The organism is Vulcanisaeta sp. (assembly GCF_049966235.1).
Classification (GTDB): domain Archaea; phylum Thermoproteota; class Thermoprotei; order Thermoproteales; family Thermocladiaceae; genus Vulcanisaeta; species Vulcanisaeta moutnovskia.
On the sequence record NZ_JBMFVA010000003.1, the window covers coordinates 56570 to 114240 of the forward strand.

The window sequence follows — 57671 nt, forward strand, 5'->3', positions numbered from 1 at the left end:
ACCTTAAGTGATGCGGTTGCATTAGCAAAAACAAGTTTATCTATTGGGTCCAGGTCTAGTACGGAAGCAACAGTGTAAGCCGCAGCAAATGTGTCACCAGCACCGGTCGTATCTATTGGAGGAACCTTAAACGCATCTGAATATTTAACCTCACCATCTCTAAGCAACAATGCCCCGCGGGGACCAAGCGTAACTATTAACTCCCTAACCCTAACCCTACTCACTATATTCTCGGCGGCCTTAACAACATTTTCTGAATGACCTAGTTCCCTGGCCTCAAAGCTGTTCATGAACCAAATATCAACATCGTTCATTATATCCTTAATCACATCAAGCCCCTTTTTAGCCAACGGTGTACCTCCATCAACAGAGACGGTTAGCCCCATGGATTTGGCAATGCGCTTTGCTACCTCGATAATCTCGGTTCTACCGAGGGCCACGTGGACGTGTGATACACCATTCATGGCATCATTAGTAATATCGTTGGGTGTTAATCCCAGGTTAGCCCCTGAATACCTAATCATTCGTTTAGAGCCATCGAGACCCACAATCACAATCACTGTTCCAGTCTTTTCATGGCTAATGCGCTTTATGAACTTTGTATCAACATTCTCGGATTCCAATTCCTTAATCAGCATGTCGCCGAATTGGTCATTACCCACGGACCCAAGGAACCTAGAGCCAAGCCCAAGCCTTGCCACTGCAACGGAGAAATTAGCAGCAGAGCCTCCACCACCCATATAGGTCTCATATGCGTCAACCGACTCATCGGGTCTTGGTATAGCATCGGTCTTAACGTAAATATCTAGGTTTAGATTACCCATTGAGAGTACTATCGTTCTTTTGTTCACGAGTAGCTTTATTAACTGGGCTTATTAATTCTTAACCGTGGATAATACAATAGATGTAAAGAGGTTGCTTGAGCTTAGGGATAGGCTGGATAGTAGGATTAAGGAGCTTCAGGAGGAGCTTAATTTACTGAATGAAGTTAAGAGCGTCCTTGATGACATAATAAAGTCTCAATCAATAGTACCAGCCACTGAACTCGTGAGTAGACCACAGGACCTAGGCAAGTTGGTGGAGACAAGGGAGATTAGATCTAGGATTGGTAATGAATTACTGGGTACCGTAGAGGTTTACGAGAACGGTGTGAGTATTAAACCGATAAAGCCATTCAATAAGGATAATACGGCATTTAGGAGGTTCTTTAGGGATAAGATACTCGAGGGCTTTAAGCAGGAGGATGACAAGTTGGTCAAGGACGGCCAATTAAGACGTGAGGAGGCCTTTAGCTATGAGATTAAGCTTGATGGGGATAATGTGGTCAGTGTAATCATTAAGAATTATAGGAGCGATGAGAGGCTCAGGGAGATCATTAGGGCCCTGAGATGGACACTAGAAAGGATATTGAAGGAGGAGGGTGGGGAATAAGATAATCATGGGTTAGGTCCTTCCTCAACCTTGACCTTCTTCTGCTCCTTATACATCTCGAGGATTTCATCTACTGTTGTTGCTTGTTCTGGTGATTTATCGGTTCTATAGCGTCCCGTGAATCTTGGGAATCTAATGGCCAGTCCAACATCGGATCTTACGCTACCCACGCAACAAGTGTGGAGTGGACTTAAGGTTATTTCAGCGCCGATTATTTCAAGGACGACGGCAGGTACAAACCAAACATCAGGCTCCATCTTAGAGACAACCCTTGGATGCCTATGCGGTATCCTATACGGGTCAAGCATCTGCTTAAGCTTTACTAAGTCCTCATCGGTAAATCCACTACCCACCTTACTCACTGTGTAGAATTGGTCAGTCTTAGGGTCATAGGCAGCAATAAGCAATGCACCATACGTGCCAGCTCTCTTACCACGACCCCAGAAGGCACCCACAACCACTAGGTCCAGGGTATCCGTCAGCTCACTCCTATAATCACGCTTATACTTAATCCAGAGCCAACCCCTGGCGCCCATTTCATAAATGGAGTCAGCCTTAATGGACTTACACATGACTCCCTCACAACCATCACTTATGGCCTCATGGAAGAACTTATCAAGTTCCTCAGCATCATTAATCACCCTCCAAGTCGCTAGATGGACATACTCACTTGGTTTGAGTATCTCGAGCAGCCTTCTCTTCCTATCAATCAGTGGTAAATTCGTTAGGTCCTGTCCATCGACATACATAACATCGAACAGGAATATGTTGACTGGGTACTCCTTCATCGCCTCCTTAATATCATGCTTTCTCTTTCTATGCATTAACTCCTGGAAGGGCCTAAACTCACCCGTGTCTGGATCAATAGCTATTATCTCACCTTCCACTATGTACTCCTTGGCATCGATGGCCTCCTTAACATACTCAGCAACGTCTGGATAAGCATACGTGATGTTCTCAAGTCTCCTACTGAAGATCCTAACCTCTCCATCCCTAGTCCTATGCACCTGAGCCCTTTCGCCATCATACTTATACTCAACCATTGCAGTACCACCTAGCTTAGCCAGTATCTCAGCTGCTGTACTCAATCTCTCCGCAAGCATTGGCTGGATGGGTACACCCGGCGTCACATGGATCTTACTTAAGGCATTCTGACCCTCCTGGGCAACCATCTTTGCTATATAACCAAGGTCCGGGTATATGTGATAAGCCCTCTCGAGGGCATCCCTAGACACCTTATACGCATCAGATAATGCGTCGAGTATTGTCATATCAGCAACACCGAGCCTTAACCTACCAATCACGAACCTAGCAATGTACTTAGCCTCCTCAGGCTTAGCCCTTGAGAATAGGTATGTTAGGAGCTTAACCTTAGTATCCTGAGCGCCCTCACCACTCGCCCTGGCTATAGATATCAATGTATCATATACCTTACCCATAGTTAACTCCTCACCACCTCCACCGCCAAAGAAGTCCAGTATCGACCTACCACCAACCTGCTGAGGTCTACTACTCATTATCCTCTTTGCAGTTTCGCCAATGTCGCCGAGCTTCTTATATAAATCTTCGACTTGCTTAACAGAGGCCCCAGTGGCATTGGCAATAGCCCTAAAGGTGAACTTCTCAGCAACACCAAGCTCCACACCCTCCCAATCAGGCCTTAGTTGACCAAGTATGAAGTAAATGACCTTATCAATGACGTTTGGCGGTGTTTTCTTCAGCAACGATGATAATAACTTAGCCATAGTAGTCCTCTGGGTGGTCGCCTCGATACTCTCAAGGACCTTAACAACATCCAGGAACTTAATATCATTACTACTCATACCCAACCAAAGCAATTAACTATCTCTGGCTTAATTAATCCACCGCTTCGTATTAACCATAATAATACGCAATATTTAAGGATAGAAATTAACACGCACACGACGAGAAACCCTACTAATGAAGTACTCAGCAATCTCTAATTTAACTCTCTTAACGTAATCATTCCTCTTTATAGGCTTGGTGGGATTAAAGCCATAAATATCAATTCTCCTAGCACCCATGTAATAAGCCAAATACACAGCCCTATCACCATCAGTAAAGCCAGGCACTAACAACGAACAACCCACAGGCCACGTCTGAACCGTCGGCAATAATTTACGTACCTTACCGGCCCACGTCTTATACTTATCAATATTATCGCCATGAGCATGACCAAGAACCAAGAAATCACCGTTAACGACCTCCTCAGGCATGAAGTCGAAGTCAGTAACAACGATGTCAGGCTCTAATCCCCATTGCCTTAATAACGCCACAGAATAACCCTCGACAGCGATAATTAAATCATAATTATGCGGCCTATTATTCGCAGGAGGCATTACTATGGCCACATCGCCCCACTTATAATCCCTTAAGTCTCCATTATAATTGCAATAATAAGGAGCTATCTTTGTGGCTTCATAATCTCTAAAGAAATTTAATTGCGGTAATCTCGCTATGTAATAACTCCTTGTCAATAACCATTCAAGGGGGTCCAAAACGATTGGTCTCAACATATTAAATCCTTGACTATAATAGTAGTGAATGATAGTGTATTTTTAATTAATAATCCTGCTCTATTCCTATTTCTACGTAAACTCCGTAATTCCTACACGTCTCAACAAAAAATTAATAAGTATAATTATACCGCGAAGTATAATGGATCTAAACCCTGACTCAATATTGGCTGATGTACTAAACATAGTTAAGGCACATAACAAGTGGCGTAGGTTAGAGACCATAAATTTAATCGCCAGCGAAAACGTGATGTCACCACTGGCAGAGTATGTTTATCTCAATGATATGGAGGGCAGGTATGCAGAAGGTACTTCAGGTAATAGGTATTACCAAGGCACTAAGTATATCGATGAATTAGAGACAAAGCTTGCGAACCTGATGGGCTACTTATTCCATGCGAAGTTTGTGGATGTTAGACCCATATCGGGTACAATAGCCAACATGGCGGTATACGCAGCCTTTACACAGCCCGGCGATACAATACTATCAATACCCATAAGCGCCGGCTCCCACATAAGCCATAGAGTCACGGGGGCTCCTGGCATTTTAAAGTTGAAGGTTATGAACCTACCGTGGAATAATGAGGAATTCAATGTAGATATTGATAAGAGCATTAAGCTGATTAAGGAGGTTAAGCCAAAAATAGTAATCCTAGGAAGTTCACTGTACCTATTTCCACACCCAGTTAAGGAGCTTTCAGAGGTGGTTCATGAGGTTAATGGTTATTTACTACATGATTCAGCCCATGTACTTGGTCTAATAGCCGGTAACGCATTTCCAAACCCCCTGGACTTAGGCGCTGATGTAATGACATCATCAACTCATAAAACATTTCCCGGACCGCAGGGCGGTGTAATTTTTACAAATAATGAGAATTTGTTTGCTCCTATTCAAAAGGCTGTTTTTCCAGGACTAACATCTAATTACCATCACCATAGATATGCAGCAACTGCGGTTGCTGCTATAGAGATGATGAAATTTGGAGAAGCCTATGCTAAACAAATAGTTGAAAACGCACGTACTCTCGCAGAGGAACTACATGCGCTCGGGTTTAATGTGGCTGCCGAGAACAAGGGCTTCACAAGAACACACCAGGTACTTCTCGATGTTTCGAAACTAGGTGGTGCTAAGTCGGCAGCGCTTCTTGAAAGGGCTAACATAATAGTTAGTAAGACAGCGACACCTTGGGACAAGACCTTTAAGGAGGAGGTGAGTGGTTTGAGGCTTGGCGTTCAGGAGATGACGAGGTTTGGCATGGGCAAGGATGAGATGAAGGTTATTGCGGAATTCATGGCTAGAGTATTGATTAAGGGTGAAGAACCTGATACTGTAAAGAGGGAGGTAATAGAATTTAGGAAAGAGTTTACTATTGTGAAGTACGGCCTAAATCCTAAAGATTTAGGTATGGATTTTGAACCTAAGATATTACTGTAATAAATTGTAATAATAATGATAATACAATCTATATAATATTCTATCTCTTATTCTTAATTCCTAAATATTTTCTTATTGTGTTTGGATGGCCTCCTTAGGTTGCGTTATCGTTATTAATGGCTTATCTTTACCTACGGCAAATAGGTAATCGATTATTGTTCTTATGTCCTTGCCATCATCTGTCCTTATGGTTACTGATGACCTTCTTTTTCTATATGTTTGTATTATCTCCGTTATCTTGCCGTAATAACCCACGTTATTTCCACGCACAATGAGACCCAGGACACCAACTTCGAGCTTTACTGCATCGACTATCTTATTCTCTGTTAGGTCGATAAGTACAGTATCTAATGTTGAGTATTTAGAGCCTTCATCATATGGTAATTGCATGTTTCTACCGTCATGTAGATTAAGCTGTATTTGCCCGCCCTTGACCACCGTCTTATTCTCAATTCTACAAAGCTTATACCTAGCCTCTTCCTGGCTTATTGGTATTGGCCATAGGAACTTCGTTGGGTGCGGCACCATCCTATAGACCTCACCCGTCGGTATTATCTCAACAACATCCATTAAACCAACAGGGTACTTATAATTCCTCCTAACCTCACCATCTACCCTTATCAGCCCTTTACCAATTACGTACCTAGCCTCCCTAAGGGTCTTTGCATACTTAAGTACGTCTCTAATAAGTATTGCCAATGGTAATGACGTCTCTATTGAATGAGGACCAGGGCTAGGTCTAACCGCCCACACGGCCTCCTTTGTGGATATAGGCCACCACTCAGGTGCTTGATAACGCCTAAGGTGTCTCCTGGGCATTGCCTATCACCGTGAGCAAACCCTATTTAAAGGCTTACTACTGTTTCGATTCATTGCTACCACCCTGACCAACAACAATTACCTCGGGTTTCCTCAGTGCTCTGGCCTCCTTAGCCTCCTCAAGTCTCCTTATGTATTCCTCACGCTGCTTCCTTGCCCTCTCAATAGCCTCGAGCCTCCTCTTGTCACTGGTGTCTAGTTCCACTATCATGATCTTTGACGGGTGTATTGGGTAGTAAACGGTTTCACCGCCGGGTTTTTTCATAGTGGCGTTCTCTACGTGAATCCTCATCTTCCTTAGGTCAACCTCCATAACCTTACCCCTGACACCCTTGAAGTCTCCCCTTAGTATTAATACGGTATCACCCTTTCTAACAGGCAACCTCTTAACGCCATACTGCCTCTGTAGATCCTCACTTAATCTAGCCGTCAATAACCTATGCCTAGCATGAAGCGGTGCATTATACAGCGCCCTTCTCTGTTTCCTTGGCTGTCTCGAATTTGTTAATGCGACCATGCAATAAACCCGCTAAGTTAATTACTTAAAAATTTTAATATGCTTATAAGTCACGAATTTAGATTGAGGCTAGGTAAATCCCCACAAACATTATTGCTGAACCAATTATCTCGGGTATGGTGGGTTGAATGTCCATGATCAAGTAATTAAACACTAGTGTTAATGCTGGTACTGTGAATATGTATGGTGTCGAATTCGCAACACCAATGGTATTAACGAGCAAGTACCAGACTAGGAATAATACGGCGCCACCGATGATTGAGGTACCCAGTAAATTACCGATAAATCCAGGCACCCACTCAATACTCATAAATATGTTTAAGCCATCAACCATTATTCCCATAATTACAAGCATTAACGAACCAACTATGAACATGTTAGACACGACAATTAAGCCATCATTATTACCCAACTTCCTGAAGTATATGCTATATAAGGCCCAGAATATGGCGTTTATCACAGTGAGTACTGAACCCATTAGTGATACACCCCTCATTATTGAGGATACACCGTAAATAATAACACCAACAAACCCAGTAAGAGCACCAATTACGTTCAAGGTCCTTGGTTTTTCATGAATTATCAATACTGATAATGGTATTGCAAAGAGAGGCATTGTATAGCCGAAGATTGCTGAGGAACCTGGATCAATGTAAAGAAGTCCGTAGGCCCATAACGCCGTGCTTAACGAGGAGAAAAGGCTCAATAGGGCTAGGTCCTTATTTAGTATGAAATAGTACTTTCTATTAATTATTATGGCAATTACCGCCAATATTACTCCAGCCACTGCATATCTAATCGCCATATAACCCAATGGCGGTGAGTACCTAAGGCCGAATTTAACAAAAAAGTAATTAAACGATGCTGAGAACACATAAATCAATAAATAACTAATGAATATTGTCTTCCTCATCATCGTTGTCAGGTATATTACTTGTCTTAAAAACCGTTCTACTTAATGTTAATGAAAAAGGGATAAAAAGGCAGACCCTTAAATTACTAGGTATTAATGCATTATTACGATAGGGAGCCTGCCTTTAAGGAGATGAGGGTTAGGAGAATCAATACTGTGATTAGGGGTTTTCCGTTAACGTTTGTACTAGCACCAGGTGTTTTCTCGAGTGAGAATGTGGATGCCGGCACCAAGTTGTTAGCTGAGAATATGGTTATAATGAATGATTGGGATATACTCGACGTGGGCTGTGGTTATGGGGTCCTTGGTATTGTGGCGGCGAAGCTAGCGCCTAAGGGTAGGATCGTCATGGTAGACACCAATAAACTCGCGATCAAATTAGCAGCAATTAATGTTAAAATTAATAAGGTAAGTAACGCAGAGGTTCGATTAAGTGATCTATACAGCGCCATCCAGGATAAGAGATTCAACACGATAATATCAAATCCACCAATAACGGCTGGTCTCGAGGTAAATAGGAGGTTGATAATCGAGGCTAAGTATCATCTAAAGCCTGGCGGTCTACTGCAGATTGTCGTACCGAAGAAGTTGAGGTCTAGGTTTGAGGAGATTCTGTATAGTAATTACGACATTGTGGAAAGACTAGTCAAGTCAGGTAATTACATAGCCTACATTGCTAAGGTCATGAGCTAACCCTTCGCCTCCATCCTGTCCAGCCTGTCCATTATTCTCCTCTGCTCCTCCTTAATTCTCTCAATCTCCTCCCTCAACTTAGCATACTCAGCACCCCTCTGCATCTGTTCCCTAATCTTCCTGGCAACATCCCTGGCATAACGCCTAATCCTACCATCTAGATCCCTATTGGCTAAATCATCAAGTATATCAAGAAACCTTGAGTCAAGAGAGCTCTCTGTAGCTGCAACGGCGGCATACCTAACCCTGTAATACTGATCCCTAAGAAGCTCCCGGATCCTATCGTAAACCCTCCTAATGCCCACAAACTTGCCCAGGGACTGCGTCGCAACCATTCTAACGGGCGTTGGCTTACCAAGCTCTGTGTACTTAATTAATGCGTCGATTGCATCATCCGTACCTAACTCAGAGAGTCCCTGTAGTGCACCCTGGGTTATTACGTAGTTATGGCTTGGGTAATCAAGGGCCTTGATTAAGTGTTTGCCGTAATCAGTTATGCTAATCCTGCCAAGTGATTGAGCAGCTTTAGACCTAACGTAGTAACTCTCGGTTGTGTTTTCAAGGACTGACACAAGCACCTTAGCCACGTTCTCATTACCCTTAAAGTTCCCTAGAGCATCAACAATAGCCTGCCTAACCCTAGGATGTCTCTCACTACTTAATGCGTTGAGTAACACCTTAAGTGCATCCTCAGTACCGACCTTACCAAGTGCCCTGGCAGCCTCAGCCCTAACGCCCCAGAATGAATCGCCCATTAACGCCTTACTCAATCCCTCAACAGCCCTGGCACTGCCATCCCTGGTCAACGCATCAATAGCCTCAAGCCTACACATTAAGTTATCACTGCCTAATTCCGCAATAGCCTCCTCAAAGCCCTTATCACTACTCACGGACTTAACACCCAGCTTGAACTGTGGATCTAGGCATATGTATTGAGGTCTGTCACTGGCTGGTACGTATATCGTGGTCTCCCTCTCACTCAGCTCGAACCTGAGTATGTCGACCTTACCGCTTGGGTACTTAATCTCGAATTCAAGGGATAGTCTATAGATTGGGTATGAGTCATCTCCCTGGGTCTGGCTAACACTTAATTTAATGATTTTATTACCTGGGTCATAGCTCCAGGAATATTTAATGACGGGGTGGCCAGATGAGTAGACGAACTGCGTGAAGAACCAATCAAGTGGTTGCCCAGAAACTTCCTCAAGGGCCTTTCTCAGGTCCTCCGTGTCAGCATTACCATGCGCACGCCAGGCTAAGTATAGGTTTATGCCCTTTCTAAAGACTTCATCGCTAAGTAAGTTACGGAGAGTATGTAGGACCAAGCTACCCTTTTCATACGTATGTCTATCAAACATCTCCTCAGGATCTCTATACAACCTAGTTACTATGGGCCTTGCATACCTATTACCATACTCATTAAGATACGCCCTCAGGTTTTGATAAAGCTCATAGAGAAACTCATCACGACCCTTGGCATGCTCCATATATAACGCCTCAAAGTAAGTTGCGAAGGCTTCATTAAGCCAAATATTGGCCCAGTCCTTAGTTGTAACGTAATCGCCAAACCACTGATGGGCAAGTTCGTGAGCCACAAGACCATCTGATGTAAAGTCCTCCATACCAGGACATGGAAACCTAGAGCCAGGGCAATGAGCATGCTCATCATGCAAAGTCGTATCTGTGACAATAGTGATAGTGGTGTTCTCCATACCGCCATAGATAAATTCGCTCACGGCCGCATGTTTGTAATTAGGCCATGGGTACTTAATACCTGTGTACTCGCTGTAGAATCTTATCATGTCGCAGAGCCTATGGAAGCTGTATTGGGCTTTATCTCTAAATCCCCTGGGTACATAGTTCTCTATTGGTACTCCATCACAATCCTCCTTAATAGCCTCGAACTCTCCGGCGGCGAATGCGATGAGGTATGCTGAGTGCGGTTTATCTAACTTCCAATGCCAAACTGTCTCATTACCTAGGTCCTTAGTCTCAACTAGGACACCGTTGGATACTGCTGTCCAGGGCTTCGGAACTATTATTAGTAACTCGCTCGTAAACTTGACATTCGGGTAATCAGGCATTGGTAGCCAGTAGTGGTTGTCCTCGCTCTCGCCCTGGGTCCAAACCATGGGTACCCTATCCCTATAACGCTCATCAGGCAATATGAAGTAAAGTCCCTTCCTAGGCTTAGCTTCATAGCTGACTTGCACAACATGACTTCCTGAATTAATGTATATCCTCAGTATCTTACCATCATACTCAAACTTAGTGTCCTGGCCATCAACCTTGACCGATACTATCCTCATCTCAGCCGCATCAAGTTCAATGAAGTTCTTGCCAGGTGGTATATCGATATTGTATTCACTTAATCCCTCTATTGCTTTTTCATTTACCTTAATCCGTATTTGAACCCTTAAGTGCCTTAGGGTATAGCCGTAGTACTTGGGGAATTGAAGCCTATAATCAGGGTATACAAAATTCCTACCGATCAAATAACCAGCCCTATCAAACGACACGTAATATGGCATTAAACGAAATTAATATGCATTACCCAGCATTAGAAGAACCTTACCTTAAGAATCGAGAGTTTATACACCCTATTCTGTTCCTCTATCTTGGTGATCCTCTGTCCAAGTAATGGAAATAACCTCTTTAACGTTAAGTAGCATTCCTCATCATCGAGTATAAACGTTATTATTGTACCAACAGGTGCATCACGGAAGTGCTGTATAGCTAATGTACTACCGTATGGACAACCAATGCCTCTTAAATCAACTGTTAACTCACTAGCCCTCACGGGCTATTAATGAATATGTAGCGGTACTTTAGGTATAATGCACTATGCATTTTTTGCATAAGTTATTGTTAGAGGATAAATACAAACATTGGGTAACAACCTTAAGGAGAATTTATAAACCACAGGGTTAATAATTACTTTAGGTTCATGTCCGCAGGTAGAGATTTCGTTAATCAAGTAATTATGGAGATTGAGAATTCAATTCTTAAACCCCTTGAGGACATTGAGAGTAGTGCTGAGGGAATTCTTGAGAGTTTAGCTGAGGGTATGAATATTGAGAAGCCCAAGGTGGTAGCCACTATTAATCCCACGAACGAATGCACTGAGCATGTTGATAAGGATCAACAATGCCAAATGGTCATGGGTAAGTACTTTGCGGAAGAGTCAATAATACTCATTAATTATAGGATTGACATGAATACGCTCCTTCACCTCTTTGCTCATCATGTGCATGCCGTGGAGATGGGTAAGGCTAAGTACGTTAGGGTTAGGAGGCTTGAGGAGTTGAGACTTCCCTGGGAATTAAGACCGACCGAGATAATTGCCATGTATAGAACCACACAGTTGGTGCGTATTCTCCAACCTAGGGCTTGGAGGATTTATAATGAGGAGATTAAGCCTAGGATTAGAGAGATTGATGAGAAGTTTAGTGCAGTTAGATTAACGGTGAATCACCTAGAAAGGCAAGTTGAGCATGTACTCAGTGATAGGAAGCCTATTTGAAATTAGTCATAGTCATTTTGCGTCTTTAAAGCGGCGCCCACTGGCATTATCATGTAATCATTATTTATTATCATTAATAAATAATGTAGATAAAACTTTTAGATTTCTATATTAATGAATTTATTTGTATGTCAGTTACATGGGCTCTACCCTTTAAGGAGAAAATAATTCCTGAAATCGGTAGAGAAAGAGCTATTGATCCTGAGGAGTATAGGAGAATTCATGAGGAGAGCCTTAAGGACATAGAGGCCTTCTGGTCAAATATTGCCAGGGAACTCGAGTGGTTCAAGCCCTGGGATAAGGCCCTGGTTGCCGATCCACAGCCACCATTTTATAAGTGGTTTGTTGGCGGTAGATTAAACGCGTCGTACTTAGCCCTTGATAAGCATGTTAAGGGTGGTAAGAAGAATAAGGTCGCCATTATTTGGGAGGGTGAACCAACGTATCAGAGTGGTGATCCTCTTGAGGTTCGTAAACTCACATACTATGACTTATGGCGCGAGGTCAATAGATTCGCCTACGTGCTTAAGAATAAGCTTGGCCTTAGGAAGGGCGATACCATAGGTATCTATATGCCCATGATACCTGAGCTCCCAATAGCCATGTTAGCGGCCGCTAGACTCGGCGTGATATTCACCGTGGTATTCAGCGGATTCACGGCGCAGGCATTGGCTGATAGGCTTAATGATGCTGGGGCTAAGCTCGTTATAACAACTGATGGGGGCTATAGACGTGGTAGGATCATTAGGCTTAAGGAAATTGTTGACAAGGCCCTTGAACAATCACCAACTGTTAAGAACGTAGTTGTCTATAGGAGGGTCGGCCTTAATGACGTTAACATGGTTAAGGACAGGGATTACTGGTGGCATGAATTAATGAGTGACGTACCAGTGAATACATACGTTGAGCCAGAACCTGTGGAGAGTGAGCACCCATTATATATACTGTACACGTCAGGAACTACGGGTAAGCCCAAGGGTATTGTTCACGATACTGGCGGCTACATGGTGCTGCTTCATGCGACGATGAAGTGGGTCTTCGATGCTGGGGAGGATGATATTCACTTCTGTACGGCGGACATTGGGTGGGTCACTGGGCATAGTTACATCGTCTTTGGTCCACTCCTTGAGGGTATGACCACAATATTATATGAAGGTGCACCTGATTATCCCAACCCAGATCGTTGGTGGGCAATTGTGGAGAGGTACGGAGTTACCATATTCTATACAAGTCCAACGGGTATAAGAACACTGATGAGGTTTGGCGATGATTGGGTTAAGAAACATGACCTAAGCACAATAAGGCTCATGCACTCAGTCGGCGAGCCAATAAACCCAGAGGCCTGGAGGTGGCTTTGGAAATTAGCTGGTAGGAAGAAGGTACCCTTCGGCTCCACTTGGTGGATGACAGAGACAGGAGGCATATTGATATCCCATGCGCCAGGCCTTGCCCTGGTACCGCTTAAGCCAGGTACTAACGGACCACCATTGCCTGGTATTGATGCTGATGTTGTTGATGATAATGGTAATCCAATACAACCTGGGCAAAGAGGTTACCTAGTGATTAGGAGGCCATGGCCAGGAATGCTATTGACGATTTGGAAAGATCCCGATAGGTATGTCAGGACATACTGGAGTAAGTTCCCTGGGATGTTTTACGCCGGTGATTACGCAGTTAAGGATGAGGACGGCTACTTCTGGATACTTGGTAGGGCTGACGAGGTTATTAAGGTGGCTGGCCATAGGCTCGGTACGTATGAACTCGAGTCAGCGCTGATACAGCACCCAGCTGTGGCTGAAGCAGCTGTCGTTGGTGTTCCAGACCCTGTTAGGGGTGAGGTTCCCGTGGCCTACGTTGTCCTAAAGCAGGGTTACCAACCCTCTGAGCAATTGAGGGCTGAGTTAAATAACACGGTTAGGGAGTTTGTGGGTCCAATAGCCACGTTATCTAATGTCTTCTTTGTAACGAAGCTCCCAAAGACAAGGAGTGGTAAGATAATGAGAAGGCTTGTTAGGGCCGTGGTTACTGGCCAATCATTGGGTGATGTGACGACACTTGAGGACGAGGCAAGTGTTGAGGAAGTTAAGAAGGCATATGAAGAGTTTAAGACGGAATTAGAGAGACTCAGTAAGTAAGTTGTTAATAATGAATAATCAATTGGCAAGTAATGCCATGATTTAACTGGAGTGACATAGTCATGCCATAATAATATATTTAGCTATTCAATCAATTTTTATATACTTATATTCATAATTCCTAAAACTTAAATAATCATTTAAATTATATATTAAATTATATGAGTGAGTAAAACTTTTAAGAGTGATTAATTGCCTTTGTTTTTATGCCGACATCACATAATAGGAAGGGTATATCAAAGGCCGCGTTAATAGGTGTAATCGTTGTTGTGGTTGTGGTAATAGCACTAGGTGCTTATTTTGCTGTTACTTATCATCCTAAGCCCACTGCGCCTTCTCCACCAACGACAACCACTAACGTTACCAAACCCACGGTGACCGTGGTCTCGAACCAAACAATCACATTAGCACCACCAAACCCAAACGAACTAATTGATCTAACTGATGTAGCGTCTCCAGACTGTCTAGACCCAGCAACAGGCTTCTGGACAATGGATCAGCCAATATTTAATGTTGTTTATCAGGAGTTAGTGACATGGAATGGTAGTGATTATATGCATGTTGTTCCTATGTTGGCCACTAATTGGACGATCAGCCCCGACTACAAGCACTACGTATTCACGCTTAGGCAGGGCGTTTACTTCACTGACGGCGAGCCATTCAACGCAACCATCCGAAATTACTTTTTAGTTATACGAAGTATTCTGAGACTGGTTATGCCATACCATGGGGTGCTTGTCACGCTCTTACTAATGTTACGGGTAACCCAGCGTACATCAGTAATGCAACGCTGTGCGCCTACGCACTAGCCAATGTATTGAGCAACTTCAACGTTAACAATGCAACAATTCAAAAGCTCATGACATACCCCAATCAAGCAGTCGTAGTCCTAGGGCCATACGAAGTAGAAATAAACCTAATACATCCATACATGTACTTCCTACTAGACATATCTAATGCTTGGGGTGCTGTGGTTCCACCAGCCTACGTAGATGCTCATGGTGGTGTACAGCCAAACACACCAAATAGTTACTTAGATCAGTATGGTGCACCTGGTACTGGTCCTTATGAGATTGAGAGTGTTTCTGGTACTCCTGGTGAGTTTACGGAGATTGTTCTTAAGGCTAATCCGAATTACTGGGGTAATAATTACCCACCAGGCTCATTACCAGTGCTCGACCAACCAGCCCACATACAAATAATCGATATCAAGTATACCATGTCTCATACTGATAGGGTTGAGTTATTCGCAAGCAATGAGGCACAAATATCATACGTAAGCCCACCATTCCTAGACCAAATATACACAGCATGGCCATACAACAAATACCTACCACCACAATCAATAATACGACTACTTGGATATCAACCAGCGGGTGTTCTCTTCATATCAATGAATGTTTATGAATGGCCTACTAACTGCACAGACTTCAGACTAGCCGTAGTCCATGCCGTTAATTACACGGCTTTACTATACACTTACTACTCACCGTTACTCAACACAACACTTGCTGAATTGTACTTAGGACCGTCGAACCCGGCATACATTCCGTTCTATAACCCTGATAATCTTCCCATGTATTCATACGATCCTAACCTAGCCATTGAGTACCTCAATAAATCCGGTTGGGAATGTAACTTCTACACGGTACTACCAAATGGCACGACTATCGGTAATCCCAACGGACAAAAACTACCGGCAATACCAATTGCAGTAATTCCGCCAATAACGCCACTAGTTGAGGAGCAGCTTGAGATAATAACACAGGACTTAAGCCAAATAGGAATACCAACATCAATAGAATACGTAACAACAGCAGAAAGTGGTACATGGTACAATCCGCAAATAACGCCAACAATGGTCGATTTAGGATGGTATCCCGATTGGCCAGACCCGTTATTCCAATTATTATTCCCTGTATTGAATGTAATAGAAGGCGGTGTTTATGGTGCAAATGAAGCTTGGTTTAATAATACTGTTGTGAATAACCTGACTTTAACAATGCCCTTTGTGACCAATGAAACAGAGCAACTGCAGATGCTCGCCGAAGTCTACAACATAACATACTGGCAAGCACCATATATATGGCTACCATGGCCTATTAATTATTTAATCGTACAGCCATACGTCAAGGGAGTCACGTGGACATGGGATGAGTACTTCTATAACACTCTGTATTATCAGCCAGTCACGCTATACGTAATAACCTACAGCAACGGCACACAAGTAATCCAATACAACAACGGAACAATAGCCAACACATAATAATTATTATTTATTAAAAATAAGTTAAAATTTACTTTATTATTTTTACACCGAGTACTTCTTGGAAGAATTTCATTGCCTCGGCCTTTGATACTCTTTGTTCCTTACCAACGTCATACCTAGCCCTCCTCCTGTACATGACCCTTAATCCTGGTCTTGCGAGTACTGTGACTACGTTTAAGCCCCAAACGCCGACTGATGGGTCATACTTTGTACCCGGTATCATTATGTGCTCCCTAATTCCGAAGGCCACGTTGCCCCAGTCATCGAATGAATTTTCCCTCAGTGTGAAGTCCACTGCAGCCAGCGTCCTCAGTAGGAACCAAACAGCCTTATTTCTTCTTAATGTGACTGCCACACCTATTGGTTCACCCTTCCTAATGTTCCAATCCTTAATCGACCTCTTGGCAAGCCTATAGCTTGGTTCCTGCTGCGTCAATTCCTCAAGGACCTTAGCAGCCTTCTCAAGTCTCTCCCCACTTTGTCCAACACCTATGTTGGCCACGACCTTCTCAATCCTAATAACTCTCATTGGATGATCAACAGGTAATACGAACTTCTTCCAGTCCAGTTGATCTGGTGTTAATGCCCTTAAATCCACCTGCGCTAGGTCTATGACAGGCATCGCTATACGTGGCTACTTGGCATTAATAAAAATTTGCCTCATGGGAATTGCGTTGATATATAAGTATATTTATTAATATATATGATTATTATTTTACTGACAAAAGCCCTATTAAAGCTTTAGTTACACGGTTCATAATGTCGAATAAAACACCCTTTGAACCGCTTGATTGGTCAAAACCAACACCAGGACACCTAAAGCTCCTATTCATATCCGGCGCAGGTTTCTTTGCGGATGCCTATGACCTATTTGCAATATCAGTAGCTCTGGTCTTTCTAAAGCAGGTTTGGTCGTTAACAGCGTCAGAAATAAGCCTAATATCATCAGCCGCACTGTTTGGCGCAGTGATAGGCCCCTTCATATTCGGCAGGATAGGCGATATATTTGGCAGGAAGTACATATACGGTGTGGAGGCAGCACTATTGGCAGCTGGAGCCATAGCCTCTGCATTCTCAATAAACCCAACAATGCTTTGGATAACAAGGTTCATACTAGGTCTTGGAGTTGGTGGTGATTACCCAATAAGCGCCACGTTAATGAGTGAGTATGCACCGGCGAGAAGTAGAGGCTTATTCGTGGCGGGGGTCTTCTCAATGCAGGGATGGGGCATTGTTACGGCTGCCCTACTCGGCCTCGGTCTATTAAATGCTAAGATAAACCCAGACATTGCCTGGAGAATAATACTTGGGTTCGGTGCAGTGATGCCCGCCATAGTCATTTACTTTAGGCGTAGGGTTCATGAGACGCCTAGGTTTGAGTACTTCGTTAAGGGTGATGTTGAGGGTGCCAAGAAGGCCGTTAAGGACGTGCTAAGGCAGGATGTGGAAATTAATAATGTAAATAATACCAACAATGGTATCTACAAGAACCTACTTAGGTACTTACCAGTAATACTTGGTACTGCAATACCCTGGTTTGCACTTGACGTATTCTTCTATGGCACAAACATATTTGGCCCATTCGTAACCTCGGCAATAGGCCTAGCCAAGAACCCATTGGCTGGTATATACATACAGTTATACGTCGTTCTGGCCTTCCTAGTCCCTGGTTACTACGTGGCGGCCTTCCTAGTGGATAAAATGGGTAGGAAGTCCATGCAGATAATGGGCTTCTCAATAGTAGCCGCTACATACTTAATCACGGCGCTCATGCTAAGGAACGGCATAATAATCCCAGCGGCCATAATAGCCCTATATGGCCTAGCCCAGTTCTTCACTAACGTCGGTCCCAACGTGACCACATTCATACTACCAACTGAGGTGTTCCCAACCAGGTTTAGGACTACGGGCCACGGGATAGCCGCGGGCAGTGGCAAGCTTGGCGCAACAATAGCTGCACTATTCATTCCACTACTCTTCCCAATAACAAGTAGCGCATTGAGCGCAACGGCCAAGTACATGGTGATGTCGAACCTATTACTCGTATTGGTTGCCGTGGCGATAATTGGCGTAATATTCACAGCACTATTCATAAAGGAACCTAAGGGTAAGCCCCTGGAACTATCCTCGGGAGAACTAGGTATAAGTCAGTAACGTACTAAAAATAACCTTAAAATAAACAGGGCGTTAAAGACTAACGTGGGTGTTTCTAAGGAATTTATTAAGGGCATTATTAGGGATGTTGAGGATGCGATAAAGGAAATTGAAAGAATAACAAATAAGCCATATGATGAATTAAGCGATGAGGATAAAATGGCCATTAGGTATGAGTTAATAGTCATTGCAGAGGCAGTAATGGCATTAGCGATGCATATAGTACGTAGAGAATTAAATGAAAGACCTAGGACACCGATAAATGCACTAATGATATTAAGAGATAAGGGCTTATTAATGATGAATGAGTACGAGGATTTAACGAGACTTGTAAGACTTAGGAACCTGCTTGTTCATAGGTATTGGGTAATCGATGATTACCTAATATATCAAAGCATTAAGTCGAACTTTAAAAACCTGGCGAGTTTCATAAATAGGTTGAGGGATCGTTATGGAATTTAGTGGCGAGTATATCTATCACTCAATGAGACGTGAGGAGAGGGAATTAATTATTTCAAGAATTAGGGATATACTTAGGGAGTACGGTATCTCCCTTGGGATATTATTCGGTAGTTTCGTGGAACTTAATGAGTTTAGGGACATAGACATTGCGGTTTACGGGAAGAATCTCGACCTTAATGCGTTATTAAGCCTTGGAACAAGGCTTGAAGAGGTACTTGGCATGCCTGTGGATGTCGTGCCGCTAATCAATATCGACCCTAAATTTAGGCTTTCGATAATGGAGCACGGCCTCATAATTCTTGAGGCTGTTGATGGCCTATACGAGGCATTGATAAGAGAGGCACTCGATGAGTTATACCTAGTAATGCGTGATGATGATTCAATACAGTAGGTATGGTGCTTCCGAGGGTGCCCGTTGTTGAGTCTATCATTAAACCCAGTATTTCTAGGGTCGTTATGCCAATTAGGACCTTATCAATGATATCGCTAATCACTACCCTAGGCTTTAGAGGTGGGTTAATTCGTTAGCACCAAGAATGGTGTTAATTCCTCCCTCCACGTAAGCACCCAAACAACACTCCCTCCTAGTCTCCTCGACTCTTCAACTCCTCCTCAATACTCACAACTCTATTAAGCATTGCGTTGAAGTCCTGCCTAAGGGCCCTAAGCTCGTTAAGTATTGCCTCAAGACCCAGGGCACCGGCTATATTGGGAAATTGAGAAACAAAACTTATTAATTAGTTTTAGGACTACGGCATTATGAGGAGGGGTTTGTTAATAGTTGGCGTGATTTTAATAATAGTTGCCATAGTAATTTTTGTAGTTAGTACTTATGTTGTTGCTAGGCAGGTAAAGCCTGCAACTATGGCGGTCACCTTAAGCCCAGGTGATAATGTCACGGTGGGTACCGCGAGCCTTGGTAAGGTGTTGACCGTGGTTTACACGGATTCTATTAATCAACCCCTCGAGACGTACATCACGGTGCCAGGCATACTTAAGACTATATACTCGAATGGTCAGTATGTCGTGGCTTACACGGTGACAACAGGCACGGGCACCCTATACCTAGTGAATAATTATTCAGTGCCAGTAACCATTAAGTACAGCATCATCGGCGTATCGGTAACCTCATCACTTATTATTGCCGGAGCACTCGCATTTGTGGCAATAATAATTGGTGTCGTAGGTGTGATACTGGCAATACTGGGTGCCGTATTGAGGTCAAGGAAATAGTTGGATTAATAAACTTACCCATAGGGTAAGTAACTGGTATATGCTTTTTGACCTTGAGCCTAAGAGTAGGAGGGAGGATCTTTACGACTTCGAGACTGAGTTGAGGGATTTGATTAATGGTGTTATTAATGATAAGGTAATTGTTGTCAGGGGTTTGAGGAGGACTGGTAAGACCTCATTGATGAGGGTTGCGCTTAATGAGGTTGGTTGCCCATACATTTACCTGGACGTTAGGTTCGCGGGGAGGCCTAGGCAGATTGACCTTATTGAGTTAATTAGGCGTGGGCTTGAGGACTTCCTGGTCAGGAATAGGTCAATAATTGATAAGGTTAGGGACGCCCTATCTAGGGTTAGGTGGGTTAGGGTTGGAGTATCACCGATACATGTGGAGATTAGGTTGGGTGAATCCCGTAGGCTGAGTATTGGCGAATTGCTCAATGCCATTAATGACCTTGGCGCTGAATTGGGTAGGGCGGTGGTGATTGCTGTTGATGAGGCCCAGGAGTTGAGTAGGGTGACTTGGGTGGACTTTAATATGCTGCTTGCGTATGCATACGATAATTTGAGGTATGTGAAATTACTGTTGTCAGGCTCCGAGGTTGGGGTATTGGATAGGTTCCTCAGGGTTAATGATCCCGAGGCCCCACTATTCGGCAGGTACATACACTTCGTGAATACCAGGAGACTCAGCCCTGATGAGTCCCTGGACTTCCTAAGGAAGGGCTTTGAGCAGTATGGGGTCAGGCCCGGTGATGATTTCCTCGTGCGTATTGTGAATGAGCTTGATGGTGTCATTGGTTGGTTGACGTACATCGGTCATCAATACGTGATTGAGGGTAAGCAATCCATTGAGGAGGTCCTCGAGCCCGCAATCGCATTGGCACTTAATGAACTCAGGAACTTCCTAACCAATAGGAGTCCTAGGTATAGGGTATTGCTTAAGGAATTATTCGTTAGGAGAAGTTGGAGGGAGCTTAAGGCGGCACTTGAGATTGCAGAGGGTAAGCCAATTAATGATAAGTCGCTCTACGTGCTACTCAAGGAACTAATTGACCATGGCATTGCGGAGAAGGTCAATGAGGAGTACGTGATTGCAGACCCAATACTCAAGAAAGCCGTACTTAAATTGTGACATTACTTTTAAGGCAAACCACTAGCCAACACCCCTCACTCATAACGCAGGGTCTGGGCTGGCGGTATTCTCATGGCCCTTATTGCTGGTACTAGGGCTGCGATTATGTTTATGGCTATGGGCAGTATGAATATTGCCGCGAAATCCAGCGGCGTAAGCATTATGGGTAGCACTATAGATGATGAGGAGGTGGCGGCTGTGGCTGCCCTGGTGGTTGCCCTGCCAGGACCTCCACCGAAGGCCGGCCCCATGAATGATGATGGACTTGGGAAGGCACTAACAATTGCCATTAGTAGCGCGATGCCGATTACTGACCCTATTATGGCTATTATCGCGGCCTCAATAATTAGGAGTAGTGGTATTGACCTTCCGCTGAAGCCCACTGCTCTCATTATGCCGAACTCCCTAGTCCTTTGAATCACATTTATCATCATTGTGTCAAACATCCAAATGCCGATTATTACGAAGCTTATGCCGGCTATGAAGGCCAGGAAGAGCTCGAGCACAGTGAAGAATTGGTTAATGCTTGATAGTAGTGTTGATAGGTTAAGCACTTGGTCCATTGGGAAGAGAGCCTTTAACTCATTTGTGACGTAATTAATGTTGTTTGGTGAGTCAACATAGACTATTATGCCACCGACAATGCCCGAGGGATCGAATTGTGATAGGAAGGTATTCTCATCAATGAATATGGCATTGTTTGGATTCAGGCCAATAACCCCAATACCGCTTTGTTGCATTATGGCGCCTATTGTGTATGTGAGCTCAGAACCACCTGGTGTCGTTATCACCATTACCTGCCCAGGATATGCAATCTGCTGTCCAGCGCTTGTGAAGGCCACGTCATACCCGACAAAGGCAAGCCCAGGCGTGAGTATTGGTGTGCCAGTCATTATTGCATTGTTCAGTGAGGTAACTCCATAGAGCTGCATTATCTCTTGTTCCGTGGCCCCTATTATTGTGGCTGTGACCTCATGACCATTAATATCCACCCTAGCAACCGTGGATAGTATGGGTATTGCATTGGTCACGTGAGGTATATTCATAACCTCATAAACGCTGGTAATCGTTAATTGGGAGTTCTGCCCTGGGAATAGGAACACAGTGTTTGTGCCGAAGACCCTCTCGAAGAAACTCGTAGTCAGTGTCTTATAGCCCTGCCCCATTCCTATGGCAAGGCCAAGGGCCACTATGGCTATTACTATGCCAACAATGGCGCCTATTGTCCTACCCCTACGCTCCCAGGCGGCGCTCCATGTAAGTTTGAAGTAGTCGGTAATCCTCATGACTTGCCACCATGCTTACTACGTAGAATCAAAACCACAGTAATTATTAAGGCCACAGCCACTACGGCTAATGCAATTATTATGTATGTGAAGTAATTAGCCCTGTGGAATCTGTAGTAAGTGCCCTGTGAGCCGAGTTGAGAGGCTGATTGTGTGAATAGTGTTGTGTTCCTAATCACGGTTATTGGCACTGTATAGTACTGCATGTACTGCTGGCCGAATTGATCGGTGTATTGTATTTGGAAGGTTATGGTGGTGTTCATTGTCTTCGTAACAGTGAAGCTAAAGGCCACGGCACTTAATTGCTGGGAGTTTAGTGTGCCCATGTAGGTGCTTGATTGACTAATTAATTCAATTCCTGGCCCTGGTATTGCGGTTATGTTTAGGTTATAGGCAGGTACTGACCCTGTATTAACGAAGTTTAGGGACACGGAACCAGTCTCACTGATCATTAATGGTGTTGGTGCGACCTGGTAACCAGTGACTAGTATTGATGGTTTATTAAGTACGGATACAGCCATGGTACCTTGAACACTGCCTGGGTAGCCGCCAGTGTATTGATAGGTTAGTGAGTATGTTATGGATGCTGAGGATGATGATATGGGCACTGCAATAGGCACATAAACATAGTCAGTCGCTCCAGGTGGTATCTCTGCAATGTCATAGGTTGTATTACCAGCTAAGCTTAATCCCTGGATTGACGTAAGCACTAGGGTTACGTTGTAAATGGGCACTGGATTAACATTCCTAATGCCGATAGCCAGTTCACCAGAGCCAATGCTCAGTGAGGAGTTGACTGGGTAAACAATCACCTGGCTTGAGGACACTGCAATCACGCTCATGCTTATTGAGATACTCCCACTTACCGTATTACCACTTTGATCAAGGCCTGTGTAACCAACATTGATTGTCATGGGGCCACTGCTGATCGGTAATACGTATAGGGTCATGGAGTAGTTACTACCTGGGTTTAGGGTCCCAATTACAATACTATTGGAACCAGCGGCCAAAGTAGCTCCACTAATGTCTATGTTAACCTGCAAATTATAAATGGAGCCACTGCCATTATTACTCACCACAAGCTCTACTGGATTAACAAGGTTACTAACCAAGTATTGGGTTTTCGTGTACGCTGTGATTATTGGTGAGCCGTAAATAACCAGTGGGAAGTTTATGTTCATTGAACCCGAGCCAGCCACCTGTATGTAGGTGGTTACCTGCGCCTTCGCTGAGATCTCATACTCAGCGCCCCAACTTATGGCAAGCGTGGATTGGCAATTAATAGGTAGTGTTGAGTTAATCAGGTAGGTAACAGTGACTTCCTGTCCAGGATTTAACCAACCAATGAAGACTGGGTTCTGGGAAACCACAGTGCCGCTGCAGGACGTTAGGGAGAACTCGGTGTTGTATAGATAGTAGCCTCCCGTGTATATTAGTGTTATTGAGACCTTGGAGACGCCGGTAATAGTCGGTGATGGTACTGAGGATATGCTGACTATTGAAAAGGGCGGTGCGGTGTTTGAGTACTGCTGCGCGTACGCCAAGGGTATTAAAACCAGCAGTGCTAGTAATATAGTCGTTATCACCAGTGTGTACCTATTAGTTATCATTTTCGACATCGAATTTGAAACCACGAATCTTCTTATAAATCATACTCTCTTTATAGTATCAATCACATTACAGTCTACGCTATATGAGTCCTCGGTGAGTATGTATTTTAAAGAGAGACTGTGCTTACCCACCGTGTCATTCATAGAGGCTAGAGACGTGTGGAAGTACTACGGTGATTACCCTGCGCTTCGAGGAATAAATCTAGAGATAAATGAGGGTGAGTTTAGATGTATCATTGGACCTAGTGGTAGTGGCAAGACAACCCTCCTAAGCCTAATAGGCGGTTTGGACAGGGTTAGCAGTGGTTACCTGAGGGTTGGTCCTTATGAGCTGCATAGGCTCAGCAATGCGGAACTTGATAGGTATAGGAATGAGTTCGTGGGTTTTGTATTCCAATTATTCTATTTAATACCCAGGATGACCGTGCTTGAGAACGTGGAACTACCGCTAATAGCAAGGGGTATTGGTTCATTTGAGAGGAGGAAGCTAGCCCTCGAAGCCCTTGAGATGGTTGGACTTAGGGATAAGGCCAGAAAGAGACCAAGTGAGCTTAGTGGTGGTGAGCAGCAGAGGGTTGCCATTGCGAGGGCTATCGTGGCTAAGCCAAGGCTTTTGTTAGCCGATGAACCCACTGGCAACCTGGATAGTAAGACTGCGGCTGTGATAATGGACATATTCAGGAAGTTGAATAGGGAGCTTGGCATGACAATAATAATGGTAACTCACAACCTTGAATTAATAGGTAATTGCCACAGGGTCTCTAGGATAAGTGATGGAGTAATAACGAGGACGTACGACGTGCCCCAAGTTCATGAAAACCTTGACATATTAATTAGGGAGTTAATGACGGCGTGAATCACCGTAATGTATTAAAGCATATTGCTTCTCAATTTCTTAATGAATACTAAGTCGTTATTGAGGATTACGGGTATTGCAGGCTTCATAATAGCAGCCATGGCAACCTACATATACATCGTCTACGTGCTCATACCTGTGATAACGCCGATAATAATTCAACAGGTTGAGTCACAATTAAGTGGTGAGGGTGTATCAATTAGCCAAAGCGAGATCTCAAGCATGGTTTCCCTCCTAACTACAGTAATGCCAATAACATCATTAGTTGGTATGGTGATTGGTTGGTTAATAGAGGCTGCAGTACTCATGGCACTACTTAGGGCCTTTAGGATTAGGTCGGGATTCACAGACACCTGGTTGCTCAGTGGGAATTACTTCTGCATCAGTACAATACAGACAGCAATAACTGTCACGACACCCCTATTTAATTACTCAATAACAGCAGTAACCATGCATAGGGGATTAACGAGTGAACCATTGCTACTCGCAATCAATCTCACATCCACAGTAATAGGCTCATTATTCCTAGCCTACATATTCGCCAGAACCTACGGTACAAGCATCACCAAGGCATTAATACCAACACTAATAGCCCTAATTATTTTCTGGGCAATATCAACAATGATCTAACAAACAAAATTGAAACTACATTATTATAATTGATTTTCCGTGCTTTGGGCGTGTAGAGTCGTCGTAATTATATAATTACGGCGACTCTTCCAATCCAAATACGATGTTAGTAATTTATGATATTAACGCCAATTTTAGTGCTAGATTCTGGGTTTCAAATTATCATTGTCGGTGATTAGAACGTACAGCATGATTACCATGCGAGCATAGGTGGTAATGCTTTGTCAAGACTTGGACTTGCAGAGTCGTCGTGTATATATAACTGCGGCGAGTCTGCACTTCCAAAGTGCGGTAGTCCCTATTTTATAATGCGTTGAAATTAATAAATTATTAGTTGTTTTGGCATAATTATTGGTGTTATTTCTATTTTTTATTAGAGAAAGTTTATAAATCCCTGGGTTATTTTAACTCTGATGTATGTGGTCTTTGGATTAACGAGTGGGATGTCGTCAATGATCTTCGAAGGTAGGTATAAAGGACCTAGTGATATTAGGGATATCCATGTGAGTGATGTTCCAAGGACTAATCATGTTCTTAGGAGTTTCGTTATTACTGATGATAAGGATGCCCTTATAATATGGTCTTTCGACATACCTGGTTATGAAACTCACATTTACTCAATGATTAAGGAGAGGGCAACATTACTACTATGCCCAAGAATTGATAATTCAACGTATTTATTACCCGATGTTTCATTGATTGAGGAATTGATTAATTAAAACCAAATAATTTTAGGGCTTTACCGTGTAATAAACCCTCTTCTTATCCTTACCCCTACTCTCGGACTTAAGGAAAACTATCTCTCCAATCTCCCTCGTGTTAGCCACGTGAGGCCCACCATCAGCTTGAACGTCAATGCCCTCAATCTCCACAATCCTCCACTCCTCACCAGGTGGTGGCTCCCTCTCGGCAAGTTTAACAATGCCAGGTATCTTCAGCGCCTCCTCCTTCTTGAGGAAGTATATTTTTACGGGAATACCCCTCTTAACCACCTCATTGGCCTCAGCAATTAAGTCCTGAAATGCCTTCCTAAGTGCATCGCCACTTAGGGTTAGGTTATAATCATCCCTGGCATGCTCTGGCGTTATATCGCCACCAGTGACCAATGCATTATAATCCTTATAGGCAAGGGCCGCAATTATGTGCGTAGCAGTATGAAGCCTCATCAACCTATACCTCCTGTCCCAATCGATTGTTCCGTGAATAGTATCACCAACCCTGAACCTAGGCTCCTTATCAAGAATATGCACTGCATCCTCACCCTCCTTAATCACCTCCTTAACCGCGTACTCCTCACCCTGCCAAATCAACTTACCAGTATCATTAGCCACACCACCACTCCTTGGGTGGAAGAGCGTTTGGTCAAGCCAAACCCTATTACCATCAATCCTAACCACGGTGGCATCAAACTCCCTCTTATATGAATCCCACCAGTAGAGGAATTTTGTCGGCATGACATTTAAGGTTGACAGGAAATACTTAACAATTGCGCTATGTCTATACACCAAAGAATCTCTTCACTGCATAGACCATTACATCATGAGTCTTCAATAGGTCATTCACTGTGACGTACTCATTATACGCATGGGCAAGGGCCAGTTCACCAGGGCCGTAAACAACAGTCGGTATTCCCCTAGCCCTTAGATACCTGCCATCAGTGGCTCCCGTCACTATTATTGGCTTCGGCACTGTGCCAAGAACCCTCTCAATACCTTCATGAACAAGCCTAACAATACCCTCACTGGGGCTTGTGTAATTCGATTCACTTGTATCCAGAACCTCAACATCAGCAATACCGCTCAACCCGCTCCTTAGGTGATTAATTACCTGGTTTGGTGATACTCCAGGTGGAATCCTCATATCAAGCTCAAGCTCTGCGTAGTCAGGAACCATGTTTATCTTAGAACCACCATTAATAACACCTGGGTTAAAGGACACAGTACCAACAACCCTCTCAAAGTCACTAAGCGTTAGGTTAAGCCCAGATGCCTTTGCGGCCTCTAGGTAAACCTCGGCAGAGTTCTTAATGGCTTCCACTAACTCACTTGGTAATTTAATCCCACTATTAAACTCACTGACCAACTCCTCAGCCTTGTTAATCGCCCTAACCAACTTCATTATTGCGTTCTCACCAAGCACAGGTAAACTACCGTGGGCAGGCCTACCCCTGGTAACCAACTTGACCTGGCAAAGACCCTTCTCACCAATGTAATACCTAGAACTACCAGAGGGTTCCGCGATTATTGCGGCATCACCAGTGAGAACATTATCCCTAACCAGGGCCTCGACACCTGGATGTCCACCAGTCTCCTCATCAGCGGTTGCCGAGAAAATCAACGTGCCAGAGCCCTGCTTCTCGATTATTGATGCTAATTCTGCGAATACGGTCATTATCACGGCCAAGCCACCCTTCATATCTGTAGCGCCTCTACCATAGACCCTGTCCTCAACAATCCTCCCTGAGAATGGTGAGTAAGTCCACTTAGAGTCGTCACCTGGTGGTACAACGTCCATGTGGCCATTCAGGATAAGCACTGGCTTATTCCTGCCAACCCTAGCAATTACGTTGGGTTTATCCTTAGCATACTCCCTAAACTCACTTGTGAAGCCGTGTTCATTCAACCAATCCCTTATGAAGTCAGCAACATTGATAGTGAAACCAGGTGGATTAACACTGGGTATCTGGATTAACCTGGATACTAGGTTTGGGATTTCGCTCCTTAAATCATCCTTACCCATTACTCATTGCCCTATCTAATGCTTAATTTGTATTACCTTCGACAATGCATTTAGGAATTCATTATCAATATCCACACTCCTAATACTAACCCTGAAGTACCCCTTTGATAATGGTGGTATGTTTGATAGATCCCTAATTAGGAAATTGAGCTTAAGAAGATCATCACCGAGACTTGGTCGATGCTTAATAACGAAGTAATGAGTTGAGGAGTCGTAGTAATTAATATTCAACCCCCTTAATGCATTAAACACCCTCCTTCGCTCCTCACAAACATAATTAACGGTTAATTCCCTAAACTCATGGGCATGATTCATGAACCTGGAAACCGCATACTCAACTATTGAGTTTGTGGGCCACGTTGGCACTAGATCCTCAATATTAATCCTTGTGTACACCGCACCAACCCTTAGCCCAGGTATTGCAAGGAATTTCGTATAGGACTTAACTACAATGATATTTTCATACTCATCAACATGCTTAATTAGGGATTGATTATCCTTAACAAAGTCCATGAATGATTCATCAACAAGCAAGAGACTACCCTGTCTCCTAACTTTCTCGGTCAGTGACAGTAATTCATCACTGCGTATTAAGTAACCCATTGGTGAGTTAGGATTTGACAGTACAAAGACTGTACCAGGCACCACCTTACCCAGGATTAGGTCACTCAGTGGACCAAGGCTCCAGTACTCAGTAAGCACTATTTCGGTGTTCACAAGCCTTGATATGCGTATATAATCACTGTAATTGGGTATGGGTATAACGACACGCCTGGGTCTTAGATGCATAATGAGCATTTGTAGTGCCTCCGTAGCGCCATTAAATACATAGGTCATACTGGGATCAATACCCTCATAACTAGCCAGCGCCTCCCTTAGCTCGTCACCAAGCTCAGTGGGATAGTGTGAGTAATGGGACTGCTCAACGGCTTCCTCAATAAGGTAAATAAGCTCCTTAGGTGTTCCTAATGGATTCATGTTAGAGCTAAGGTCTATTAATCCGTATTTCCATCCATACCCACCGTGGCCTCTGACACTACTCTTTATGTTATTCATACTTATGCAAGAAATTTGTGAGATAAGTTAAATAAATCCCCACTATTATTGAATCCGATAATTAATGTATCACGAACATGGTCACTTCGGACCACCACCGCAGTGGTTCATAAAGAGGAGAGGATTGAAATACCTAATACTATACCTACTTAATAATAGGGGTCCGATGACTGGCGCCCAGATTATTGATGAGATTGAGAGATTATCAATGGGTTTCTGGAGACCAAGCCCTGGCTCTGTCTACCCAGCTCTTGAGGAGCTTGAGACTGAGGGCTTAATTAAGGTGGCTAAGGTTGAGGGTACTAAGAAGTATTATGAGATTACTGATAGCGGTAAGTCATTCATTGGATTGCCAAGTGTTGACAGGACCACGGCAGCGATTAACGACTTCATATCACTCACTAAGTACATAATTGATAATTGGGACATTATAAGTGAGGCCGATAAGGCCAAGGTTAGGGAGATTCTTAGGGACCTCGTTAAGACGGCAAATATTCAGTGTTAATCCATGTTGTAGAGGACTACGTGCGGCATCCTTAATTCATCAATAAACCACTTATTCCTGGCCTCCATTACTAATTGTCTACCATCAATATAATTACTCAGTAACCGGGTGATTACGTTACCAAGCCCCTCACTGAGGCAGTAGTCCGCATTCTCAAAGAGTATTAATGATGGCCTCCTAGCCACTATCAACTGCGTGATTAATGCAAGAATTGTCTTTACGTGGCATGGCAATTCATCACCAATATGAGTAATACCCCTCCTGTCTATGTATGAAAGCACTAACTCACCATTATACCAACCAGCCCTGAAATTCCTAAGGCCAAGGTCACCAAGAACCTTCCTCAAGAACCTAATGTCCGAATCCCTCCTCGGGTCAGTAAATAATTGGGAGAGGGTTTCAACTATGTGTTCGCCATGTTCGCCGATGAAGTCCATGTATGAAGCATCCACGTTCTTAACACGGCCTTTGAAGTCTATGTATGGCCCTATCCTATAAGCACCAATTGTGGATAGGTAATCCCTAAGGACCTTAATGACTGATAAGGCTGTTTCATAATCCTCGGAGGCACTACCAACGAGTTGTAGGGCTTGTTCCTTGGGTGATAACCCATCAGGATTCAGCAGTACTGATGCATCCATGACCTCCACATCAAGTGGATACTTAACCCTACTGACCCCGCTCTTAAACTCAGCAACTAGGACCTCCTTATCGTTAATCTTCACCACACTTACATAACCCTCATCAAAACCAACACTAATCGTTACAGAATCACCAGAATAACCAACCTCCTCAAGCCTCTTCTTAGTCCTATCATCCAATGCTATAGTTACCTCAACCCTTGCATCCCCAATCCTGGATAAATCCTCAAGGAACACCCTATCCCTAATACCCCTGAAGATCCTCCATAGTAATTCAATAATAATTGATTTGCCGGAGCCCGGCGGTCCCGTTATTATGGTTAGTGGCCCCAGGTCAATACTAGTGTTTATTCCATAAAACCCCTTAACACTCAATCTTGTTACCAACACAACACTGTCTTGCGGCATTATTTATTAAGGTTGAGTTCCATGATTGGACGTGATGTTTATTGGGATATATTGAAATATATATAATATTCACAAATATGGTGTAATGTATTTATTTAATAAATAAAGCTTAAATAATAACTAATAATTACGAACACGTGGACCTAGACCTAGCGACAGACCCACTCCTTACTGTTCCAGGGCCGTCACAAATACCACCTAGGGTTATGAGGGCTTTGATGAGGGTTGTAGATCACAGGTCTCCTCACTTCCATAAATTATATAACGACGTGATTGAGGGTTTAAGGTATGTATTTCGAACGAGTGGTGATGTTTACCCAATAACTGCAAGCGGAACTGGTGCTGTTGAAACCATGGTGCTTAACTTCGTTAAACCGAGGGATACAGTCCTCGTGCCCGTATTCGGCAGCTTCAGCAGGAGACTTGTTAATCACCTTAGGAGGGTCGGTGCCGAGGTTATTGAAATAAACTATGACTTAGGCGTAGCCCCTACGTATGATGATTTAAGGGCTAGAGTTGAGTCAATGGGAATTAAGCAAATTGATGTACTTGCCACTGTTTATAATGACACAAGCCCAGGCCTAGTATTTAGGGATTTACCAAAGGTTGCCAAGTGGATTAGGTCCTACGGTGCCTTAGTCCTTGTTGATAATGTATCGGCATTAGGCGGTGATTACTTCGAAGTTGAACCCTGGGATATTGATGTAGCCGTATCCAGTAGCCAAAAATGCCTTGCGGCGCCCCCCGTTATGTCGTTCATCGCTGTAGCATCAAGTGAGGCCTATCGTAAGGCAGAGTCGATAAGCCATTCGAGTATTTACTTCGATATTAATTTAATGAGGAAGTTTGGTGAGAAGATGGAGACGCCATTCACGCCAGCCGTTAATTACCTATTCGCAATCAGGGAGGCTCTGGGCATAATTAGGGAGGTTGGCCTTGATAACTGGATTAAGTGGCACATTGAGAGGGGTAAGGCGATACTCAATGCCCTTACCAAGGCTGGTTTGGAGCCGTTTGTAAGGAATGATTATTATAGATCGACAACTGTATTATCGTTCAGATACCCACCTGATACTAATCCTGATAAGTTCAGGAAGACCGTGTACAAGTTAGGTGTGTCTATCTCTGATGGTATGGATGAAGTTAAGGGCAAGGCCTTTAGGATTGGTAATATGGGTTATTTAACAAGAAAGGATACATTAACGCTAATCTCCGCCATACTTGCTGTAATGTACAATGTGAGTAACAACATAGGGGATGTATTTAAGGAGGTATTGAGTTATTGGGAACCGCAACAATTATCAGTGGATGAGGGCTAGTATCGTACCTGTTAATGCTATTGTACCCACGATAGCCACGAATACACCAATCAATATTAATGTCACGTCAATTGTTATTCTGGCGTATTTCCAATGCCATAACTCAAGTAATAAGGTCCTTAAGCCTATGAGCCCATGAGTCAATGCAGCATACAGCAGTATGTATAGTACCGCCGCATATGCGAAGTCCCAGGCCTGTATGTGGCTTATTGCGGCTGTGTATGTTATTGATTGTTCATAACTTGGCCACCTAAAGGCTAGGTGTATCCCAACAACAACAATAAGCACTATCCCAAGGAGGTACTGCCACTTTCTTAATGTGGATGCGCTCACCATGCCCATCACCATATGAAGGCCACTAGTGTTGCTAGTATGAGGAATATTATGATGACGATCACCGCTATGTACTTAAGCCATGCCTGTCCAGGCTTCTTGGTTGATGGCACCGCCCTTGGGAATGTGTGTCTCTCGGGCTTTGGAAGACCAACACCGAAGTACTGCGTTAATATTAACCTAAACCCATTGGCACCGTGTACCGCCGCCAACAGCGCTATTAAGTACTCGATTACCGTACCTACGTGTATATGTCCATAAATTGCCGGTCCCTCTATAGTACCTATTATTGCGTTCCATGTTAGTGGTGAAGGATGACCAAGACCAAGTGCTGTGGATATTACGAGTGTATGCCCAAGTAGGTAAAGAATCAGGATTGCACCACTGACCTTCTGGAAGATCAGTAACCACTCATCAAGCCCCTTAAACCAAAGAGACCATTTTGGCGGAACCCTCTTAGTCTTTTGCTGTGCCATGCTCATCACCTCCTACGCCTACCACTTAATAACCAGTTCTTCAAAAGGTTTATCGCCAGGGCTGGATCAACATCCTTAGGGCAAACCTTACTGCAGGTACCACTGTAGTGGCATGACCACACACCATTCTCACCATCAACTATCTTAAGCCTAAGCACGGCACCCTCATCCCTACTATCAGTACTCCACCTATATGCCTGGGCAAGGGCCTGTGGTCCTAAGTAATCCTTGTTTAGGAAAACCATTGGGCAAGCCGCATAGCAAAGACCGCACTTAATACAGTACGCGAACTCTAAGTAATCACCGAGCTGTTCCTCCGTTTGTGGGTAGTAAGTCTCTAATTTCTCGAATTGCTCAGTCTCATCCTTCCTAATTAACCAGGGTTTAACAGATATATGCTTCTCAAAGAAGTTCGAGAAGTCTGCAGCTAAGTCCTTTATTGGTTCGAAATTACTTAATGGTTCAACAGTAATTACCTCAGTACCTAGGTCGTACGGCTTAGTCTCGCAGGCAAGTCTCGGTACGCCATTTATTATCATGCCACAGGAACCGCATATACCCATCCTACAACTATACCTGAATGATAATGTTGCATCTTGGTTCCACTTTATCTTTAGTAATCCATCAAGCACCGTTTCGTGGTTTGTTAACTCGACTTTATACTCACGCCAGTAATAACTCCTCTTCTCTGGGTCGTACCTCTTAACCCTGAATGTATAAGTACGCCTAATGGGCGAGCCAAGGGGTGGTTTCGTAATTGTTATTTTCTCCACAGCAACTGTTGTCTGTAATGCACTACTCGTTTGTTGAGAAGACACGCTTAGTTGTGAATAAGTATATCTTTATAAGTTCTTCCCTGGAAAAGAATAAAACGATATATTTACGGAGACTTAGCAATGCCCAGTAATGACTTAAATTAATAAATGCATAAATACTAGGCCTTTGTCTATTTCTTAATGGTCGAGTATGAGGGTTTTATCACGGACATTATGATTAGGATAGCAGGTGACATAGTGCTTTCAGAGAACCCTGGCAAGGGCATTAGGAAATGGCGTGAGTTCTTTGAAATGTCGCAGGCTGAGTTAGCCGCTAGGCTTGGTACTTCGCCAAGCGTTATCAGTGATTATGAGTCTGGGCGTAGGAAGTCGCCTGGTTCCCAGTTCATTAAGAGGGTTGTTAAGGCATTGGTGGATTATGAGTTAGAGAGGGGTGGTCAGAAACTATACATCCTTAGTAGGCAGTTGGGTGGTGAGAGGTTTTGGGAGGCAATAATTGACATGAGGGATTTCGACATACCCATCGAGATTAATGAGTTTATTAAGTCCATAGGAGCTATTATGGCTGTTGGGCCTGAGGGTTATGCGGATATTCATGGGTATACTGTGGTTGATAGTCTGAAGTTGGTTCTTGACGTGCCATCTCACGAATACTTAAAGCTATATGGGAGTACTACGCAGAGGGCCGCCGTATTCACTAATGTTAGGTATGGTAGATCGCCATTAATAGCCATAAAGTCAATGCTTGCATTTACTAATCTAAGACCTGCCATAGTGGTGATGCATGGTGTTGATAGGCCTGATTACCTAGGCATTGAAATAGCCAGGAGGGAACGTATACCGTTGGCAGTGGTTAATAGTTCAATTGATGAATTACTAACGGCCTTAAGAAACATTGCTGAGCGCCAGAAAAGCACTATTAAATAATTTCATTATTAATATGGCTTTAGGAAATGATTATCTACTAACCTGCATTATTGATGTAAGTATTCTTCGGGTCTTTTCCTTGAATTCCTCAACGGATGAATCATTAACGAGTATGTAATCAGCCCTGGCTATTAAATCACCAAGTCCATACTTCAATTCCCTAAGATCTCTCATCAAGAAATCCTCAATTGTTCTCGGGTCATCAGGCCTACCCCTCTTTAGTAGTCTCTCGAACCTTAACCTCCATGGCGCAACAACGTAAATTAATATTACCTTTGTCGATAGTGTCTCCTCGATCGTCTCAATTTCCCTAATGCTCCTGGCTCCATCAATAACAACGATGCTTAATGACCTAGGTGCCTTCTCCAAAGTCTTATGTGCAATATACCTAGTGCCACCTCTCAACCTAAGTGTTACTGACGCCATTGATGAAGGAATACCACTTCGCATTGCCTCCTCCCTGATTATGTCGCCCATGATCACCACAGGAAGTCCCAGCTCCCTCGCCACGTCTGACGCTATTGTCTTTCCTGAACCAGGTAGGCCCGTTATTACTATTACTATCACGTGGGTTCAAGGGTATAAGGCTTTATTTACCTATTTTCCCATAATAATCTCCTTAATCCTAAGTAAGTCGGCGTTTGTCCTAAATCCCTTAACATGGAAGTGGGATCTCACGGCTTGATAGCCGAGTCCCCTTATGATACTTATAACATCGTTAATGGGTAATTCACGTCCCAAGTCCCTACCTACCTCAGTCGTGAGCGCATAGGGTATGTTAGGTCCCAATGCCTCCTCCCCTATTAAACCAGCAACTTCCCTAGCCCTACTGCTGAAGTAATCCCTAGTGCCTTTCATAAAGTAATTCATTAGAAACTCGGCGTCCCATAAATTACCAATCCACAATGGGCCAGATAATCTATACCTATTTACGTCTGGTATTGGGTATCCTGAGATAAACCCCCTCTGAAGGGTGCTTGGTCTGTAATAGGAATAGCCAATGTTCCTAAGTGTTTCCAAGGCATAGGCTCTATCCTTAAAGACTAACATACACACCCTGTAGTAATGCCCATCTAGAAATGACATTAATGGGCGTATCCCATAATCCATTGATAATGCGTATCGCGCCACTGTCGAGATTAGTATCCTAATACCAACCTCAAACCTATAGGGGAATTTCTGTGGTAATGCCCCATAACGCCTAACGCACTTAATCGGGTACTTACCCGATAAAACACCCACGTCAGTCGCAGTCACACACAGGAGACCTTGATCCCTAATAGCCCTGAGGCTATTTTCTATGAATGGTTGTGGTGATCCGAAGGGATCTATATCGATTACGTCACAACCACCTTCACGGGCAATTCGTAGTAATAGGTTATTGGCATCATCCTTATGTACATTAATTATATCGCTTAGTCCATTCCTGTCTATGTTCATTCTTATTAATTCATAGGCCCTCTCGGAAATATCACTGGCTATAACCTTAGATACTCCATTAATCTCTCTGGCATACCTAATGGCCCTAACCCCAGTGCCGGATAATGGTTCACAAATAATGATATTGGATTTACCGGTGTAATTAACGTAGCCGTTAATTATAGCAATGGAAAGTGATCTGTTGACTTCCATCCTGGGGTTATAAAATACTGGCGCGTGAGCAGGTTCAGGTCTATTACCAACAATGTACTTAGATAGGTCAGGTACAATTATCGATACTAACCCCTCCCTAATCTCCACCTTTGGATAATCACTCATATCCCTCACCTAATTAGTTCCTAGATTCCAGGAATTCAACATCGCGTTTATCGGACTCTATCAACGCCAAACCAACACCGAGTACCTTAGCCACATTAACAACCTCATTACTCAGCCTTCTCTTATCCTCAACAAGGTATGACTCATCTGTTGAGTGCGCTGCGACTTTTGTATGCGCCTTCAGTAATGAGTATAATTTAAATGATGGCAGTAATTCCCTAATATTGTCATCAACCATCTCCTCCCTAGTCTTCACATCATTAAGCACATCATTGTCACTAGGCCTTAAATCAACGTTATTGAGTAAGTCCTCGTCAAATAGATTAACAAGCATTCTAGCAGTTCTTTCTGAGGCCTCTATTGATCCTCTCTCATACTCATATATTGTTCTCCTGGTAACACCAAGCATCTTTGCAAGGTCACCAAGGCTCATGCCCCTATTCTCCCTCAGCTTCCTAAGTAATTGACCCTTCACACTAGCCTTTATGATGCCTTTATCCTTCACGAACTTAATACTATCGTTATCCAAAATTCTCTTGAACGTCCTAACGCCCACCGCGTAAACACCATGTACTTTATAGGCTACGCCATCAATCATCTCCTCATCACCATACTTAATACCGACTATTATTGGTGTTGAATTCGAGACCTTTGATAACACTATCAAGTCTATTATTACATCCCTACTTACCTTCTCCGCATCCCCCTTTACCTTAATGATGAATTTTCCCTCCTCATTATCACTACTGTAATTAGGTATTCTAATTATCGCGTCGTAGGATAATGACGAATCACCAACAAAGAGTACCCTAGCTTTCCTACTTGCTGCGAAGCTCAATACATGCGTTATGAGTTCATTACTCATTACCTATTATTAATTCATGCATATTATTTTATTTAAAACTTTTGCGTAACTAATTATTACGAGGTCTTTCTGCCAATGACCATGGCATGTGCCGTGTCGTAAGGCTCCAGGTGAACCGTATCAAGTATTTCATAACCCCTATCCTTAAGCACATCAATTTCCCTCTTAAATGTCTCACTTGGTTCCTTGGTAACGTCAATACTCATGGCCTTTATAACCAGCATTACGTAGCCGTGGCTCTTCACGTAAACGTCAGCATTATCGGCAAGTATCTTTGCCTGGAACGGCTGTGCAATGTCTATGTAGGCAATATCAACAGTCTTGACAATATGTACATACTGCTCTGGGTACCTGGCATCCGCCAGTATTGGTATTACATTCTTCCTACCCTGATCCACGAGCTTCTCCACGAACTCCCTGAAAACCCTTGGTGAGAACTCAACTGAGTAAATAACGCCTTTATTACCAACTATATCACTCACATGGCTCACGGTAGTACCACTGGCGGCACCAAGATATAGTATTCGTGATCCCTCGGTTATGGGCATTACCTTAAGGCCATTCATGATTGCAGCGGCAAGTTTCGATCTATACGGATTCCAAATCCTGTACTCCTTGCTCTCCCACTGAATTAATTGCTCGCCATAAACCCTCTTACCCGGTGTTAGGTTGATGGTAGCCAACCTCTCTGTGCCGTCCTCAAAGGACACCCAGTAAACACCCCTGAATTTTTCATGCTCCTTAACACCAACAACCTGTATTAATGAGGACATTGGGAATGCGTATTTTTAAGGGATTATAAATCTTAATACTGACTATCTACGGCTGCCCCTCTTCTCATGAGCCCTCTTCTCCTCAGCCTTCTTTGCAGGTCCCCTCTTCTCTGGAGCCTTCCTAGCAGCTTTAGCTTCAGGCTTCCTTAATGGCGGCTTCGCATACAATGTTTTAACCTCCTGCACCCTCTTCATGAGGTCCTCCTTAAGCCTTGGGGCAATGAAGTTGCCCGTGAAGGCGTCGGCCTTAGCGGCTATTGCCAGCTTCGCAGCCAATGCCCTGGCTATCTTACCACGTTGCCACCTTGGGGCCCTAAATATTTCAGGGAATTGGAATAGTATACCATGCTTTGGGGGTCTACCGCCAGTTCTTAATGCCCTAAATAACGCCTTTTCGGCGCCAAGTACCTGTATTGTTGATGCCGGTAGCAACGCAAGCCTCATCAAGCCTCCTGCAAGCATTATAAGCCTTGCACCCAATAATGGACCTACCAACTCCCTAATGTTCGGTGCTACCTCTACCATAGCCTCATCAATATACTGCGACAATTTACTCCTGAGGTCTGATAGTTGTACGTATATTTTTGCATAGGTTCTTACGGGTTCTAGGTCCCAATCAGCCATCTCGGCACCAACACTCTTACTTGCGGCTTCGGCAATCCTCTTAGCCCTGTCCTGTGTGAGCCCTAGTTTCACGAGATTGTCAATAGTGAAGTTGCTCCTATGCCCTAGTTCCGTTACTAATGTCATGTATTCATCATGGTCCTTAACCAAATCCTCAAGTTCTGGGAAGTGAAGTCCATACCACTCCCTAACCCTTGAACTTATTAGGTTGAGTATCTTGTCAAGATCATCAACCGAACTTATAGCCTGGGCAATGAACAAGTCTCTCTTTTCAGCAACCTGCCTTAACTTATGCCTTGTCTGCACCGTCGTTATTTCATGAACCCTGGCCAGATACTCATCCTCATTCAGGCCAAAGACCTCCTTAACGTATTTACCAATGTTGTTCCTATACAGTGTTCCAGCCTTACTTGGTAATTCAGATCTAACCTCAATATCTGTGATTCTATTAGCCAAGTTCCTGGCTAGTTCCCTATTCTCAACAATAATCTTTGTGATTCCCTTATTTCTAAGTTCATTTATTACCTTGATGACCTCATCAATTGGTTCACCAGTCTCAAGTCTATTCACCTTATCGGCTATCTCGTCTGTACTACCCTCATAGATAACCTTGGTTATTACATCACCGTCCTCATTCAGAGCCACAACACCAAGCGTATCCAATACCAGGTATGCCACGCTCATCAGTATTCACACTAACCACGTGATGAATTACTATCTTTTAAGCTTTTATCTCGTATTAAGGAACCTGTATTTAACAGTATACAATGTCCTCATTACTATTAATAATACCCCAAGTATGAATATCACTACTCCAAGATCCATAACTAGGTTTATGAGCAGGGCATTACCTACTATGTATTGTGATACTGCCGTTACTGAGAGCGATACATTAAGCGGTTCCGGATTATTATTAAACAACACCAGTGAGTAATTACCATGCTTAAGTAATGGGAATGTTATTAGGTAAAGTCCATGTTCATGGCTATAACTCAATGGTGTTAATACGTGCCCAAAGGAATCAAATATATACACGGATAGTGGGTATGAATTATTAAGCATGACCACGATATACGCAGGATTATTTACATAAACAGGTACTAAGTACCTTGAGTAAACATCGAGACTTATTGTCACATTACTCAATGTACTCAGCATGATATTATACACCCTAGGCAGGAATGCATTGGTCACCAGTAGTATTACCGCTCCAATTACGGTTAATGCAATGCCAATTCTTACTAAATTCACATTCCTAAGAATACGCTTTCACTTAAAAACTTAATTTGATAAGTACATACTATGAGTAAATATCAACGAACTCAAGCCATGTATCAAGCTCATCAACACCCATTCTTTGCCTTGCACTGCCCCTCTCTATCCAAGCTTCCCTGGGTACCAACTCATCACCCCTCTTAGTAAATACTACCCTTATTACTGGCCTGGTTTCGTCACTTACCACCTCAGTACCAGCAGCCTCCTCTTCACTTGGTGCATGAAATAATAACTCAACGGTATCTGTGGTTTCCCTAACCTCATACAGCGGATTACTACTAACGAAATTCATGAGTTTATTATAATTAATTATCCTCATTACTAATATGAGGCACTAGAGTAATTATATCTTTTATTTCTCCTTACAGATGTTAATAAGGTAATTATTAATTAAACCTCATGGTATTACGTGATAAACCCTCATTAGCATGTATATGCCGACTAGTACTATTATTGCTCCATAGGCAATCCTAAGTGCCCTCTTAGGGGCCTTAACAGCTAGGCTAGTGCCTGCATAGCCACCCGCGGCTCCCCCAGCGACATATAGTAAGGCTATGAGTATTAGTACATCGCCATAGTACCAGTACTCGGCACCACTGGCTACACCGAACGTACCAACACTTAACAAGCTGGTTCCAATAGCCCTTGTTATGCAGAGCCCAGCTGAGAACATTAGGCTTGGTACTATTAGGAAGCCACCACCAATACCAAAGTAACCACTGACAAGGCCAACTATGAAGCCGAAGGTTGCAACCTTGAGTATTGTTAATGTTGTTAACCTCGGGCACTTCTTGAGGGCATTCATTACGTGATTAACCTCATCAGCAGTACCAGCCTGTGTTGACTCCCTCCTAATTGCCATGTATATGCCCAGTACAATCATTGCTATTGCGAAGTAGGTTAGTAAGTCAGTGCCTGGTGTTATGTGGCCCAAATAAGCCCCTATTAATGAGCCAACAAGGCCTACGCCGGCGAATATCCCACCTACCCTTGGTGCCACGTTCTTCTTCTTAAGATGCATGTAGGAGTTTATGTAGGCGTTAAGGCCGACGGCAAGCGCGGTCGTACCAATGGCTATGTGGGCAGCATCAGGTATTGTGTCAAGACCAACGAAGTAAAGGAACAATGGGACAGCCAATATACTACCACCGCCTCCAATAAGACCAAGTGAGAATCCTACCAATATCCCCGATACTATTGAAAGCACATACTGCATAAACGTTATTACCAAGGTCATACGCTTCTCTGTAAAGTAAGTCTCTTTTTAAACTTATTTATTCATAAATTTGACATAAAACTGAATTTAATGACAAATAATGATAATAAATAGACATCCATAGCAATACTTGCTAGTATTTTGTTTAATTATAAACGTATAAGGAGAATTTTGAAATGGAGCCTTGCAATTTTATGTTCGATCAGTATATATGTATCTTTGGTGCTCTTCCTAGTATCTTCAATGATTCCTGAGCTGCCACGAGCCTAGCCACTGGAACCCTATACGGCGACGCACTGAAGTAGTTAAGCCCCCTACCAACCACCTTAGCCAGTATCTTTATTGAGTCTGGATCACCACCATGCTCACCGCATATTCCAATCTCTATGTCTGGCTTTACGGACCTGGCAGCATCTATGGCTACCTTCATGAGTTTAGCGACGCCCTCCTCATCAATTGTTACGAATGGGTCGTAGGGCAGTACGCCAAGCTCCAGGTACTTGCTCATGAACTTATTCTCAACATCATCCCTGCTGAAGCTGAAGACTGCCTGTGTTAGGTCATTTGTTCCAAAGCTCATGAAATCAACAACCTTTGCAATCTTGTCGGCGGTTAGGCATGATCTGACGGTCTCCATCATTGTGCCAATCTTAAATTCAATACTATCGCCATAGGCCTTGAATACCTCCTCAGCCGTGGGCTTGACAACATTGTTTATTATTATCTCAAGTTCCCTAACCTCGGCAACCTGTGGTATCATTATCTGAATCTCAAGATGCTTACCCCTCCTCTTTAGCTCTAGGGCTGCGGATAGTATTGCCTTAACCTGCGCTGCGTAGATCTCTGGGTACGTAATGCCAACCCTAACGCCCCTATGTCCCATCATTGGGTTAGCCTCCATCAGCGCCTTAACCCTGGCGAGTAACCTCTCCTTCTCAGGATCCGGCTTGCCCAGGGTTCTAGCCCTAGTCACCTCAGTGACTAATTCCTCGAAGTTTGGTAGGAACTCATGGAGTGGTGGGTCGAACAACCTAACTGTTATTGGGTAACCCTCCATTATCTCGAATATTTCCAGGAAGTCCTTCTTCATCATCTCAGCCAATTGATCAAGCAATTCCCTCCTTTCATCTGGATTATCCGAGAGTATTACCTTCCTGAATAGATCGAGCCTGCCTGGCGCCCTGAACATCCTCTCAGTCCTCAACAAGCCAATACCCTTAGCACCAAATCTCCTGGATATTGCCGCATCATCCGGTGTATCCGCATTAGCCCTAATCTCGAACACGGATACTGAGTCGGCCATATCGAGGAATTCGAAGAATTCAGGTGGTAGCTTTGGTTCTATCGTTGGTACCTTACCCAGGTAAACACTGCCCGTGAATCCATCAATTGTTATCCAATCACCCTCCTTAATAACCGTATCACCAACCCTGGCAATCCTGGTGCCATAATCAATCTGTAACGCCTCAGCACCAACAACCGCAGGCCTACCAATTGCCCTAGCCACGACTGCTGCGTGGCTTGTCGCACCACCCCTGCTAGTTAGTACACCTACTGATGCGTAGAAGCCGTGAACATCATCAGGCTTCGTCTCCTCCCTAACCAGGATAACCTGCTTACCAGTCTTGGACCACTCCACAGCCCTATCAGGGTCGAAGACAGCCTGTCCACTCACAGCACCTGGTGACGCAGCTATACCCTTAGTCAATGGCTTACCTGCCTTGGACTCATCAATCCTCGGATAAAGCATTTGAAGTATGTACTCAGGCTTGACACCCATTATTGCCTCCTCCTTGGTTATCATACCCTCCTTGTACATGTCGACCCTGGTCTTCAAAACAGCCAGTGGATTCATCTTAGCGTTCCTTGTCTGTAGGAACCAGAGCTTGCCCTTCTCAATCGTGAACTCCACATCCTGAACCTCCTTCTTAGTCTTCTCAATGAGTTTAACACCATTATACAACTGCTCATAGACCTCTGGCATCTCCTCCTTAAGCTTCTCAATGGGTTTAGGAGTCCTTATACCAGCTACTACGTCCTCGCCCTGGGCATAGGGCAAGTACTCACCGTAAAGCTTATTCTCGCCGGTTGCTGGATCTCTTGAGAATACGACACCAGTGGCTGACCTCCAGTCGGCGTTGCCAAACACCATGGTCACTATTGCTGTGGCAGTACAGTCAGCAATTTCCGACGTTATTTTATTAGCCTCCCTATAGAACCTGGCCCTGGGTGAATTCCAGGACTTAAATACAGCCTCTATCGAAAGCTTTAATTGTTCCCATGGGTCATCAAATACCTTACCAAATCTCCTTATGAATATTTGTTTATAAATCTCGACAAGCTCCTTAAGACCCTCAAGCGGTATTTCCGGGTCCTCCTTAACACCATACTTCCGCTTAATCTCCTCAAGCGGCTTGTTAAACTCCTCCTCAGGGATGCCCAATACTATCCTGCCAAACATTGCCAGGAATCTCCTATATGCGTCGTATGCTCCGTGGTCATTATTAATCCTCTTGGCGAGGCCGTAAACTGTCTTATCATTAAGTCCTACATTTAGTACCGTGTCCATCATGCCTGGCATTGATACAGCAGCTCCAGACCTGACACTGACGAGTAATGGTTTATCAGGATCACCGAGCTTATACCCAGTCTTCTCCTCAAGGTATTTAACACCCCTAATTACTTCATCCATTAAGCCCTCAGGGAGTTTCTCGCCTCCATTGTAGTATTCCCTACAAGCCCTAGTGGTTATTATTATGCCAGGAGGTACTGGTAATCCAAGCCTGGTCATTAGGACGAGACTAGACGCCTTACCGCCTATTAATTTAACATCATCAGGATCCGCCTCCTCGAATGTTAATACGTACTTACCGAGAGAACCCATTGCAATTTCTATGGGTCTCTAATTTTTATAAATTTTATTATATCGATCATTATTAATAATTTTTCTATTGATTAATCATTAACAATAATTATAAATACTGAACAAACAAACCCAGGTACTTCCCTAAATAAACCTCACTATCAAAATAATTTATGTGTAAAATTAATAATTAAATTAAGACCATAATTTTAATGAGATTTTGAACTAGGTTACCGCCTGTTTAAATCATCAATATTGAGATTAAGTGCATTATTAATGGACCGGCTGCTGGATTAATTAGACTTATCATTGCTATGACTGGCGCAAAGACTATTGAAACAGTATTAACAACCTTAATGAGTGGGTTAAGTGATGGCCCAGTTGTGTCCTTAAATGGATCGCCAACCACATCACCCACTACCGCGTTCCTATGTGGTTCGCTCTTCTTGCCGAATTTCTGACCATTTACTTCAATACCCTCAATCTCGATGTACTTCTTAGCGTTGTCCCAAGCGCCACCGGCATTAGCCATTAGTAACGCCCTTGGGAAGCCTGCAATTATTACACCGAATATCATCCCAACGAGACCAATCCAACCCAGTGCTAATCCGACGATTATTGGTACAATAACAGCTGATAGGCCAGGCACTAGGAAATTCTTGAGTGCGTGGCTTGTCACTATGTCGATTGCCTTGTTATAGTCAGGCTTCTCCTGAGGCCAAAGCTCAAGTATTCTCTTAGTCCTGAATTGCCTCCTTATTTCCTCAACAAGTTCACCGGCTGCCTTGCCGACCGAGGCTAAGGTACTACTTGAGAAGAAGTATACGAGTGCAACACCCACTAGGGCTCCTATTATTATCCTTGGGTCAATAACCATTAACTCACCAAAGGCTTGTGTTAGTGGTATTCCCATCCTTTCCACGACCTCGTATATGAAACCAATGAATAATATTAATGCTGCTAAACCAGCACTGGCTATTGCGTAGCCCTTCGTGGTGGCCTTAAACGTATTACCAATTGCATCCAGTGAATCCGTTATTTCCCTCACATCCTCCATACCCGTCATTTCCACAAGGCCACCCGCATTGTCACTGACTGGGCCGTATGAGTCTAGGGAAATAACTATACCCGCAAGACTTAGTAGTCCTACTGAGGCTATTGCTGTGCCGAATATACCGCCTTCAATTCCGTGTGGCGGTATAAACATTGAACCTAATACGTATGAAATACCTAGGGCTGTTATTACCATGAAGATGGTGGGTACAGCACTAAGTAAGCCGTAGGAGTATCCAGCGACAATTACGTTTGACGCCGATAGTGTTGCCTGCATTGCTATGTTTCTGACAGGTGGAAATGTATAGTGGGTGAAGTACTCAGTTACGTATAGGACAACCACTGCTGTTATCATGCCTAGTAGGTCGGATATGAATATGGCCATGGCCTCCATCAATGGGAATGCAAGAAACGCGTATATGGCAACAAGTATGGCTGCAATTATTATTGTTGTATAAAGCGCCATGTTGAGCTTACCCATCGCGGCTGCGGCCAAGTTCTTACCCTTAACCTCACCCCTAACTACCTGAACTCCGATTAATGTACTTATTAATGTTAATGTGGCAACCATTATTGATAATCTAACGAGAGCAGATGTTAATCTAAATACAGCTGCAAGTAATAATGCACCTGCAAGTACTACTACGAAACTCTCGTAAACGTCACTAGCCATACCTGCGCAATCACCCACATTATCACCAACATTATCGGCAATGACTCCTGGATTCCTCGGGTCATCCTCTGGTATTCCAGCCTCAACCTTACCAACTATGTCGGCACCCCAATCGGCGGCTTTCGTGTATATGCCACCGGCGACCCTTATGAACAGTGATATTAAGCTGGCACCAAACGCCACGGGCGCCAGTGCCTCGGCCCATAGAGGTGTTGGTAACACTAATGAGTATGCCATGTAGAGTATTGTGACTATTAGCAGGGCTATGCTGGCCAGTGATAGTCCCATGACGGTTCCTGCCTTAAACGAGGTACTTAGGGCAGATCCCATGCCGTTCTTAGCCATCCAGGCTGTTTTAGCTGCGCTTCTCGTTGTTACGTACATACCCAAGTAACCGGCGATTGCACTGCCTATGGCACCAAGCGCGAAGGCAAGGGCAGCTAACCCAGCCATTAACCCACTATGGAATATGAAGTAATACGCTATCCATATTAATATGGTCAGTACAATGCCTGTGGGTAATATTGTCTTGTACTCCCTCATTAGGAATGTTTTGGCGCCCTCGGCGATGAGCATGTTTATTTCCGTTAATTCCTTCTTCCCTGGTTTAATTCCAAGTACTGAAGCTGCGTTATACCCAGCAAGGGCTAGGCCGATAATTGGTATTATTATTGCCAGTAGTAATTCCAGGGGTAGCATCGTTAAGAGGCGTATTTATGGAATTAATAAACATTATTACTCATTGTGATAGTATCTACCTCATAATAATGTTTAGACCCTAGTACTAGATGTACTGATTTTAGACTTACAATGTATTTTTAAGTAAAAAATATTAATCCTTATTTCACAGATAGTAATTGTGTCTCGGGGATTAAGTATTCAACAGGCCGTTAGGATTATTATTGAAGAAAATCCGCTCTACGTAACATTACTGTCCAGCGGCCTTGTTAATCTCTCAGCACTTGCTAGGAACATTAAACCACTTGTTGATACAATGATTGGTAAGGATACTAAGGTGTTCACCATAGTGAAGGCCCTTGAGAGGATCTCCATGAACTATAAATTGGTTAATGAGTACCCTGACATTGTTAAGGCATTGAGTATGGCCGAGATAATAACGTACAGTGGAATGGGTGAGGTTGAGATACCATTAACTGAGGAGAATATGGACAAGGTTGCTAAACTTAGGGATTTACTTACGGCAGCCAAGGTTCAATTCATAATACTTAATGATGGTAATAAGATGCATGTAATAGCGCCATTAATGTACATAGCGAGTATTTGCAATCAAGCTAAGGTTGAGGAGTACGGTATGGTGAGGATAATGTTCGCTGAGAAAGCGCCAGTCGGTATAGTGACATTTCTGGTACAGGTTATGAAGTCTAATCAAATAACTGCCAAGCATGTACTTAGGTATGACAATGATATTTACATAGTTGTTGATAGGGAGAAGACACCACTTCTCCTGGACATAATAGAGAAGATAAGGGTCACAGCAACGCTCCAATCAATACAACTAAGCAAGCAATGAGTTGGATTTGGGATTGCTAGGATAAGGATCTTTAAATCCCTTGCATTGCAATAATTACATTGATTATATTGGTGATGATTCTACGGGTACTGATTCAATGATGTCAGCGGCCTCTACTGATCTAAAAACATTAATATGCAAAAGGGAATAAAATTAAAGGGCCTTGGTTCCTAGATCGGTAATATGTCGAGCATTAATAGGATTATTAGGTTCATTGATGAGGTCCGTAAAACACCAATAGAATTAGTGGTTATTGTTTCTGGCCCTAACTTTAGATACCTGGTTGGTTCCTATATTGAGACCTTTGAGAGGTTTGGTGCATTAATGATTTGTCCAGGTAATAACGCCTATTCCCTAATCTTGCCGAGACTTGATGAGGGTAAGGCCAGGAATACGGGCTTGCCATACATCGTTTATGGCGATGAGGAGGGACCGTTAAATGCCATTAAATCCTTCATTAGCAGTAATTGTGGTACCGTAAGAAGGGTTGGCCTTGAGGGTAGAGCCACGCTAAATTACCTGTGGATTCTACGTGAGGTAATTGATGGGTTTACTGATTCATCTATTGATGACTTACTGACAACAATGAGGATTAGTAAGGATGAAAGTGAGTTGACGAATATTAAGACTGCTGTTAGGGCCATTGAGGAGGGCATAAAGGCTGCTCATGAGTCCATTAGGCCGGGAATGACCGAGGTCGAGGTGGCTAAGGTAATTGGTGAAGCCATTAGTGGTGCTGGTGCCGAGCCTAGAGACGTACTTGTTCAGTCCGGTCCACACTCCGCAATACCTCATTGGTTACCTTCCAGAAGGAGGATCGAGGTTGGCGATGTGATTGTTATTGACGTAACGGCAACCTATAATGATTATTACGGTGACTTAACAAGGACGTTCGTGGTTGGTAATCCACCTAGTGATTTTAAGTTAGTTCATAACCTCGTTAGGAGGGCTCATGACGAGGCAATAGCCAGCGTTAGGGAAGGCGTTACCGGTGCTTACATTGATTCGATTGCCAGGAGGGTCATCACTGAGGGTGGTTATGGGCAGTATTTCATTCATAGGACTGGGCATGGGATTGGGCTTGAGGTTCATGAGGAACCGTTCATAAGTCAGTCATATGATAAGGCGTTATTGAGGGGTAGCGTATTCACTATAGAGCCAGGGATATACCTACCCAACAGGTTTGGTGTTAGGCTTGAGAGCAATATTGTGATTATGCTAGACGGTAGGATTGAAGTCCTTGATAATTACTGGCCAGACCCAATGATTGGGATTTAAGTAATGCTTTATTACCTTGCTTTATCGTAATCATTATCGTGATACTATACCTTGTTAGGCATGGGGAGGCGCAGTTAAATGCCCTTGGTATACTTCATTCAAGGAATTATAACGATAATCCACTGACTGATAGGGGTAGGCTTGAGGCGGCCGCTGCGGCGTTACTTCTACATAGAATGGGTGTTAATGGTACGGTATTTACATCGCCATTATTACGTGCACGCCAAACAGCAGGTTGCATAAGCCCTAATTATAAGGTTGATGATAGGTTAAGGGAGATCGACATGGGTGAGTGGGAGCTCAAGAAGATAAGTGAATTGCCATTCGATAATTACAGGAAGGACCCCGTTAGGTATTATCCACCTGGTGGTGAATCAATGGATTCGGTGATGAGTAGGATTGATGACTTCCTGGAATTCACCAGGAGTATTAATGAGAAGGTAGTGATCGCAGTGAGTCACTGGCACCCTATTGCTACTGCCGTGGCCTTAATAACTGGATTACCACTAAGTAATATCTACAAACTACGCATTAGTACGGGGTCTATAACGGCTATTGACCTGGAGAGTAATGATTTATTACTTCTCAATCTAAGTCCATTAAGAGTATTGAGAAGTCTAGGGTTTAGTGATAGTGAAATAATGATGGAATGCAGTAAGTAGGTGTTACTTGTTATGGGTAATGACTGTGAAGATGTTCATTGGAGACTTGTTGAATTGAATGTAGACCATGCATGCGGACTAGCGAGCCTACTAAAGGTTATTGGTAGGAGGCTTGGTGTTTTTGACGTACCGGATATACTCGATGTAATGATTTATGGAGATTATGAGTCAGTTAGTCAGGCCTTAGGTGGTTCAGTGGTTATTGAGAGATCCCTGGTTCCAGGGCTTTTCTCACGGGCAATTCTCATAAGGAGCATTCCCTATGCATCCATTGAGGATCTTGTGGTATCCATTGTCATTAATTGGGATATACCATGGTACGTAGCCATTATTAAGGAGTTAATGAGGAATATCAACGTAAGGAGTAGCCTAAGGTGGGAGTGGATCAACGAGACACTCAATAGATTCGGCTTTATGGGGCTCTTCAATAAAATCATTTCACAGTAGGTTCATAAACACAAGCTGGATCTGAACCAAGTGAGTCGCCTAATTCGGTGTATGCCCTTGCCCTTGAACCACCACATATATTCCTAAACTCACACACGCCGCACTTACCGTTGAACCTAGCCTCCCTTATCGTCCTCAGTACTGGGTGCTCCCTATACACCCTCACTATATTGTCCTTCCTGACATTACCAAGCGTGAGTGGTAGGAAACCGCTTGGGTATATTGAACCGTCGCTGGCTACGAATATTATTCCATAACCATCCCTAGTGGGTGTGAAGCTTGGTGGTTTTGCGTTGCTTGGTGGTTCACCCATTAATTCCTTGAGTTCTCTCGTTAGTTCCTGGTATAACTTACCACCCTCATATTTAATGCCGGAGTTCCTCTGCATAATGACCCTCCTGAAGAAGGGCGCCTCCACAGTCCTTATCGGTAATCCATATAGTGATGCATCATATAGGAATTGAACAACATCCTCACTCTCCCATGGATCCAGTGGCTCAAGCTCCATACCCCTGCCCACGCGTATTAGGAAGAAGACCTCCCATGCATCGGCACCGCTATCCTTAACAATCTTGAATACCTGGGGTAATTCATGGACGTTGAGTTTCATGACCGCCGTATTGACTTGGAACTCAATCCCATAACTCCTCAACTTACTAAATATCTCCAGTGTTGTCTTGAAAACATCAATTCTCTCCAGCGCACTCCTTCTAATGTAGTTATGGGTCTCGGGTCTTGCGCCATCTAGGCTTATTGATATGGAGTTTACGCGTTCTCTCAGTTCCTTAAGTAAATCATCATTTAATAACTTTGTTGATACCGCGGGTGATAAGGCCACCGGTATTCCCAGGGATTTGGCATGATCAATTAATTCCAGTATATCGTCTCTAGTCAATGGATCACCGCCCGTGAGTATCAGTACTGGGTATGGCTTGCCAAACCCCGTCAAATCCTCAATGAATTTCTTAGCCTCGCCAGTACTTAACTCAGTGGGTAATGGCTTGAGCAACGCATTAGCCCTACAGTGCCTACATGCCAATGGGCATGCCTTGGTGGTCTCATAAAATACCAGTAATGGCTTTTCCTCAAGTGGCCATTTATGCATTGCCTGCAAATCAGGTCTTCTCATTTAATAACTTACTTCCTAATGTTATTTTGGCAGTATCCGTGTAAGTAAGGTTTTATACTGGTTAAGTACCTGCCTAATTGATTAGATGATTAATATAACGAATTTAGTAGTTGGAGGTGGTACAGTAAGCCTGTCCATTAAGGGTCATGACTACGTGAAGAGTGATAGGGAGTTTACGGACATCAGTAGGCCGTTAATTTTCTGGAACATAACGTATAGGTGTAACCTAAAGTGCATTCATTGCTATATAAATGCGATTCAAGGCATCTCGAGGGATGAGTTAACGACCGAGGAGGCCCTTAGGGTTGTTGATGATGCCCATGAGTTGAGAACACCGTTACTTATCATTAGTGGTGGTGAGCCATTAGTTAGGGAGGATATTACTGAGGTAATGAGAAGGGCTAGTGATTATGATATAAAGGTTTCCCTGAGTACAAATGGCACATTGATAACCAGGGATTGGGCCCTAAAGCTTAAGGAACTAGGTACTCAGTATGTTGGTATAAGCATTGATTCACCGATTCCCGAGATTCATGATAAGATAAGGGGTATTCCAGGGGCTTGGGACTTGGCGGTTAAGGGCATTAAAAACATAATGGAGGTTGGAATACCAGTTGGTATTAGAACCACAGTTACTAAGTTGAATATCGATCATGCACCCGAGGTTATAGAGTTGGCACATAGGTTGGGTATTTCAAGAGTAGCGTTTTACCACCTAGTACCCAGTGGTAGGGGCAGGGGTATCCTTAATTTATTACCGAGTTCTGACCAACTACTGAGATTTTTAATTAGGTTAATAGATACTGCTAGGAATTATCCTGATGTTGAGGTATTAACCGTGGATAATCCTGCTGATGGTGTCGTCGCCTCTCTGTTGTCAAGTAGTGATGAGGGTGAGTTCATGGGAAAGTTAAGGCTTGTAAGTAGGATGGGTGCGTGTAGTGCTGGTAGGAAGGTAATGTCGATATACCCCAATGGTGATGTTTACCCATGTCAATTCTTCAATGATAAACCAATGGGTAATGTCAGGAGGGAGAGGCTAACTGAGATTTGGCTGAGGCCTAGGGAAAACACGGAATTAGTGATTAGGCTTAGGGAGAGGAATTACGGTGATTCACCATGTATGAGATGCCCATACCTAAGGTATTGTGGTGGTTGCAGAGTTAGAGCCGGCGTACTTAATAACGATGTTTGGTCCATGGATCCACTATGTACCATGGAATCATTGCTACGGTTATGGAGACTTGGTGAGATTGATCTTAAGCCTTGGCAGGTTAGGATAATGAGAGGATTCGAAGAATCACTGAGTATTAATGATAATTAGTTTCTCGCTTAAACTATATTAACGTAATAACAAAGTACAAAAACCAGTTATTTAACGATTACAGTGTACAAATGGTTGATTTGATAGTGAGAGTATTGGGTAGTGGTGGGGAGGTTGGTAGGATGGCGATTTTTGTTAAGGATATAAATTCTGATAGGGGTTTTCTCTTTGATTATGGTGTGAATTTTGACGAGAATGATAAACCAGTAATGCCCAGTCATGTTAGGCCCAGGGACATAATGGCAGTATTCCTAAGTCATGCGCATCTTGATCATTGTGGTGCATTACCAAGTCTATACGTTAGCTCACCACCGCCTGTCTATGCAACCCCCCTAACCCTTGAGCTTGCGGATATAATGTTTAAGGACGCCATTAAATTAAGCGGTTATTACCTGCCCTATGAGGATGAGGAGATTAAGGCAGTACTTGATCATGCAATACCCGTAACTTATGGTGAGGATATTGACATATCAAAGGATGTAAAGGCAACAATAATAAATGCCGGTCATGTGCCGGGCAGTATGTTGACGCTATTGGAGTTGAATGGCGCCCGAGTGCTATTTACTGGCGATTTCAATCTTGCATCATCAAATCTATTACGTGGTGCTGACGTTAATAGCGTCCCTAAGGATGTTGATGTGGTTATTATGGAGGGCACATACGTAGCTAATACGCATCCACCTAGGGAGGAGGTTGAGAGGGAGTTCATTAAGGTTATTAAGGAGACCATTGAGAGTGGGGGTTCAGTATTAATTCCCGTATTAACAATTGGTAGAGCTCAGGAGATCCTAATAACACTTTATAAAAATGGTATTGATTACCCAATAATAATTGATGGATTAGCAAGACTTGCAAATCAAATAGTGGCTAAGTATCCGCATTACCTGGCAAATCCTGAGCTTTACCTTAAGGCTGTGGAGAATAGTCTCGAGATTACCACAGATTATCAGAGAAGGTCCTTATCAAAGGAACCCGTAATAATAGTGTCACCAGCAGGTATGTTGAAGGGTGGCGCTGCAGTCTATTACCTAAAGAGGTTAAGTAGGGATAGAAGGAATGCTATCATCCTGCCCAGTTATCAAGCGCCAGATACGCCGGGTTTTGAATTATTAACGAGGGGTAGGGCATTCATTGATAAAGGTGAGGTAGTTCTTGATGCTAAGCTTTATTGGTTTGACTTTAGTTCCCATAGTGGTAGGGCGGAACTCGAGGCTTTCATTAGGCACTTTAACCCAGATACAAAGATAATACTCGTTCATACGGAGGCTATTAAGGCTTTGCAGTTCCTTGAGAGACTGAAGGTTAAGTACGGCATTGATAATGTACACGTACCAACCAACGAAGAATCAATAATGATAAGGGTAGGTAGGTAATGACCTTAATGAGAGTAAATGGGTTACTGGTGGACTCACGTTGAAAAGGTTTAAAGGCTATATATTTTAACATCGTTGATCACTATGTCCAACATTCGTATAGAGGAGGTTAAGCCAACCTTCGAAAGGATTGGTTTGCATAGCCATATTAAGGGTTTAGGTATTAGGGATGGTAAGGTTCAATTCTCCGCCGATGGTTTTGTAGGACAAGTTGAGGCTAGGGAGGCAGCTTACTACGTTGTTAAGATGATTAGGGCGGGTAAGTTTGGTGGTAAGGGTGTATTGATAGTCGGTCCACCCGGCACTGGTAAGACGGCACTAGCCATAGGCATTGCAAGGGAGCTTGGTCCAGACACGCCATTTGTACAGATAAGTGCTGCTGAGGTCTATAGTATGGAGGTTAAGAAGACGGAGTTCCTAACCAGGGCCCTTAGGAGCGCCATCGGTGTTAGGATCAGGGAGTGGCGTAGAGTTTACGAGGGCGTTGTTAAGAACATAGACATTCAATATGGTAGGCATCCATACAATCCATATGCCCAAATACCCAGGAGTGCCACCATAACCCTAGCCACAAAGGATGAGGAGAAGAAACTTAGAGTCCCTGCTGAGATTGCTGAGCAGGTAATTGAACTTGGGATTGAGGAGGGTGATGTTATTTGGATTGATGAGGAGACTGGTAGGGTCTTTATTCAGGGTAAGGGTGAGGGTGGTGAGGCCTATGATATTTATGTTAAAAAGAAGATTGAGATACCGAAGGGGCCTGTCTATAAGGAGAAGGAGATCACTAGGTTCTTCACACTTAATGACCTCGACATTTACCAGGCAAGGCAGCAGGGTTTATTGAGTGCAATGATATTTGGATTTGCCACCGAGGAGCGTGAAATACCCAATGAGGTTAGGAAGGCTGTTGATGAGTCTGTAATGAAGTTGATAAATGATGGGAAGGGTGAGCTTGTGCCTGGTGTGTTGTTTATTGATGATGTTCACATGCTTGATATGGAGACGTGGGCATACCTTAGTAGGGCTATGGAGAGTGAGTTGAGTCCAATACTTATCCTAGCCACTAATAGGGGTATAACGAAGATTAGGGGTACGGACATTGAGTCACCGCATGGTGTTCCTCTTGATATGCTTGATAGGCTCATTATCATTAGGACCAAGCCATACGTGACTGATGAGGTTAGGGAGATAATAAAGATTAGGGCTAGGGAGGAGAAGGTTTCACTGGCTAATGACGCACTTGAGGAGTTAACCAAGATAGGTACTGAGGAGAGCCTTAGGTATGCGATACAGTTACTGGCGCCTGCCCAGTTGAGGGCTCAGGAGGTTGGTCACAAGGAGATCACTAAGGATGATATTGAATATGTCAAGAAGTTGTTCCTTAGTGTTAGGGAGAGTATTCAGTACGTTAAGGAGTATGAGAATTACTTCCTACGTTAACTTTCTACAATTAAAGAAAAGTTAAGATTAAAAAGGCAATAGGTAATGCCGATTAGGGGGTGTTGATGCTTAGCCTTAATGATGTTGTTCAAGCCATATACACGGTAACTAGGGTTGTGACCGTACCTGTCAATATACATGCAATTGTTTACCTAGCCGGTAGGGATTGGGCAATGTTCGAGAGAGATGGCGCGTACGTCATTTATAAAACAACGGATACTCAGGGAAATCCCGTAACGATTAGATTAAGGGTCAGGGAGACAGGTTCATCCGTAAGTCATTATTACGAGATTTACGGTATGGAGATGCAGTTTAAGTATATGGGTCATGACTTCCTAGCCGTATACCCAATAAGTGGTGGTTTTAGTAAGGCTAAGGTTGATGATAAGTACCTACTCGACATAAGCACTAAGATTGGCGGTGGTGAACCATGCATCACGGCATTACGAATTGGCCAAGTACCAGCAATATGCAAGCAGATTGGTAAGTTTTACCTAGTGATTGCTAGGATGTGATCAGTAGCGGCGTCCCGCATCATTGTTCTGTTGGGTTCATCCTCATCACGCCCTATTACAGGAAATAAGAAATTGGTTTATATATAACTCTTTAGTTATACTCAGGCATTAAGGATGTCGAGGTTTATACGAGACTTTTGGGGAAAAATATTATCACCGCTTTACGTGGGAGAGAGGGAGTTCCTGGGTAGGTTAGTGACTCATATTGAGCTTAGTCAGAGGGCAATAGCTATACTTGAGGACATGGTCTTAAGTGCTGTGGAGGATAACAGTGTTAGTAAGACCAAGGTTTCCGAGGGTATGAGGGAGATAGCTGCACTTGAGCGTGAGGGTGATGAGATTGTTAGGCAGGTAAATGACTCAGTACTTAAGGGGGCTGTTCCAATAACCACAGCATCGATCATGGATACAATACTCAATAAGTCAGATGATATACTTGATGGTATTCACGTATTATCAAGGGAGTTGAGACGTACGTATTACCTATGCAATACTGAGCCGGTCAGGAAGTTCCTTGGGGAGGAATTCCTGGAAATGCTTAGGATAGGTAAGGAAGCCCTGAGAATGCTTCTTGAAATAATGAATAACCTGGATAAGAAGAGCTTTAGTGACATTAGGGTTATGGTCATGGGTATACAGAAGCTTGAGGAGGAGGTTGACGATATAAAGGATTCAGCCCTTGATAAGTTGTATTCAAATGCCAAGGAGTTAACATATGTGGAGTTCATGAGCAGTATGAGCCTAATATTCGGCATCGATGATGTACTCGACTCAATAAAGGATATAGCCTATATGCTATTAACATTAGTTAGTACGTATGGTGCTTAATGAGAAGATTAACGTGAGGGCAGTACTATTTGATTACGATGACACGATAATGGACGTTAGTGAGGCAAGAAATTATGCGAGACAGGTTATTGCTTATGAGTTATCATCAATCACTAATTTTGACCAGGATCACATACTCGGGGTAATTAAGGATGTTGAGATTAGGATGGAGTCCGTTGGTCAATTTGATAGGAGGATTTGGTTTAAGGAGGTAGCTAAGGCATTGAATGTTGAATTAAGTATTGACGAAATTAATAAACTCGTTAGAGTTTATTGGGATTCATGGCGTTTAAGAAGTAGGTTGTTCCCTGATGTCATGCCTACCCTAAGCGAATTAAGGAGGTGTGGCTTTAGGCTTGGTATAGTGACGAATACTGATGGTGAGCCAGGTCTTAAGAGGGGTAGAATACGTAGGGATGGAATTGATGAGTTTTTTGACTTAATAGTAGTTGCTGGTGATGATACGAAATATGTAAAGCCGCATCCTGAACCATTCATAAGAGCGTTACATATACTGGGTATGCCAGGTAATGAGGTGATTTATATTGGTGATAGAGTAAGTACTGATGTTCCTGGGCCTAAGGCTGTGGGGATGTACGTAGGAATTATTAAAAGATATAATTCCTTAAATACTGGAGATATTAACGATAACATTAATCCAAAGCCGGACTTTATAATTAATTCATTGTTTGAATTATTGCGGATCCTCGAATGTCTATAGAGTAATGCATATTAATAGCTGTTAATATTGCCGATTAATGAATGGTTCAGGTAATATAAAGGGCGTTAATTACGATGACCTGCCACTGAGGAAGCTTGGTAAATACTTTTGGCTTGCTTGGTTCACGGCATCCATGGGACAATTCGTGGATGCTTACGACACATTAATAATAGGTGCCGCACTACTTTATTTAAAGCCATTATGGAGGTTAACACCCGTAGAGACCGGTCTATTAGCGGCGTCAGCCTTCATAGGTGTTGCCCTGGGCGCCGTACTATTTGGGCCAATTGCTGATAGGATGGGTAGAAGACTGCTCTATATCTATGACTTAGTGTTCTTCGTGGTCTTTGGTGCTCTCTCGGCCTTCGTAACGAACTTCTGGGAGTTATTCACAGTGAGGTTTTTACTGGGTATAGGTATTGGTGGTGATTACTCATTATCACCAACGATGGTAGCTGAGTACGCACCGGCAAGACGCAGGGGCTTCGCACTTGCGTCAATGAATAGT

58 protein-coding genes and 1 pseudogene (2 of these 59 running past the window's edge) are annotated in these 57671 nt (G+C 43.4%); 30 read left to right on the plus strand and 29 right to left on the minus strand.

The annotated features are described in order from the left end of the window. A protein-coding gene (locus ACP5L5_RS03345; RefSeq protein WP_428761760.1) for a carbohydrate kinase family protein crosses the window boundary here: on the minus strand, positions 1 to 824 show its 5' portion. Its footprint begins 109 nt before the window's first position; the window shows 824 of its 933 coding nt (coding positions 1-824); the start codon lies at positions 822 to 824; its stop codon lies off the left edge, out of view. Between the two features lie 64 nt (positions 825 to 888). On the opposite strand from ACP5L5_RS03345, the gene ACP5L5_RS03350 reads away from it, so the two are divergent. Beyond that, positions 889 to 1431: a hypothetical protein gene (locus ACP5L5_RS03350; RefSeq protein WP_428761598.1), complete on the plus strand. Its 543-nt coding sequence runs from the start codon at positions 889 to 891 to the stop codon at positions 1429 to 1431. 5 nt (positions 1432 to 1436) lie between these two features. On the opposite strand, the gene ACP5L5_RS03355 is transcribed toward ACP5L5_RS03350, so the two are convergent. Beyond that, entirely contained in the window at positions 1437 to 3239 is a 1803-nt protein-coding gene (locus ACP5L5_RS03355) for an ATP-dependent DNA ligase (protein WP_428761762.1), read from the minus strand. A 90-nt stretch (positions 3240 to 3329) separates the two neighbouring features. Continuing rightward, positions 3330 to 3950: a hypothetical protein gene (locus ACP5L5_RS03360; protein ID WP_428761600.1), complete on the minus strand. Its 621-nt coding sequence runs from the start codon at positions 3948 to 3950 to the stop codon at positions 3330 to 3332. A 160-nt stretch (positions 3951 to 4110) separates the two neighbouring features. Between ACP5L5_RS03360 and glyA the strand changes: the two genes are divergently transcribed. Then, positions 4111 to 5403 (plus strand): serine hydroxymethyltransferase, encoded by a 1293-nt coding sequence (gene glyA, locus ACP5L5_RS03365; protein WP_428761602.1) that lies wholly within the window; start codon positions 4111 to 4113, stop codon positions 5401 to 5403. Between the two features lie 72 nt (positions 5404 to 5475). Here glyA and ACP5L5_RS03370 read toward each other — a convergent pair whose 3' ends face one another. The 3 genes and pseudogenes from ACP5L5_RS03370 to ACP5L5_RS03380 all read right to left on the minus strand — a co-directional run bounded on the left by ACP5L5_RS03370 (position 5476) and on the right by ACP5L5_RS03380 (position 7655). Further along, the gene (locus ACP5L5_RS03370; RefSeq protein WP_428761604.1) at positions 5476 to 6222 is read right to left on the minus strand and encodes a 30S ribosomal protein S4e; all 747 of its coding nucleotides are present in this window, start codon (positions 6220 to 6222) and stop codon (positions 5476 to 5478) included. Positions 6223 to 6370: 148 nt separating this feature from the next. Next, positions 6371 to 6739 (minus strand): annotated as a pseudogene (rplX, locus tag ACP5L5_RS03375) (50S ribosomal protein L24); the annotation flags it as partial. Positions 6740 to 6797: 58 nt separating this feature from the next. Next, entirely contained in the window at positions 6798 to 7655 is an 858-nt protein-coding gene (locus ACP5L5_RS03380; RefSeq protein WP_428761605.1) for a DMT family transporter, read from the minus strand. Positions 7656 to 7748: 93 nt separating this feature from the next. Between ACP5L5_RS03380 and ACP5L5_RS03385 the strand changes: the two genes are divergently transcribed. Then, a complete protein-coding gene (locus tag ACP5L5_RS03385) occupies positions 7749 to 8345 on the plus strand; it encodes a class I SAM-dependent methyltransferase (protein ID WP_428761606.1) in 597 nt (198 codons plus the stop codon). Here ACP5L5_RS03385 and ACP5L5_RS03390 read toward each other — a convergent pair. Both ACP5L5_RS03390 and ACP5L5_RS03395 read right to left on the minus strand, forming a co-directional pair. Continuing rightward, entirely contained in the window at positions 8342 to 10876 is a 2535-nt protein-coding gene (locus tag ACP5L5_RS03390; RefSeq protein WP_428761608.1) for a M1 family aminopeptidase, read from the minus strand. The genes ACP5L5_RS03385 and ACP5L5_RS03390 overlap by 4 nt on opposite strands. Before the next feature lie 29 nt (positions 10877 to 10905). Further along, a complete protein-coding gene (locus ACP5L5_RS03395) occupies positions 10906 to 11145 on the minus strand; it encodes a sulfurtransferase TusA family protein (RefSeq protein ID WP_013603468.1) in 240 nt (79 codons plus the stop codon). A 147-nt stretch (positions 11146 to 11292) separates the two neighbouring features. On the opposite strand from ACP5L5_RS03395, the gene ACP5L5_RS03400 reads away from it, so the two are divergent. From ACP5L5_RS03400 to ACP5L5_RS03415, 4 genes are all read left to right on the plus strand, one after another. Continuing rightward, positions 11293 to 11868 (plus strand): hypothetical protein, encoded by a 576-nt coding sequence (locus ACP5L5_RS03400; protein ID WP_428761610.1) that lies wholly within the window; start codon positions 11293 to 11295, stop codon positions 11866 to 11868. A 128-nt stretch (positions 11869 to 11996) separates the two neighbouring features. After that, the gene (acs, locus tag ACP5L5_RS03405; RefSeq protein WP_428761611.1) at positions 11997 to 14003 is read left to right on the plus strand and encodes an acetate--CoA ligase; all 2007 of its coding nucleotides are present in this window, start codon (positions 11997 to 11999) and stop codon (positions 14001 to 14003) included. 206 nt (positions 14004 to 14209) lie between these two features. After that, positions 14210 to 14812: an ABC transporter substrate-binding protein gene (locus ACP5L5_RS03410; protein ID WP_428761613.1), complete on the plus strand. Its 603-nt coding sequence runs from the start codon at positions 14210 to 14212 to the stop codon at positions 14810 to 14812. Positions 14813 to 14862: 50 nt separating this feature from the next. Then, positions 14863 to 16269 (plus strand): ABC transporter substrate-binding protein, encoded by a 1407-nt coding sequence (locus ACP5L5_RS03415; protein WP_428761615.1) that lies wholly within the window; start codon positions 14863 to 14865, stop codon positions 16267 to 16269. Between the two features lie 31 nt (positions 16270 to 16300). On the opposite strand, the gene ACP5L5_RS03420 is transcribed toward ACP5L5_RS03415, so the two are convergent. Further along, positions 16301 to 16894 (minus strand): 50S ribosomal protein L5, encoded by a 594-nt coding sequence (locus tag ACP5L5_RS03420; protein ID WP_428761616.1) that lies wholly within the window; start codon positions 16892 to 16894, stop codon positions 16301 to 16303. 137 nt (positions 16895 to 17031) lie between these two features. Between ACP5L5_RS03420 and ACP5L5_RS03425 the strand changes: the two genes are divergently transcribed. The 6 genes from ACP5L5_RS03425 (at position 17032) to ACP5L5_RS03450 (ending at position 21253) form a co-directional block, all read left to right on the plus strand. Next, the gene (locus tag ACP5L5_RS03425) at positions 17032 to 18426 is read left to right on the plus strand and encodes an MFS transporter (protein WP_428761618.1); all 1395 of its coding nucleotides are present in this window, start codon (positions 17032 to 17034) and stop codon (positions 18424 to 18426) included. A gap of 45 nt (positions 18427 to 18471) precedes the next feature. Then, positions 18472 to 18888: a type VII toxin-antitoxin system HepT family RNase toxin gene (gene hepT / locus ACP5L5_RS03430; protein ID WP_428761620.1), complete on the plus strand. Its 417-nt coding sequence runs from the start codon at positions 18472 to 18474 to the stop codon at positions 18886 to 18888. Then, complete coding sequence (locus tag ACP5L5_RS03435; protein ID WP_428761622.1) at positions 18878 to 19279, plus strand: nucleotidyltransferase family protein; 402 nt, start codon at positions 18878 to 18880, stop codon at positions 19277 to 19279. The genes hepT and ACP5L5_RS03435 overlap by 11 nt, the downstream gene beginning before the upstream one ends. A gap of 2 nt (positions 19280 to 19281) precedes the next feature. Further along, positions 19282 to 19416, plus strand: coding sequence for a hypothetical protein (locus tag ACP5L5_RS03440; protein WP_428761624.1), 135 nt, complete (start codon positions 19282 to 19284; stop codon positions 19414 to 19416). A 231-nt stretch (positions 19417 to 19647) separates the two neighbouring features. Beyond that, positions 19648 to 20121: a hypothetical protein gene (locus ACP5L5_RS03445; RefSeq protein ID WP_428761626.1), complete on the plus strand. Its 474-nt coding sequence runs from the start codon at positions 19648 to 19650 to the stop codon at positions 20119 to 20121. Between the two features lie 40 nt (positions 20122 to 20161). Beyond that, on the plus strand, positions 20162 to 21253 hold the full coding sequence (locus ACP5L5_RS03450) for an AAA family ATPase (protein WP_428761628.1): 1092 nt from the start codon (positions 20162 to 20164) through the stop codon (positions 21251 to 21253). 35 nt (positions 21254 to 21288) lie between these two features. On the opposite strand, the gene ACP5L5_RS03455 is transcribed toward ACP5L5_RS03450, so the two are convergent. Then, a complete protein-coding gene (locus ACP5L5_RS03455; protein ID WP_428761630.1) occupies positions 21289 to 22539 on the minus strand; it encodes an ABC transporter permease in 1251 nt (416 codons plus the stop codon). Beyond that, a complete protein-coding gene (locus ACP5L5_RS03460; RefSeq protein WP_428761632.1) occupies positions 22536 to 24158 on the minus strand; it encodes a COG1361 S-layer family protein in 1623 nt (540 codons plus the stop codon). Before ACP5L5_RS03460 ends, ACP5L5_RS03455 begins: the two co-directional genes overlap by 4 nt. A gap of 91 nt (positions 24159 to 24249) precedes the next feature. Between ACP5L5_RS03460 and ACP5L5_RS03465 the strand changes: the two genes are divergently transcribed. The 3 genes from ACP5L5_RS03465 to ACP5L5_RS03475 all read left to right on the plus strand — a co-directional run bounded on the left by ACP5L5_RS03465 (position 24250) and on the right by ACP5L5_RS03475 (position 26354). Then, positions 24250 to 25005, plus strand: coding sequence for an ABC transporter ATP-binding protein (locus ACP5L5_RS03465; RefSeq protein ID WP_428761634.1), 756 nt, complete (start codon positions 24250 to 24252; stop codon positions 25003 to 25005). A 42-nt stretch (positions 25006 to 25047) separates the two neighbouring features. After that, positions 25048 to 25635, plus strand: coding sequence for a hypothetical protein (locus ACP5L5_RS03470; RefSeq protein WP_428761636.1), 588 nt, complete (start codon positions 25048 to 25050; stop codon positions 25633 to 25635). 413 nt (positions 25636 to 26048) lie between these two features. After that, positions 26049 to 26354, plus strand: a complete 306-nt coding sequence (locus ACP5L5_RS03475; protein WP_428761638.1) for a hypothetical protein — start codon at positions 26049 to 26051, stop codon at positions 26352 to 26354. Between the two features lie 12 nt (positions 26355 to 26366). On the opposite strand, the gene alaXM is transcribed toward ACP5L5_RS03475, so the two are convergent. From alaXM to ACP5L5_RS03490, 3 genes are read right to left on the minus strand one after another with little or no spacing between them, the layout of a single operon-like run. After that, positions 26367 to 27089: an alanyl-tRNA editing protein AlaXM gene (alaXM, locus tag ACP5L5_RS03480; RefSeq protein ID WP_428761764.1), complete on the minus strand. Its 723-nt coding sequence runs from the start codon at positions 27087 to 27089 to the stop codon at positions 26367 to 26369. A gap of 43 nt (positions 27090 to 27132) precedes the next feature. Then, positions 27133 to 28374, minus strand: a complete 1242-nt coding sequence (locus tag ACP5L5_RS03485; protein ID WP_428761640.1) for a M20 family metallopeptidase — start codon at positions 28372 to 28374, stop codon at positions 27133 to 27135. Between the two features lie 15 nt (positions 28375 to 28389). Beyond that, positions 28390 to 29430 (minus strand): pyridoxal phosphate-dependent aminotransferase, encoded by a 1041-nt coding sequence (locus ACP5L5_RS03490; protein ID WP_428761642.1) that lies wholly within the window; start codon positions 29428 to 29430, stop codon positions 28390 to 28392. Between the two features lie 64 nt (positions 29431 to 29494). On the opposite strand from ACP5L5_RS03490, the gene ACP5L5_RS03495 reads away from it, so the two are divergent. Beyond that, positions 29495 to 29935 (plus strand): PadR family transcriptional regulator, encoded by a 441-nt coding sequence (locus tag ACP5L5_RS03495; protein ID WP_013604700.1) that lies wholly within the window; start codon positions 29495 to 29497, stop codon positions 29933 to 29935. Here ACP5L5_RS03495 and ACP5L5_RS03500 read toward each other — a convergent pair. Next, complete coding sequence (locus ACP5L5_RS03500) at positions 29932 to 30966, minus strand: hypothetical protein (protein ID WP_428761643.1); 1035 nt, start codon at positions 30964 to 30966, stop codon at positions 29932 to 29934. The two genes, ACP5L5_RS03495 and ACP5L5_RS03500, sit on opposite strands and share 4 nt — an antisense overlap. A 155-nt stretch (positions 30967 to 31121) precedes the next feature. Here ACP5L5_RS03500 and ACP5L5_RS03505 point away from each other — a divergent pair, with 155 nt between their 5' ends. Beyond that, positions 31122 to 32303, plus strand: a complete 1182-nt coding sequence (locus ACP5L5_RS03505; RefSeq protein ID WP_428761645.1) for a pyridoxal-phosphate-dependent aminotransferase family protein — start codon at positions 31122 to 31124, stop codon at positions 32301 to 32303. On the opposite strand, the gene ACP5L5_RS03510 is transcribed toward ACP5L5_RS03505, so the two are convergent. Genes ACP5L5_RS03510 through ACP5L5_RS03520 form a run of 3 tightly spaced genes read right to left on the minus strand, consistent with a single transcriptional unit; the run spans position 32286 to position 33930 of the window. Then, on the minus strand, positions 32286 to 32645 hold the full coding sequence (locus ACP5L5_RS03510) for a hypothetical protein (protein WP_148224700.1): 360 nt from the start codon (positions 32643 to 32645) through the stop codon (positions 32286 to 32288). The genes ACP5L5_RS03505 and ACP5L5_RS03510 overlap by 18 nt on opposite strands. Next, complete coding sequence (locus ACP5L5_RS03515; RefSeq protein ID WP_048056928.1) at positions 32645 to 33118, minus strand: succinate dehydrogenase; 474 nt, start codon at positions 33116 to 33118, stop codon at positions 32645 to 32647. The genes ACP5L5_RS03510 and ACP5L5_RS03515 overlap by 1 nt, the downstream gene beginning before the upstream one ends. After that, positions 33118 to 33930, minus strand: coding sequence for a succinate dehydrogenase/fumarate reductase iron-sulfur subunit (locus ACP5L5_RS03520; RefSeq protein ID WP_428761648.1), 813 nt, complete (start codon positions 33928 to 33930; stop codon positions 33118 to 33120). The genes ACP5L5_RS03515 and ACP5L5_RS03520 overlap by 1 nt, the downstream gene beginning before the upstream one ends. A gap of 138 nt (positions 33931 to 34068) precedes the next feature. On the opposite strand from ACP5L5_RS03520, the gene ACP5L5_RS03525 reads away from it, so the two are divergent. After that, a complete protein-coding gene (locus tag ACP5L5_RS03525; protein ID WP_273302772.1) occupies positions 34069 to 34815 on the plus strand; it encodes a helix-turn-helix domain-containing protein in 747 nt (248 codons plus the stop codon). 30 nt (positions 34816 to 34845) lie between these two features. Here ACP5L5_RS03525 and ACP5L5_RS03530 read toward each other — a convergent pair whose 3' ends face one another. The 10 genes from ACP5L5_RS03530 to ACP5L5_RS03575 form a co-directional block, all read right to left on the minus strand. Then, on the minus strand, positions 34846 to 35382 hold the full coding sequence (locus tag ACP5L5_RS03530) for an AAA family ATPase (RefSeq protein WP_013604693.1): 537 nt from the start codon (positions 35380 to 35382) through the stop codon (positions 34846 to 34848). Positions 35383 to 35412: 30 nt separating this feature from the next. Continuing rightward, positions 35413 to 36573 carry a tRNA (guanine-N1)-methyltransferase gene (locus ACP5L5_RS03535; protein WP_428761650.1) on the minus strand — a complete coding sequence of 387 codons (1161 nt, stop codon included), beginning with the start codon at positions 36571 to 36573 and terminating at the stop codon, positions 35413 to 35415. A gap of 13 nt (positions 36574 to 36586) precedes the next feature. Continuing rightward, positions 36587 to 37438 carry a helix-turn-helix domain-containing protein gene (locus ACP5L5_RS03540; protein ID WP_428761651.1) on the minus strand — a complete coding sequence of 284 codons (852 nt, stop codon included), beginning with the start codon at positions 37436 to 37438 and terminating at the stop codon, positions 36587 to 36589. 56 nt (positions 37439 to 37494) lie between these two features. Beyond that, the gene (locus ACP5L5_RS03545; protein WP_428761653.1) at positions 37495 to 38211 is read right to left on the minus strand and encodes a fibrillarin-like rRNA/tRNA 2'-O-methyltransferase; all 717 of its coding nucleotides are present in this window, start codon (positions 38209 to 38211) and stop codon (positions 37495 to 37497) included. A 42-nt stretch (positions 38212 to 38253) separates the two neighbouring features. Further along, complete coding sequence (locus ACP5L5_RS03550) at positions 38254 to 39519, minus strand: C/D box methylation guide ribonucleoprotein complex aNOP56 subunit (protein WP_428761655.1); 1266 nt, start codon at positions 39517 to 39519, stop codon at positions 38254 to 38256. 45 nt (positions 39520 to 39564) lie between these two features. Next, complete coding sequence (locus tag ACP5L5_RS03555) at positions 39565 to 40086, minus strand: hypothetical protein (protein WP_428761657.1); 522 nt, start codon at positions 40084 to 40086, stop codon at positions 39565 to 39567. Positions 40087 to 40135: 49 nt separating this feature from the next. Next, complete coding sequence (locus tag ACP5L5_RS03560; RefSeq protein ID WP_428761659.1) at positions 40136 to 40429, minus strand: hypothetical protein; 294 nt, start codon at positions 40427 to 40429, stop codon at positions 40136 to 40138. A gap of 78 nt (positions 40430 to 40507) precedes the next feature. Then, positions 40508 to 41347 carry a sulfite exporter TauE/SafE family protein gene (locus ACP5L5_RS03565; protein ID WP_013604686.1) on the minus strand — a complete coding sequence of 280 codons (840 nt, stop codon included), beginning with the start codon at positions 41345 to 41347 and terminating at the stop codon, positions 40508 to 40510. A 181-nt stretch (positions 41348 to 41528) separates the two neighbouring features. Next, entirely contained in the window at positions 41529 to 44210 is a 2682-nt protein-coding gene (gene ppdK / locus ACP5L5_RS03570; RefSeq protein WP_428761661.1) for a pyruvate, phosphate dikinase, read from the minus strand. Positions 44211 to 44430: 220 nt separating this feature from the next. Next, positions 44431 to 46614, minus strand: coding sequence for a sodium-translocating pyrophosphatase (locus ACP5L5_RS03575; RefSeq protein ID WP_428761663.1), 2184 nt, complete (start codon positions 46612 to 46614; stop codon positions 44431 to 44433). Between the two features lie 160 nt (positions 46615 to 46774). Between ACP5L5_RS03575 and ACP5L5_RS03580 the strand changes: the two genes are divergently transcribed. The 4 genes from ACP5L5_RS03580 to ACP5L5_RS03595 all read left to right on the plus strand — a co-directional run bounded on the left by ACP5L5_RS03580 (position 46775) and on the right by ACP5L5_RS03595 (position 49833). Then, a complete protein-coding gene (locus tag ACP5L5_RS03580; protein WP_428761665.1) occupies positions 46775 to 47446 on the plus strand; it encodes a hypothetical protein in 672 nt (223 codons plus the stop codon). A 183-nt stretch (positions 47447 to 47629) separates the two neighbouring features. Then, positions 47630 to 48724 carry a M24 family metallopeptidase gene (locus tag ACP5L5_RS03585; protein WP_428761667.1) on the plus strand — a complete coding sequence of 365 codons (1095 nt, stop codon included), beginning with the start codon at positions 47630 to 47632 and terminating at the stop codon, positions 48722 to 48724. A 38-nt stretch (positions 48725 to 48762) separates the two neighbouring features. After that, positions 48763 to 49386: a histidine phosphatase family protein gene (locus ACP5L5_RS03590; RefSeq protein ID WP_428761669.1), complete on the plus strand. Its 624-nt coding sequence runs from the start codon at positions 48763 to 48765 to the stop codon at positions 49384 to 49386. A 12-nt stretch (positions 49387 to 49398) separates the two neighbouring features. Then, positions 49399 to 49833: a hypothetical protein gene (locus ACP5L5_RS03595; RefSeq protein WP_428761671.1), complete on the plus strand. Its 435-nt coding sequence runs from the start codon at positions 49399 to 49401 to the stop codon at positions 49831 to 49833. Here ACP5L5_RS03595 and ACP5L5_RS03600 read toward each other — a convergent pair. After that, complete coding sequence (locus ACP5L5_RS03600; protein WP_428761673.1) at positions 49820 to 50962, minus strand: TIGR04053 family radical SAM/SPASM domain-containing protein; 1143 nt, start codon at positions 50960 to 50962, stop codon at positions 49820 to 49822. The two genes, ACP5L5_RS03595 and ACP5L5_RS03600, sit on opposite strands and share 14 nt — an antisense overlap. 85 nt (positions 50963 to 51047) lie before the next feature. Here ACP5L5_RS03600 and ACP5L5_RS03605 point away from each other — a divergent pair, with 85 nt between their 5' ends. The 7 genes from ACP5L5_RS03605 to ACP5L5_RS03635 form a co-directional block, all read left to right on the plus strand. Continuing rightward, complete coding sequence (locus tag ACP5L5_RS03605; protein WP_428761675.1) at positions 51048 to 52286, plus strand: radical SAM protein; 1239 nt, start codon at positions 51048 to 51050, stop codon at positions 52284 to 52286. 71 nt (positions 52287 to 52357) lie between these two features. Then, complete coding sequence (locus tag ACP5L5_RS03610; RefSeq protein ID WP_013604677.1) at positions 52358 to 53659, plus strand: MBL fold metallo-hydrolase; 1302 nt, start codon at positions 52358 to 52360, stop codon at positions 53657 to 53659. A gap of 84 nt (positions 53660 to 53743) precedes the next feature. Next, complete coding sequence (locus ACP5L5_RS03615; protein ID WP_428761677.1) at positions 53744 to 55099, plus strand: RuvB-like helicase; 1356 nt, start codon at positions 53744 to 53746, stop codon at positions 55097 to 55099. Between the two features lie 65 nt (positions 55100 to 55164). Continuing rightward, positions 55165 to 55614: a hypothetical protein gene (locus tag ACP5L5_RS03620; RefSeq protein WP_428761678.1), complete on the plus strand. Its 450-nt coding sequence runs from the start codon at positions 55165 to 55167 to the stop codon at positions 55612 to 55614. Between the two features lie 114 nt (positions 55615 to 55728). Beyond that, positions 55729 to 56442: a DUF47 domain-containing protein gene (locus ACP5L5_RS03625; protein WP_048056926.1), complete on the plus strand. Its 714-nt coding sequence runs from the start codon at positions 55729 to 55731 to the stop codon at positions 56440 to 56442. After that, positions 56432 to 57163 (plus strand): HAD family hydrolase, encoded by a 732-nt coding sequence (locus ACP5L5_RS03630; protein WP_013604673.1) that lies wholly within the window; start codon positions 56432 to 56434, stop codon positions 57161 to 57163. Before ACP5L5_RS03625 ends, ACP5L5_RS03630 begins: the two co-directional genes overlap by 11 nt. Positions 57164 to 57200: 37 nt before the next feature. Then, positions 57201 to 57671, plus strand: partial view of an MFS transporter gene (locus tag ACP5L5_RS03635; protein WP_428761680.1) — the start only. Its footprint extends 948 nt past the window's final position; 471 of the gene's 1419 nt are visible here — the first part of the coding sequence; the start codon lies at positions 57201 to 57203; its stop codon lies beyond the right edge, outside the window.

Bases quoted from the DNA above. Each gene is read 5' to 3' on its own strand.
- ACP5L5_RS03415 (WP_428761615.1), top strand. From the start codon at position 14,863: ATGACATACCCCAATCAAGCAGTCGTAGTCCTAGGGCCATACGAAGTA.
- ACP5L5_RS03630 (WP_013604673.1), top strand. From the start codon at position 56,432: ATGGTGCTTAATGAGAAGATTAACGTGAGGGCAGTACTATTTGATTAC.
- ACP5L5_RS03515 (WP_048056928.1), bottom strand. From the start codon at position 33,118: ATGAGCATGGCACAGCAAAAGACTAAGAGGGTTCCGCCAAAATGGTCT.
- ACP5L5_RS03550 (WP_428761655.1), bottom strand. From the start codon at position 39,519: ATGAGCGTGGCATACCTGGTATTGGATACGCTTGGTGTTGTGGCTCTG.
- alaXM (WP_428761764.1), bottom strand. From the start codon at position 27,089: ATGCCGACAAAATTCCTCTACTGGTGGGATTCATATAAGAGGGAGTTT.
- ACP5L5_RS03390 (WP_428761608.1), bottom strand. From the start codon at position 10,876: ATGCCATATTACGTGTCGTTTGATAGGGCTGGTTATTTGATCGGTAGG.
- ACP5L5_RS03595 (WP_428761671.1), top strand. From the start codon at position 49,399: ATGGGTAATGACTGTGAAGATGTTCATTGGAGACTTGTTGAATTGAAT.
- ACP5L5_RS03410 (WP_428761613.1), top strand. From the start codon at position 14,210: ATGCCGACATCACATAATAGGAAGGGTATATCAAAGGCCGCGTTAATA.
- ACP5L5_RS03610 (WP_013604677.1), top strand. From the start codon at position 52,358: ATGGTTGATTTGATAGTGAGAGTATTGGGTAGTGGTGGGGAGGTTGGT.
- ACP5L5_RS03380 (WP_428761605.1), bottom strand. From the start codon at position 7,655: ATGATGAGGAAGACAATATTCATTAGTTATTTATTGATTTATGTGTTC.
- ACP5L5_RS03475 (WP_428761638.1), top strand. From the start codon at position 26,049: ATGTATGTGGTCTTTGGATTAACGAGTGGGATGTCGTCAATGATCTTC.
- ACP5L5_RS03400 (WP_428761610.1), top strand. From the start codon at position 11,293: ATGTCCGCAGGTAGAGATTTCGTTAATCAAGTAATTATGGAGATTGAG.
- ACP5L5_RS03540 (WP_428761651.1), bottom strand. From the start codon at position 37,438: ATGAGTAATGAACTCATAACGCATGTATTGAGCTTCGCAGCAAGTAGG.
- ACP5L5_RS03560 (WP_428761659.1), bottom strand. From the start codon at position 40,429: ATGAGGATAATTAATTATAATAAACTCATGAATTTCGTTAGTAGTAAT.
- acs (WP_428761611.1), top strand. From the start codon at position 11,997: ATGTCAGTTACATGGGCTCTACCCTTTAAGGAGAAAATAATTCCTGAA.
- ACP5L5_RS03615 (WP_428761677.1), top strand. From the start codon at position 53,744: ATGTCCAACATTCGTATAGAGGAGGTTAAGCCAACCTTCGAAAGGATT.
- ACP5L5_RS03510 (WP_148224700.1), bottom strand. From the start codon at position 32,645: ATGGGCATGGTGAGCGCATCCACATTAAGAAAGTGGCAGTACCTCCTT.
- ACP5L5_RS03605 (WP_428761675.1), top strand. From the start codon at position 51,048: ATGATTAATATAACGAATTTAGTAGTTGGAGGTGGTACAGTAAGCCTG.
- ACP5L5_RS03565 (WP_013604686.1), bottom strand. From the start codon at position 41,347: ATGACCTTGGTAATAACGTTTATGCAGTATGTGCTTTCAATAGTATCG.
- ACP5L5_RS03385 (WP_428761606.1), top strand. From the start codon at position 7,749: ATGCATTATTACGATAGGGAGCCTGCCTTTAAGGAGATGAGGGTTAGG.
- ACP5L5_RS03535 (WP_428761650.1), bottom strand. From the start codon at position 36,573: ATGAGTGATTATCCAAAGGTGGAGATTAGGGAGGGGTTAGTATCGATA.
- ACP5L5_RS03450 (WP_428761628.1), top strand. From the start codon at position 20,162: ATGCTTTTTGACCTTGAGCCTAAGAGTAGGAGGGAGGATCTTTACGAC.
- ACP5L5_RS03485 (WP_428761640.1), bottom strand. From the start codon at position 28,374: ATGGGTAAGGATGATTTAAGGAGCGAAATCCCAAACCTAGTATCCAGG.
- ACP5L5_RS03575 (WP_428761663.1), bottom strand. From the start codon at position 46,614: ATGCTACCCCTGGAATTACTACTGGCAATAATAATACCAATTATCGGC.
- ACP5L5_RS03620 (WP_428761678.1), top strand. From the start codon at position 55,165: ATGCTTAGCCTTAATGATGTTGTTCAAGCCATATACACGGTAACTAGG.
- glyA (WP_428761602.1), top strand. From the start codon at position 4,111: ATGGATCTAAACCCTGACTCAATATTGGCTGATGTACTAAACATAGTT.
- ACP5L5_RS03525 (WP_273302772.1), top strand. From the start codon at position 34,069: ATGGTCGAGTATGAGGGTTTTATCACGGACATTATGATTAGGATAGCA.
- ACP5L5_RS03420 (WP_428761616.1), bottom strand. From the start codon at position 16,894: ATGCCTGTCATAGACCTAGCGCAGGTGGATTTAAGGGCATTAACACCA.
- ACP5L5_RS03625 (WP_048056926.1), top strand. From the start codon at position 55,729: ATGTCGAGGTTTATACGAGACTTTTGGGGAAAAATATTATCACCGCTT.
- ACP5L5_RS03585 (WP_428761667.1), top strand. From the start codon at position 47,630: ATGTCGAGCATTAATAGGATTATTAGGTTCATTGATGAGGTCCGTAAA.
- ppdK (WP_428761661.1), bottom strand. From the start codon at position 44,210: ATGGGTTCTCTCGGTAAGTACGTATTAACATTCGAGGAGGCGGATCCT.
- ACP5L5_RS03445 (WP_428761626.1), top strand. From the start codon at position 19,648: ATGAGGAGGGGTTTGTTAATAGTTGGCGTGATTTTAATAATAGTTGCC.
- ACP5L5_RS03425 (WP_428761618.1), top strand. From the start codon at position 17,032: ATGTCGAATAAAACACCCTTTGAACCGCTTGATTGGTCAAAACCAACA.
- ACP5L5_RS03600 (WP_428761673.1), bottom strand. From the start codon at position 50,962: ATGAGAAGACCTGATTTGCAGGCAATGCATAAATGGCCACTTGAGGAA.
- ACP5L5_RS03460 (WP_428761632.1), bottom strand. From the start codon at position 24,158: ATGTCGAAAATGATAACTAATAGGTACACACTGGTGATAACGACTATA.
- ACP5L5_RS03370 (WP_428761604.1), bottom strand. From the start codon at position 6,222: ATGCCCAGGAGACACCTTAGGCGTTATCAAGCACCTGAGTGGTGGCCT.
- ACP5L5_RS03495 (WP_013604700.1), top strand. From the start codon at position 29,495: ATGTATCACGAACATGGTCACTTCGGACCACCACCGCAGTGGTTCATA.
- ACP5L5_RS03440 (WP_428761624.1), top strand. From the start codon at position 19,282: ATGGTGCTTCCGAGGGTGCCCGTTGTTGAGTCTATCATTAAACCCAGT.
- ACP5L5_RS03470 (WP_428761636.1), top strand. From the start codon at position 25,048: ATGAATACTAAGTCGTTATTGAGGATTACGGGTATTGCAGGCTTCATA.
- ACP5L5_RS03455 (WP_428761630.1), bottom strand. From the start codon at position 22,539: ATGAGGATTACCGACTACTTCAAACTTACATGGAGCGCCGCCTGGGAG.
- ACP5L5_RS03490 (WP_428761642.1), bottom strand. From the start codon at position 29,430: ATGAATAACATAAAGAGTAGTGTCAGAGGCCACGGTGGGTATGGATGG.
- ACP5L5_RS03545 (WP_428761653.1), bottom strand. From the start codon at position 38,211: ATGTCCTCATTAATACAGGTTGTTGGTGTTAAGGAGCATGAAAAATTC.
- ACP5L5_RS03435 (WP_428761622.1), top strand. From the start codon at position 18,878: ATGGAATTTAGTGGCGAGTATATCTATCACTCAATGAGACGTGAGGAG.
- ACP5L5_RS03465 (WP_428761634.1), top strand. From the start codon at position 24,250: ATGTATTTTAAAGAGAGACTGTGCTTACCCACCGTGTCATTCATAGAG.